Genomic DNA, 56,665 nt, shown 5'->3' with positions numbered 1-56,665 from the left:
CCGCCCTCGCGGGCGTCTCCGCTCGTGCGCGCCCGTCCGGCCGCGCCGCCACGCGGGTGCTCCCACTCAGGACGGCGGCGAGGATCGCCCTGACCCGGATCCGGGCGATCCTCCCCACGAGGACGATGCCGATGACCACCAGCCCGAGGGCGACGAGCCACGCGGCGGGCATCGCGGTCAGTGACAGCGCGAGCGAAACGTCCATCCGGACCATCGCCTCGTCGAGCGCCGCGATCAGCATCACGATCGGCACTCTACCTCCCCCGCCCGAGGAGATCAGACGGCCGGTGCCGCCAGCGCGATGCGGTGGTAGTCGTCGACCGTGAGGTCCTCGCCGCGTGCGGTCGGCGCGACTCCGGCGGACTCCAGCACGGCCGACGCCTCGGCGGAGCTGCCGAAGATCCCGGACAGCGCCTGGCGCAGCATCTTGCGGCGCTGATTGAACGCCGCATCGACGATCGCGAACGTGCGCAGGCGCTCCTCCTCGGATCCGCGCGGCTCCGGATCCCGGTGGAACCCGACGAGCAGGCTGTCGACGTTGGGCACCGGCCAGAACACCTGGCGCGACACGGTGCCGCTGAGCTTCCACGGCCCGTACCAGGCGGCCTTGACGCTGGGCGTGCCGTAGATCTTCGAGCCCGGCTTCGCCGCGAGGCGCTCGGCGACCTCGGCCTGCACCATGACGACGCCGCGCTCGAGGTAGGGGAACGTCTCTAGGAAGTGCAGCAGCACCGGCACGGACACGTTGTAGGGCAGGTTCGCGACGAGCACCGTCGGCTCTCCCGGCAGTGCGGTCACGCGCATCGCGTCGGCATCGACCACGGTCAGCGCCCCCTCCGGCACGCCGCGGTCGAGGGCGGTCTGCGGCAGGCGCGCAGCGAGACGGTGGTCGATCTCGACAGCCGTGACGCTCGCGCCCCTCTCCAGGATCGCGAGCGTGAGGGATCCGAGGCCCGGTCCGATCTCGACCACCCGCTCGGAGGGCTGCACGTCGGCAGCCTGGACGATCTTGCGCACCGTGTTCGCGTCGACGACGAAGTTCTGGCCGAGCTTCTTGGTGGGCGTCACATCGAGTTCGGCGGCGAGCCGGCGGATATCGGAGGCGCCGAGCAGGGAGACGGTCATCTGACCATTGTCCCCTACCGTCGATAGTCTTCTCTGATGCCCTCCCTCGGTGAACTCGTCGCGCCTCGGCGCATGGGTCGGGATTTCCGCTGGCTGCTCGCCTCCAGCTGGACGAGCAACGTCGGCGACGGCGTGGCCCTGGCCGCCGCTCCCCTGCTGATCGCGTCGATGACCTCGTCGCCGATCCTCGTCGCATCCGGCGCCATCCTGCAGTTCCTGCCCTGGCTGGTGTTCGGCCTGCATGCGGGCGCGATCGCCGATCGCTTCGATCGACGCCGGCTCGTCATGGTCGCGAACGCGGCGCGTGCGGTCGTGCTGCTCGCGCTGTGTGCGTTCCTGATCACCGGCGTGGCGAACATCTGGATCGTGCTGGCCTCCGCCTTCCTCTACGGCACCGCGGAGGTGTTCGTCGACACCGCAGGATCGACGCTGCTGCCGATGCTCCTGAAGCCGGCGGACCTCGGCCTCGGCAACGCCAGGCTGCAGGCCGGGTTCCTCGTCGCGAACCAGTTCGCGGGTCCTCCGCTCGGCGCGTTCCTGTTCGCCGCGGGCCACGCGTGGCCGTTCCTACTGGAGGCCGTGTGCGTGAGCCTCGCGGTCGTGCTCATCTCCCGCATCGCGCGCACGCCGGTGCCGCCGCGCCCAGCGGTCGGCTCAGGGACCGCCATGACGGGCCCAGGAACCGAGGCGACCGGATCCGCCCCTCCCGCGGCGAAGGTGCACACCGACATCGCCGAGGGCCTGCGCTGGCTGTGGCGCAACCCTCCGGTGCGGATGCTCGTGCTCATCATCCTGCTGTTCAACGTGACCTGGGCGGCGCCGTGGGGCGTGCTCGTGCTCTATGCAACGGAGCACCTGCACTTGGGCGCGGTCGGCTACGGGATGCTCACGACGGCGTCGGCCGCGGGCGGGCTGATCGCGACGATGAGCTTCGGCTGGCTGGAGCGCCACGTGTCGTTCGCGGCCATGATGCGCGTCTGCCTCTCGCTGGAGGTGGTCATGCACCTGTCGTTCGCACTGACCACGCAGGGCTGGATCGCGCTGCTGATCATGTTCGTGTTCGGGTTCTACGCCTTCATCTGGGGCACGATCTCGACGACCGTGCGGCAGCGACTCGTGCCGCACGAGCTGCAGGGCCGGGTGTCTTCGGTGAACTCCGTCGGCGTGTTCGGCGGCATGGTCATCGGGCAGGCGCTGGGCGGCGTGATCGCGCAGGCGTGGGGCCTCACCGCCCCGTGGTGGTTCGCTTTCGCGGGCGCGGCACTCACGCTGCTGTTCGTCTGGCGTCCGATCTCGCAGATCGTCTCCGCGCGACCCGCGCTCGACGAGGTTCAGGCGAACGAGCCGTAGGGTTCAGGGCCCAGGGACGATCGCGTCACTCGTGTCGACGGTGCGCAGCCCTTCGCGAGCTGCGGCCTGCACGAGCTTCCGGTCTCCACTCACGAAGGCGACCTGATCAGCATTGATCATCAGCGCCGAAGCGAGATGCATCGCGTCATAGCCACGAAGCCCGTGCTGCTCTGCGAGGCCGGCTGCACGGTCGACGACAGCAGCGTGAGCTTCGACGAAGACCAGTTCCCCGAGGAGCGCCGAGCGGATCTGGGCCATCGCCTGCTCTGCGGCGTCGGTGATTGGCCCCGTGCGACGCGCCACGCCGAGGGCCGCAGCGGTCTCGACGACGAGCAGTCGCGAACTTGCGATGATCGCGGCATCGTCCCAGACACGCTCCGCCAACGGGGTTCCCGGCTCTCGGAGAAGCAACGGCACGAACCCGGATGTATCGAAGTACGCGATCATCCGCGCTGCGCGATGGCGATGTCGCTGAGCGTGGTGCCGAGATCGATCGGTTCCGGTCGCGTGCGGCGTGGGTTCTGCGGCCGGGTCGCGATGCCTTCGAGGATCAGCCGTTCGAGTGCGTCCTCGGCGTCGTACGGCACCAGCCGCGCGACCGCGGCACCTCGATCGGTGATCACGATCGTCTCGCCGGCGCGCGCGGCGCCCACGTTCGCGCTGAGATTGGCCTTCAGCTCGCGGATCCCGATCCGACGCATGACCACCCCTTTATGACTACAACTTTGATCTCAAGTGACTACATTCAGTGTAGCCCTCGGTCGGCAGTGACGGTGCGATCTTCACACCCGCGCTCGACGAGGTTCAGGCGAACGAGCCGTAGACCTCGAGCGTGTTCGCGGCGATCTGCGCACCGAGCTCGTCGGCATCGAGCCCGAGCTCTGCGGCCATGAAGCGCAACGTGATCGGGATCAGATAGGGCGCGTTCGGACGCCCGCGCAGCGGCACCGGCGTCAGGAACGGAGCATCCGTCTCGATGAGGATCCGCTCCAGCGGCGTCACCGCGAGCGCCTCGCGCAGGTTCTGCGCGTTCTTGAAGGTCACGTTGCCCGCGAACGAGAGGTAGTATCCGGCGTCGGCGCAGATCCGGGCCATCGCCTCGTCGCCCGAGAAGCAGTGGAACACGGCGCGATCAGGAGCGCCGACGCGGCGCAGCGTCTCCAGCACGTCGTCGTGGGCGTCACGGTCATGGATCTGCATCGCGATCCCGTGCTTCTTCGCGAGCGCGATGTGCGCTTCGAAGGACGCATGCTGGGCGGCGCGCCCCGGCTCCTCCGTGCGGAAGTAGTCCAGCCCGGTCTCGCCGATCGCCCTGGTGCGCGGGCGCGCGGCGAGCTCATCGATCACCGCGATCGCGTCATCCAGGCGTCCCGCCTCGGCGTACGTCGGAGCATCGTTCGGGTGGATCGCGASGGCGGCGAGCACGCGCGGATCCGACTCCGCCGCGTCGACCGCCCAGCGTGACGACTCGATATCGCCGGAGGCCTGCACGACGCCGAGGATCCCGACCGCCTGGGCCCGGTCCAGCTGCTCCTCGAGCGACAGCCCGAGGGTCCCCGAGTCTGTCGAAGGGCCATCGGTGATCTCGAGGTGGCAGTGGTTGTCGTACACCGGCACCGCGAGCGGCTTGGGCGCCGTGGGGTAACGCAGGTCCTTGCGCCCCTCCGTCGCACGCTCGCGCACGTAGGTGTCCGCAGAGGAATCAGGCATCGTGCTCCCTGGTTCCTGAGCGAGGACGCCGGAGGCGCCCGAGACGAAGGGCGGTCATGCGGTCAGGCCGTGGCCTCGATGCGCGGGAACAGCGGTGCGAGCGCCTGCACGACGGTGCCCGCGGGCAGCTGGCCCCAGCGTCCGGCGTCGCGCAGCGGCTGAGCGGTGAGCGCGCCGAGGCCGCCCTCCGCCCCGAGCGCGCCCCAGAGCTTCGCGGTCGACTGCGGCATCACGGGCGACAGCAGCACGGCGAGCGCACGCAGGCCCTCCGCACAGGTGTACAGCACGGTGCCGAGGCGCGCGCGCTGCTCTTCGTCCTTGGCCAGCGCCCACGGCTCGTTATCGGTGATGTAGCCGTTGAGCGCGTCGACGATCGTCCACACGTCGGCGATCGCCTCGTCGATGCGGAACCGCTCGACGGCGGAGTCGGCATCGGCCGCGGCCTTCGCGACGAGCTGCTGGATCGCGAGATCCTGCTCGGTGTACTCGCCCGCCGCCGGCACGACGCCGTCGAAGTAGCGCTCGATCATCGCGATCGTGCGCGAGGCGAGGTTGCCGAAGCCGTTCGCGAGTTCGGCCTGGTAGCGGGCCGACAGGTCCTCCCAGGAGAAGGATCCGTCCTGCCCGAAGGCGATCGCGGACAGGAAGTAGAACCGGTACGCGTCGGAGCCGAAGACGTCGGTGATCTCGGTCGGCGCGATGCCGGTGAGCTTCGACTTCGACATCTTCTCGCCGCCCACGAGCAGCCAGCCGTGCGCGAACACGCCCTTCGGGACCTCGAGGCCCGCAGCCATGAGCATGGCCGGCCAGATGACGGCGTGGAAGCGCAGGATGTCCTTGCCCACGACGTGGTACGCGGGCCAGCGGCGTTCGAACGCGGTCTCGTCGGATCCGTACCCGACCGCGGTGACGTAGTTCAGCAGCGCGTCGACCCACACGTAGATGACGTGCGAGGTGTCCCACGGCAGCGGGATGCCCCAGTCGAATGTGGACCGCGAGATGGAGAGGTCCTTGAGACCCTGCGAGACGAAAGAGACGACCTCGTTGCGCGCCGAATCCGGGCGCACGAAGTCGGGCTCGGTCGCGTACAGCTCGAGCAGGCGGTCCTGGAACTCGCTGAGCTTGAAGAAGTAGTTCTTCTCCTGCAGCAGCTCGAGCGGCTTGGAGTGGATCGCGCAGACCTTGAGGCCTTCGAAGGGGCCCGTGCCGTCGACGATCTCGGACTCGGGCTTGAACTCCTCGCAGCCCACGCAGTAGAGCGCCTCGTACTCGCCGGCGTAGATGTATCCCGCGTCGTAGAGCTTCTGGAAGAACACCTGGACGTTGGTCTCGTGCCGCTCCTGCGTGGTGCGGATGAAGTCGTCGTTGGCGACGTCGAGGGTCGTCAGCAGCGGGAACCAGCTCTCGCTGACGAGCTTGTCCACCCACTCCTGCGGGGTCACGCCGTTCGCCGCCGCCGCACGCAGCATCTTCTGGCCGTGCTCGTCGGTGCCGGTGAGCATCCAGGTGTCGTCACCCGACTGGCGGTGCCAGCGCGCGAGGGTGTCCACGGCGACGCTGGTGTAGCCGTGCCCGATGTGGGGCACGTCCGACGGGTAGTAGATCGGCGTGGTGATGTAGAAGGACTCGCCTGCGGGCATGCGTTCGATTCTAGGCGGGATGMGGGGCCCGGTTCGGACGATGACGACGGGTGCGCGTCAGCGGCGCTCGGCCACGAGCGCGCCGTGGGGGCGGACGCTGCCGGCCGCACCGGGTTCGCGCCCGCGGCGCTCCGAGCGGATCACGCGAAGACCCGCGTTCTCGAGCAACGGGGTCAGAGCCCCGGCCGACCAGTAGTACGCAGGGGCGACCGCGTGCGCGAACCGCTCCCGTGGCTCGCCGTCGAAGAACCCGATCAGGATCCGGCCGCCCCTGGCGAGCACCCGTGCGAGCTCGGCGAGGACCTCCGGCAGCTCGGCCGGCGGCACGTGGATGAGCGAGTACCAGGCGAGCACTCCGCCGAAGGATCCGTCCGGGAACGGCAGCTCGCGCATCGTCGCGGACTCGAACCGGAGCGCCGGATGCCGCTCGCGAGCGGCGGCGAGGAACTCCGCCGAGATGTCGACACCGACGACCTCGAGGCGGGGCTCCGGATCCGGGTTCGGAGTGGGGTCCGGGTTCGGGGTGGGGTCAGGGTTCGGGGTGGGGTCAGGGTTCGCGGTCGGGGTCGGGTTCGCGAGGAACGCCGTCCACAGCCCGGGGCCGCACCCGGCGTCGAGCAGTGTGCCAGGCGTCTCGTCCCGCCACTGGCCGATCGTTGCGAGATCGGCGCGCTCCATCTGATCGATGCTGCCGATCAACGCGATGTACTCCGCCGCGCGCGCGTCGTATGCGGCCGCCACCTCGTCGTCATCCACGTCGAGCATCCTGCCCGAGCACCGCCGCCGATGACGCCCTCGCCACTCCGCAGTGCCCGAATCGGCTCGCTCCGGACCTGGCACACCTCGAGCACACCGGATCCTGCCGACTGCACGAGACCTCCCCGCCAACGCCCCGTGCACTCGACAACACCCCGCACACTCGCCCGGCCTGCACCCGGCCCCACGCCGCGATCACGCCAACACCCCGTGCACTCGACAACACCCCGTGCGCTCGCCCGGCACACCTCGAGCACACCGGATCCTGCCCAGTGCACCCGAACTTCGCGCCAACATCCCGTGCGCTCGACAACAACCCGTGCACTCGGCGCGTGCGCGCCCCTACCGCGAAAGCGCTAGCCCCTCACCTCGCGGCGAGCGCGGCCTGGTACAGGTCGCGCGAGCCGAGGCCCGTGGCCGCGGCGACCTCCGCGCATGCGTCCTTGAGGCGCACGCCCGACGCGACGAGCGCCTGCACCTGGGCGAGAGCGTCCTCCGGGGAGACCGCACGCGGCTCGGCGCCCGAAACGACGACCACGATCTCGCCCTTCACGCCCTGCTCCGCCCATGCGGCGAGCTCGGCGGCGCCGCCACGGCGCACCTCCTCGTAGAGCTTCGTGAGCTCGCGGCACACCGCCACCCGGCGGGAAGCGCCGAAGGCTGCCGCCATGTCGCCCAGGGTCGCGGCGAGGCGCGACGGGGACTCGAAGAACACCATCGTGCGGGGCTCGCCGGCGAGCGCGGTCAACGCCGAGCGGCGCTCCCCCGGCTTGCGCGGCAGGAATCCCTCGAACGTGAAGCGGTCGGTGGGCAGCCCCGACACGGCGAGCGCCGTGACAACCGCGCTCGGGCCCGGGATGACGGTCACGGTGACGCCGCGCTCCGCGGCCGCGGCCACCAGTCCGTATCCTGGATCGCTCACGGTGGGCATGCCGGCATCGCTCAGCACGACGAGGTCCTCGGTCTCGGCCGCCTCCGCGAGCTCTGCGGCCTTGGCCTTCTCGTTGTGGTCGTGCAGCGCGATGAGCCGGGGGCGGTTCACGACGCCGAGCCCCTGCAGCAGCCGCTGCGTGGTGCGGGTGTCCTCCGCGGCGATGACCGTGGCGTTCTCCAGCACCTCGATGAGGCGGCGGGATGCGTCGCCCAGATTTCCGATCGGAGTGGCCGCGAGGATGATCACCCGCCCCAGCATAGGCTGAGCGGGTGACCGCGCCTCTGCTGCCCGGCCTCGACGCTCGCATCGACGGCCGCCCCACCGCCTGGGAGCGACTGCGGGACGCCTGGCTCGGGGATCCGGCCCGGCTCCGGCTCGTGTCCTGGCTCGCGCCGACCCTCATCACCCTCCTCGCCGCGGTGCTGCGCATCGCGGGACTCGGGCATCCGCACACGATCGTGTTCGACGAGACGTACTACGTCAAGGACGCCTGGTCGCTGTGGGTGCAGGGATACGAGGGATCCTGGCGTACCGGCGCGAACGAGATGTTCGCGAAGGGCGATACGAGCGCGCTCGAGGACACCGCGGCGTTCGTGGTGCACCCTCCCCTCGGCAAGTGGCTGATCGCCCTCGGCATCGCCGGGTTCGGCCCGGGATCCAGCTTCGGCTGGCGCATCTCGACCGCGATCATCGGCACGCTCACCGTGCTCGTCGTCTACCTGCTCGCCAAGGCGCTCACCCGCTCGATCACGGTCGCGAGCATCGCCGGCCTGCTCATGGCCGTCGACGGGCTCGGCATCGTCCTGAGCCGGATCGGACTGCTGGACGGAATCCTCACCTTCTTCATCGTGCTCGGGATCCTGTTCCTTGTGTACGACCGGCGGCAGACGATGTCGCGGCTCGAGGACCGCGCATCCCACGAGCGCGGTGATGACCCGACGCTCTGGGGCCGCGTGTTCTGGCGCCGCCCGTGGGTGCTCGCCGCGGGCGTCGCCCTGGGCGCCGCGACCTCGGTGAAATGGTCCGGCGCATACGTGCTCGCCGCGGCCGGGATCTACCTCGTCGTGACCGACGCGCTCGCCCGCCGCCGCGCGGGGGTCGCGCTGTGGCCCACCGACGCCGTCCTCCGGCAGGGCCTCGCGAGCTTCGTCCTGCTCGTGCCGGTCGCCGCGGCCGTGTACGTCGCCTCCTGGAGCGGCTGGTTCCTCACCACGGGCGGCTACGACCGCAACATCACGGACAACGTCCTCACGTCGTGGTTCAAATACCACTCGGACATCCTGGCGTTCCACGTCGGGCTGACGTCGTCGCACCCCTATGCCAGCCCGGCGTGGCAATGGCCGCTGCTGATCCGTCCCACCGCGTTCTGGGTCGGCGGGCAGGACAAGCCCTGCTTCGGCACGGACCACTGCATCGGCACGATCACCTCGATCCCGAACCCGCTGATCTGGTACCTGGGCGTCGCGGCCGCGGTCTACCTGCTCGTGCGCTTCGTGCGCGGACTGGTGCTGCGCTCGCCCATGCCGTGGAGCTACGCGATCCCCCTGGTGGGACTCGCAGCGACATACCTGCCCTGGCTGGCGTTCCCCGAGCGCACGATCTTCCAGTTCTACACGGTGGTGATGGCGCCGTTCCTGATCCTCGCGCTCGCGCTCGCGCTGCGCGACATCGCAGGGCGGCGAAGCGATCCGCGGCACCGGCGGCAGTCCGGGCAGCGCACCGTGGCGGTCATCCTGGTGCTGATCGTCCTGCTGAGCGCGTTCTTCTACCCGCTCTGGATCGGCCTGCCCGTGCCGTGGTGGTTCTGGCAGGCGCACAACTGGATGATCACCTGGATCTGACATGCGCATCCTCGACTCCATCGACGAATCCCTGATCGCGCAGCTGCGAGGGCAGGGCGAGTTCTTCTGGCTCGATCTGGTCTCCCCGACCGCGGAGGAGATCCAGCGGCTCGGCACCCTGCTCGGCTGGCATCCGCTCTCGATCGAGGACACCCAGCGCATGGGGCAGCGCCCCAAGCTCGACGTCTACGGCGAGGGGGCGCTCCTCGTGCTGCAGGCCGCCGTCGAGCGGCACCCCGAGGACGAGAACGACCACCCGCTGGAGGAGGTGCACTGCCACCTCAGCGGCGAGTTCATCGTCACGGTGCACGGAGAGCGCTTCCAGGACCTGCGCCAGGTGCGCACGCTGCTGCAGAACTCCACGGCGCCCAAGACCGAGCGTTACTACGTCTACAAGATCATCGACGTGATCGTGGACAGCTACTTCCCGATCCTCAGCGATCTCGACGAAGAGATCAACAGTCTCGAGGACGCGATCGTCGCCGGCGGCGGAAGCAAGGCGCTGCAGCAGACCTTCGGCCTCAAGCGCCTGCTGCTGAAGCTGCGCAGGGCTGTCGTCCCGATGCGCGATCTGTTCGCCCGGCAGGCCGAGGTCATCACGGATCTGGCGGGGCTGGAGGCCGACAGCCACGACTACTTCCGCGACATCTACGACCACCTGATCCGGATCACGGACGAGATCGACGGCTATCACGAGATGGTGTCCGGATGCACCGACCTCTATCTCTCCACGGTCGCGAACCGGCAGGGCGAGACGTCGAAGCAGCTCGCCATCATCGCGTCGATCTTCCTGCCGCTGAGCTTCCTCACGGGCTTCTTCGGCATGAACTTCGACTGGTCGATCGCGCACGTGCTGTCCGGCCCGTGGTCGTTCTTCCTGCTCGGCATCGGATCCATGGTGATCTCGGGCGCGATCATGTGGTGGTGGTTCCGGCGCAAGGGCTGGACCGGGAACGACGAGTAGTAGGCCGACGCAGGGCTCAGCCCCGGGCCGCGTGCTCCACGAGCGGCAGCACCCGTCCGTTGAGGTGCGTGCGCATCGCGATCGAGCTCGCCGTGCGCGCCACGCCGGGCACCAGCGCGATCCGGTCGAGAACCTCCTGCAGCTGTTCGGCGCTGTGCGCGACGAGGCGCAGTTGCATGTCGCTCGCCCCGGTGACCGTGTACATGTCCACGACCTCGGGGATCGCCGACGCCAGCGCCTCCGCGACCTCGTCGTGCCCGACCTTCTGGTCGATCTCCACCTGGCAGAACGCGGTGAGCGCGTATCCGAACCCTCGCGGGTCGATGCGCGGCACGATGCCCTCGATCACACCGTTCTCGTGCAGCCGCGCGAGACGGCTGGTGACGGTGCCGCGGGCCACGCCCAGTCGCCGTGCGCATTCCAGCACGGGCAGCTGCGGTGCGTCCGTGAGCAGCCGGATCAGGGCCGCGTCGAGGGCATCGATGCGCATCGTCAGCTCCGGAACACCTCGTCGGCGGAGTCCTTGAGAACTCCGGGACGAGCCAGGCCGCGGGTGAGGCGCGCCAGCACGAGCAGCAGCGCGGTGAGCCCGATCGTGAGCAGGAGCTGCGTGCGCGCCCCGGCATCGAACATCGTGAGCACGATCACGGCGGCCAGCAGCACGAGCGTGACGATCGAGAGCCACGGGAAGCCCCACATGCGCATCGGCAGCGGCGTGCCGTCGGCGTCGGCGCGCCGACGCAGGATGAACTGCGCGAGCGCGGTGGCCGTCCACATGATCAGCAGGGTGGATCCGACCACGTTCAGCAGCGCAGGCAGCACCTGGTTCGGGAACATCCAGTTCAGGATCACCGTCACGAACCCGAAGGCGACAGAGCTCAGCACGGCGACGCGGGGCACTCCGGCGGCGCTCGTGCGGGTGAGCGCGAGCGGGGCGAGACCGCGCTCGCCGAGCGAGAACGCCATGCGCGAGGCGCCGTAGATGTTCGCGTTCATGGCCGACAGCAGCGCCACGATGACGATGAGGTCCATCACGAGCCCCACACCGGGGATCTTGAGCGTGTCCAGCACCGCGGAGAAGGGCCCGGCCAGCACCGACTCGGAGTTCCACGGCAGCACCGCGACGATCACGAAGATGGATCCGACGTAGAACACCAGGATCCGCACCATCACCTGACGAACGATCCGGCTGATGTTGCGCGACGGGTCGTCCGACTCGGCCGCCGCGATCGCGACGACCTCGGTGCCGCCGAATGCGAAGACGACGATCAGCAGCGCTCCCGCGATGCCCGCGATGCCGGTCGGGGCGAAGCCGCCCTGGTCGACGAGGTTGCCCACCCCGGTGGCCGCGTGGCCCGGGATCAGGCCGACGATCGCGAGCACGCCGACGACGAGGAACGCGATGATCGCGGCGACCTTGATCGCGGCGAACCAGAACTCGAACCGGCCGTAGTTGCGCACGCCCAGCAGGTTCACGACGGTGAGGGCGAGCACGAACAGCAGCACCCATGCCCATTCGGGAAGTCCAGGGAAACGGTGCGCGACGATGCCGGCGGCTCCCGTGGCCTCGGCGGCGATCACGACGACGAGCTGGATCCAGTACAGCCAGCCGACCGCGCTGCCGACGCTGCGGCCCATGGCCTTCTGCGCATAGGAGCTGAATGCACCGGAGGACGGGTTGGCGGCGACCATCTCGGCGAGCATCGCCATGACGAGCACGACGATGGTGCCGGCCACGAGGTAGGACACGATCACGGCAGGTCCTGCGATGCCGATCGCCTGACCGGAGCCGACGAACAGGCCGGCGCCGATCGCACCGCCGAGCCCCATCATGGAGATCTGCCGGCGGGTGAGCCCGGGCTGCAGGCCCTTCGTGGTGGTCGTGGTCAGGGGAACTTCGATGGTCATGCGGTCGCCTCCTCGCGAACGGCAGCGGTGGGATGAGCGGAGCTCGGGGTCGCGCCGGCGTCGAGGGCCGCCGCGACGCGGTCGATGTCCTCGGCGGATCCGGCGGAGATCCGCACGCCCTCGCCGGGGAAGGTCCGTGCGACGACGGCGCCGTCGTGCAGAAGCCCGTCGAGCTCGACCGAGCGCTCCCCCGCCGGAACCCAGACGAAGTTCGCCTCGGAGGGCACGGCGGGCCAGCCCGCGGCGATGAGCACGTCGCGCAGGCGGTCGCGCTGCACCGTGACCTCGGCGATGCGCGCGGCGAGCTCGTCCTGCGCATCGAGGGATGCGACCGCGGCGGCCTGGGCCAGGTCGGTGACGCCGAAGGGCACGGCGACCTTGCGCTGGGCCGCGGCGATCTCGGCGGGCGCGATGGCGTAGCCGATCCGCAGGCCCGCGAGTCCGTAGGCCTTGGAGAACGTGTGCAGCACGGCCACGTGCGGGTAGCGGCGGAACAACTCCAGGCCCGCGCCGCGCTCCGGGTCGGTCGCCCCCTGCGCCTCGGCGAAGTAGGGCGAGCCGTCGAAGTGCACGTAGGCCTCGTCGATCACGACGAGCACGTCGCGCGGCACCGCGGCCACGAAGCGCTCGAGCTCCTCCGGCCCCACGACCGTGCCGGTGGGGTTGTTCGGGTTGCACACGAAGATCAGGCGGGTGCGCTCGGTGACGGCGGCGAGCATCGCATCGAGGTCGTGCCGGTGCTCGGCGTCGAGCGGCACCATCACCGGGGTCGCGCCGGCGATGCGCACGAGGGACGGATAGGCCTCGAAGGAGCGCCAGGCGAACATGACCTCGTCGCCCTCTCCCGCCATCGCGTGGATGAGCTGCGAGGCGAGCTCGACGGATCCTGCGCCGACGGTGACGAGCGCGGGGTCGACGCCGTAGCGCTCGGCGAGGCGGCCGATGATCTCGGGCGCCGCCATCTGCGGGTAGCGGTGGATGGATCCGAGCCGGTCGGCGACCGCCGAGACCACGGACGGCAGCGGCGGGTGCGGGGACTCGTTCGAGGAGAGCTTCGACGCGCCGTCCGGAGCCGAGCGCCCCTGCCTGTAGGCCGGCACGGCATCCAGGCGCGCATTGGTCGGCGGAGTGGCCGGGGGCGGGGTGACAGGGAGGGTCATCGTCGAGGCGTCCTTGCTGCGGTTCGTTCGGGCCGGGTGGAGACGGCGCGTCGTGCGGCAGGGCCGAAGCGGCGACGTCGCCGGGGATCCGGCCACTGTATCCACGGCCCAGTTCGCTGGACAAACGGTTCAGCGACAACTGCGCATGTCGCACAGCCTGCCGGACATCCGCCCAATCTGCCTGGTCAGAATGTACAGCAGTCCCGGATCCGGTGGTCAGCGCGCGATCGGGATGAGCGCGGGATCCGACACCGGCAGCAGACAGACGAAGCCCCGGCAGTCGTGCACGACGCCGTCGACGCCGTCGCGCTCCTGGAAGAGCGTGAAGCCGGCCTCGGCGAAAGCCCGCACCTGCTCCGGGCTCAGCACCGCGATCAGATCGGCGTCGGCGGCGCGGGCGGCGATCGCGAGCGGCCCGCGCGGTTCGGAGGTCACGGCGACGATCTGCCGCGGCGGGCGGGCGAGCGCCGCCGCGGCGCGCAGCAGCGCACCGGATCCGAACGGGTGGCGCAGCGCCTGAGCCGCGCGCGCCGCGACGAGGGCGGCGGCGCGCTCGCGATGCWCCTCCCCCGCCCCGAGCCGCCACGCGGTGAGTTCTGCGGCCGCCCGTGCGGATGCACCGGACGGAAGGTCTCCGTCACCGCCGTCGGCGGCCGCGGGAATCGCGTATGCGGCGAGCACTGGGTCGGCGGCCGCATCGGCCTCGAGCACCTCGAGTGCGCGCGTCGCCCAGCGTGCCTCCCCCGTCGCCAGGGCGAGGGCGAACAGCCCGTCCGCGAGAAGGCCGAGGTCGGCGTCCGTGGCGACGGCCGCCGAGGCCGAGCCGTCGAGCGAGGTGCGCACGAGGCGCCCCGCCGCATCGCGGTTCACGACCAGCACGGTCTCCGCGGCGCGGACCGCGGCGTCGATCCAGGCCTGCTCGCCGAGCACCGCGCCGGCGCGCGCGAGGGCACCGATCGCGAGCCCGTTCCAGCCCGTGATGACCTTGCCGTCGACGGCCGGCGGCTGCAGGCCTGCCCGTGCGGCCACCGCGCGGCGGTAGTAGCCGCCCTCGCTGCGCTGCCCGTCGATCACGGACTCGGAGTCCTGCGCGGCGCCGAATCCGCCATCGGGGCGCTGCAGCACGGTGATCAGGAACTGCGCGATGCCGCGCGCCACATCAGCGCGCTCCGCATCGATCGCCACGTCGAGCAGCTGCGCGTTGTCGATGAGCATGCGCTCGTAGTGCGGCACGGACCAGTCCTGCTGCGTGGCGTATCGGAAGAAGCCGCCGTCCTCGTCGCGCAGCTCGGATGCGGCCATCGCGTCGAGTGCCCGCGCCACGACGTCGGTGCGCCCTTCCGCCTGCAGGAATCGCAGGGTCGTGGCGACGGGGAACTTCGGCGCGGTGCCGAAGCCGCCGTACCGTCGGTCCTCCCGGCCGACGACCTCGTCCGCGGCCGCGGCGAGCGCGGCCTCATCGGGCAGAGGGGAGGGATCCGCCGCGTCCGAGGACTCCAGGGCGTCGGCCACCGCGCCGGCGAGATCCTCGACCTCTGTGCGACGGTCGGTCCACGCCTCGCGGACAGCGGCGAGCACGGTGCCGAACGCCGGCATCTGCCCTCGCGCCACGGGCGGGAAGTACGTGCCGGCATGGAAGGCCCGCCCGGACGGCGTCGCGAAGACGGTGAGCGGCCAGCCCAGATCGCGTGTGAACGCCGAGGCCGCCGCCAGGTACGCGGCGTCGACCTCGGGATGCTCCTCCCGGTCGACCTTGATCGACACGAAACCGCGGTTCAGCCCCTCGGCCGTGACCGGATCCTGGAACGACTCCCGCGCCATGACGTGGCACCAGTGGCAGGTGGAGTACCCGATCGAGATCATCACCGGCACGTCCCTGCGGCGCGCCTCGGCGAACGCCTCCTCGCCCCAGGGATACCAGTCCACGGGGTTGTCGGCGTGCGCGCGCAGGTAGGGGCTGCCGGTGCCGGCGAGGCGATTGCTCATGGCTTCACGCTACGCCGGGCGGGACCGGTCAGCGCGGCCTGTCGGACGTCCCGGCACGGCCGCGGATCGCCCTGATCGCAGCCCGGGCGATCTCGCACAGCGCGCTGAGCACGAGCACGCCGAGCCCGATCCAGATCGCGCGGCCGGGCGCGTCCGTGGTCAGCGTGGTCGCGATCGACTGCTGCGGCAGGAAGATGAGGCCCATCAGCGTCACGAGCAGGAAGCAGAGCGCGAAGGCGATGGCCGGGGCGATGAGCGCGCGCAGCGCGATCCCCCACCAGGGCCCGGGGGCGCGAGCGAGACGCCAGGCCAGGACCGCGCCACCGACCAACGAGAACGCGAGCCAGCCGTAGTTCATCGTGCTGAATCCGTTGATGCCGATGAAGTCGAAGCGGCGCATCACGCCGAAGGCCAGGACGACGATGGCCGCAGCGATGAGCGAGGTCCACCACGGCCACAGCCGCAGCACTCCGCGTGCGGGTGCCGGATCCGAAGGGCTCATCCCGATATTCTGGCTCCTTCGTCCGCTCGGCGCGACAGGGGGCTGCCGTTCAGTTGACCTCGTCCGGGTGCGAGGCCACGCGACCGGAGCCGTCTCCCGGATCGAGGGCCGAGATCGCGGCGAACTCGACGTCGCTCAGGGCGAAGTCGAACACGTCGAGGTTCTCCCGCAGGCGCTCGGCGCGCACCGACTTCGGGAAGACGATGTTGCCCTTCTGCAGGTGCCAGCGCAGCACGACCTGCGCGGGGCTCTTGCCGTGCGCTGCTGCGGCGTCCGCGATGGCCGGAATCCCGAACAGGTCGTACTTGCCCTGACCGAGCGGACCCCAGGCCTCGATCTTCACGTCGTGGTCGCGCGCCCAGGAGCCGACGTCGCGCTGCTGGTAGGCCGGGTGCAGCTCGATCTGGTCGACCGCGGGGGTGACGCCGGTCTCGGCGACGACGCGCTCCAGGTGCGGCACGAGGAAGTTCGAGACGCCGGCCGAACGGGCGAGACCCCGGTCGCGGATCTCGACGACCTTCTCCCAGGCGTGCACGTAGTTGTCCTTGGCGGGGGTCGGCCAGTGCACGAGGTACAGGTCGACGTGGTCGAGGCCGAGCTTCTCCAGGCTCTCCGCGATCGCCGCATCGGGGGCGTCGCCATCGTGACGGTCGTTCCAGAGCTTGGTGGTCACGAACAGCTCGTCGCGCGGGATGCCACTCTTCGCGATCGCCGCTCCGACGCCCGCCTCGTTGCCGTAGATCGCCGCCGTGTCGATGTGGCGGTACCCGATCTCGAGGGCTTCACTGACCGTGCGCTCGGTGTCGGCCGGGTCGACCTTGAAGACTCCGTAGCCGAGCTGAGGGATCGTGTGGCCGTCGTTGAGGAGGATTCCGGGGATCGTCATGGCTCCAGCCTAGGTTCCCGCACGGGACCGCGGGCCGGAGCCTTCGTGCTGATCCGTGCGGGACAAGCGCTCAGCGCCTCGGCGCAAGCGCCGCATACGCGCGGGCGGCGAGCGCCGCCGGGGATCCGCTTCCGCGCACCCCTGCCGTCGACTGTGACCACTCCTCCAGCCCGATCCGGATCGCCTCGGTCGCCGCCGCCGCGAGCACGCGCGCAGCGAGCCGGTCGCGCTCGCCGCGTTCGGAGATGAGTGCGACGAGGCGCTCCTCGGATTCGTGGTTCACCCGGTGCCACACCGCCCTGAGCTCCCGGTCCTCGGCGAGCGCGCGCAGCAGCGGGCGCATCCGGGCGAGGCCCTCGGTGTCCTCGGGCGTCTCCGGGGTGAGCTGCGCGGCGAGCACGGCGGGGATCGCGATTGCGGGCTCCTCCTCGGCCTCCCCGAGCGCGGCCTGCCAGCGCGCCGCGCCGATCTCGAGCACCGGGGCGACCGCATCCTCCTTCGTCGGGAAGTAGCGGTAGAACGTGCGCAGCGAGACCCCGGAGGCTTCAGCGATCTCGGCCGCCGTCACCTGGGCGACGCCGCGCTCGGAGAACAGACGTGCCGCCTCCGTCGCGATCTCGCCGGCGGTCGCCGCCTTGCGGCGCGACATGAGTCCGGTGCGGTTCTGCATGATCCGAGAGTACGGGAATATCTTCCGTTTCATGGTGTTGTGTGTCAATATGACACGTTGTGCCACTTCGGCACAACAGGACTCCACAGGAAGAAGGATTCGACATGAACCGCTATGAAGGTCGCCGCGCTCTGGTCACCGGCGGCGGATCCGGCATCGGTCAGGCCACCGTGCTGCGCATGCTCGCCGAAGGCGGGCACGTCGTGGCGGCGGACGTGAGTGCCGCCGGTCTCGCGGACACCGTCGCGAAGGCGGGAGACGCCGCCGATCGCCTCACCGCGATCGAGGTCAACATCGGCGACGAGGCCTCCGTGAAGGCGGGCGTCGCCGCCGCGGTCGAGGCCCTCGGCGGCCTGGACGTGCTCGTGAACGCCGCGGGCATCCTTCGTTCCTCGCACACTGCCGAGACCACGCTCGACCAGTTCCAGCAGGTCATCCAGGTGAACCTCGTCGGCACCTTCCTGATGATCCGCGAGGCGATCCCCGCGCTGCTCGCGGGCAGCGACGCCGCCGTGGTGAACTTCAGCTCCACCTCCGCGATGTTCGCGCACCCGTACATGGCCGCCTACGCGGCGAGCAAGGGCGGCGTGCAGTCGATGACCCACGCGCTGGCGGCGGAGTACGCCAAGCAGGGCATCCGCTTCACCGCCGTGCAGCCGGGGTCGATCTCCTCGGGGATGACCGACGGATCCGGCCAGAGCGGGCAGAGCCGGGGGCCCGGTCTTCCGGAGGACGCCGACATGAGCCTGTTCATGAAGCTCGCCCCGGCCATCGGCCAGGGCTTCGCCGGCCCCGAGTCCGTGGCCGGCGTGGTCGCGATGCTCGCGAGCGCCGACGGCGCCTTCATCACCGGCACCGAGGTGCGCATCGACGGCGGTACGCACTTCTGATCCGCGGGCGTCTGACCCGCGGGTCGGCCGGCTAGTCCGCGGGTCGGTCGGCTGACCCGTGAGGCGGCCGGCGCTTCTCAGGCGAGGGTGCCGACCGCCTCTTCGATGAGCGCCCAGAACCGGTCGACGTCGAGATCGATCGCGATCGTCGCGTTGGGCGCGGTGCCGAGAACGCCGAGGAGGTCCACGCTCGTGGCACCGCGCGTGAAGACGCCCTCCGTCTCGACGTCGAGCCGCGCGCGCACGGTCGTGGCCACAGACGGATCGATGAGCATCGCGACCGTGATCGGATCGTGCAGCGGACCGTCCGGCATGTGCTCTGCGACCTCGTAGGTGGCGCAGAAGAACTCGAGCAGTTCCGCCCCGAACACCGCCGTGCGCGTGCCGATGCGGCGGATCCGCTCCCGCACCTCGCGTGTGATCAGCGCCTGGTGCGAGATGTTCAGCCCGACCATCGTGAAGTCCACCCCGCTGTCCAGCACGAGGGCGATCGCCTCGGGGTCGGTCCAGGCGTTGAGCTCCGCGTAGGGGGTCGCGTTGCCGCGACCGGTCGACCCGCCCATCCAGACTACGCGGGCGATGCGCGGCAGCAGGTCGGCATGATCGCGGACCAGCAGGCCGACGTTGGTGAGCGGCCCCGTGGCGACGATCGTCACCGGCTCTGCGGACTCCTCGAGCACCGCCCTCATGAGGGTCAGCGCGTGACGAGGATCCTCCGGGACGGTCGGATCCGGAAGTTCCGGGCCGCCGAGCGCGTTGGCGCCGTGGATCTGCTCCGCAGGATGCAGCCGGCCATGGATCGGCCCTGCCGCGCCTGCGGCGATCGGCACGCCCTCGATCCCCGCGACCGTGCAGGCGATGCGGGCGTTGCGCGTGGTGAACTCCAGCAGTCCGTTGCCGCCCACGGTGGTGAGGGCACGCAGGTCGATCGCGGGGTTCGCGGCGGCGAGCCAGATCGCGAAGACGTCGTCGTGGCCGGGATCGCAGTCGAGGATGACGGGTGTGCTCATGATGCCCTCAGTATCGCGGCTCGTCAGGACGTGGTGAAGCCTCGCTGCGGGCTCCTCCGCCGCGATAGGCTGGAGGGCTATGTCTGCGCCCGTGATCTCCTACCCGCCGGAACTCCCGGTCAGTGCCGCGCGCGACGAGATCGCCGCGGCGATCCGCGACCATCAGGTGGTCGTCGTCGCCGGCGCGACCGGATCCGGCAAGACCACGCAGCTTCCGAAGATCCTGCTCGAGCTCGGCCTGGAGCGCATCGCGCACACCCAGCCGCGTCGGCTCGCGGCCCGCACGATCGCCGAGCGCGTGGCCGAGGAGCTGCGCGTGCCCCTCGGCGGACTCGTCGGCTACAAGGTGCGCTTCACCGACCAGGTGTCGGACGAGACCCGGATCGCGCTCATGACCGACGGCATCCTGCTCAACGAGATCCATCGCGACCGGCTGCTGCGCCGCTACGACGCCATCATCATCGACGAGGCGCACGAGCGCTCCCTCAACGTCGACTTCCTCCTCGGGTACCTGCACCGGATCCTCCCCGAGCGCCCCGACCTCAAGGTGGTCATCACYTCGGCGACGATCGACCCGCACAGCTTCGCGAAGCACTTCGCGGACGCGGACRGTGATCCCGCGCCCGTGATCGAGGTGTCAGGGCGCACCTATCCCGTCGAAATTCGATACCGGCCCCTCGTCGATCCGTCTCGAACTCAGTCGGAGGGTGCGAATCCGGCCTCCATCGCCCCGAAAGGCCCGAATCGACTGAGTTCGGCACGCCGTGGCGCCGACACCGACCCTGAGGACGAGGTCTCCGCGATCGTCACGGCGCTGCGGGAGCTCGACCGGGAGGAGCGCGGCGACGTGCTGGTGTTCCTGCCGGGCGAGGCCGAGATCCGGGATGCCGCCGACGCGATCCGCGGCGCCTACCGCTCGCAGACGGCACCGGTCGAGGTGCTGCCGCTGTACGGACGCCTCTCGGCCGCCGAGCAGCACCGGGTGTTCGAGCCCTCGACCGTGGCGGGGCTGCGGCGCCGGGTGATCCTCGCGACGAACGTCGCCGAGACGAGCCTCACCGTGCCGGGTATCAAGTACGTGGTCGACACGGGCACGGCCCGCATCTCGCGCTACAGCAACCGCTCGAAGGTGCAGCAGCTGCCGATCGAAGCGGTCTCGCAGGCGTCCGCGAATCAGCGCTCCGGGCGCGCCGGCCGCACGAGCGCCGGCATCGCGATCCGCCTCTACGGCGAGGACGACTTCGAGAAGCGGCCGGAGTACACCGAGCCCGAGATCCTGCGCACTTCGCTCGCGTCGGTCGTGCTGCAGATGCTGAGCCTGGGCTTCGGCGACATCGCGGAGTTCCCGTTCCTCACTCCCCCGGGTTCGCGCGACGTGCGCTCGGCGATCGAGCTGCTGGTGGAACTCGGCGCGGTCCACACCGCCCGCCCTGCGGCGGGGGGCGGTACCGAACCCCCGCGACTCACGCGGATCGGGCGCGACATCGCGCGCATGCCGATCGACCCGCGGTTCGCCCGCATGCTCGTCGAGGCGAGCCGCCCTTCGACGGGCTCAGGGACCGGCTCGGGGGCCGGGACAAACTCAGGGACCGGCTCGGGGGCCGGAGTCATCGGGCCGGTTCTCGCGATCGTGGCGGGCCTGTCGATCCAGGACGTGCGCGAGCGCCCCTCGGCCGATGCGCCGCAGGGAGTGCGCGACGAGGCGGAGCGGATGCACGCGCGGTTCGCGGATCCGACCAGCGACTTCCTTTCGATCCTGAATCTGTGGAACCACCTGCGGGAGCAGCAGAAGCAGCTCGGATCCAGTGCGTTCCGCCGGCTCTGCCGCTCGGAGCACCTGAACTACGTGCGGGTGCGCGAGTGGTTCGATGTGCACCGCCAGCTGCGGACGCTCGTGAAGACGGGCCGCGACGCCTCGACGGAGACCGCCGATCCGGACGCGGTGCACCGCGCCCTGCTCGCGGGACTCCTCAGCCAGATCGGGATCCTCGACGAGCGCAATCTGACCAAGGGTCCACCGACGAAGGGCGGACAGAAGGATCCGAAGCGCCGCATCACCGAGTACCGCGGCGCCCGCGGGATCCGGTTCTCGCTCTTCCCCGGCTCCGCGCTGCGCCCTTCGAAGGCCTCAGGGACCGGGGCGCCGCGCGCCGTCATGGCGGCGGAGATCGTGGAGACCTCCCGCACGTTCGCGCGCACGGCCGCCGCGATCGACCCGGCCTGGGCGGAGGCGCTCGCCGGAGATCTCGCCAAGCGGCAGATCTCCGAGCCGCACTGGTCCAAGGAGTCCGGGGCCGCCGTCGCGTTCGAGAAGGTGACGTTGTTCGGCGTGGAGATCGTGGCGCGCCGGCGCGTGCAGTTCGCCCGCATCGATCGGCCCGCCGCGCGCGAGCTCTTCCTGCGGCACGCCCTCGTCGAGGGCGAGTGGGATCCGAGCCGCATCGACAAGCGCGTCTCCGCGTTCTGGCGCAGCAACGCCGAGCTGCGCCGCCGTCTGGAGAAGCTCGAGGAGCGCGAGCGCCGCCGCGACATCCTCGTCGGCGACGAGGCCGTGTTCCGGTTCTACGACGAGCGGATCCCGAACGACGTATTCGACGTGCGCTCGTTCGAGGCGTGGTGGCGCGAGGCTCTCACGGCGACCCCGAAGCTGCTCGTGATGCGCGAGGTCGACCTGGTCGACGATGCCGACCGCGCCGATCAGCAGGACTTCCCCACGCGCTGGACGCAGGCGGATCAGGTGCTCGGACTCGCCTACCGCTTCGAGCCGGGAGCCGCGGACGACGGCGTGAGCGTCGTCATCCCGCTCGCTCTGCTGCAGCAGGTGCGGGACACCGGATTCGACTGGCAGGTTCCTGGTCTGCGCGCAGAGCTCGTGACCGCGCTGCTGCGGGCACTGCCGAAGGCGATCCGCCGGCACGTGGTCCCCGCTGCGGATTGGGCGGAGACCTTCGGCGCCGAGCTGGCCCTCGAGGGGCCGGAGTCGCATCAGGGCCTTCCCTCGCGGAGCCTGCGCGAGGCTCTCGCGCGGCTCATCCAGCCGCTCGCGAATCAGCCGATGTCCGCGGCGGACTTCGACATGGAGCGCGTGTCCGCGCACCTGCGGATGAACTTCCGTGCGGTCGACGAGCGCGGGCGCGTGGTCGGGGCGGGGCGGGATCTGACCGTGCTGCAGCAGGAGCTCGCCGACCGGTCCCGCGCGAGCGTGGCCCGCTCGATCGAGCGCGGCCCGGAACCTGCCCGCCCAGGGCGCGGGCGCGGTGCCGCGGCCGTCGCGGCGGCCTCCCCCTCTGCCCCGGCCGAGCGCGACGGCATCACGACCTGGGACCTCGGCGAGCTTCCGGAGGTGCTCGACACCCGGGTGGCCGGCGGCGTGGTGCGCGGCTATCCCGCCCTCGTCGACCAGGGCAAGTCCGTCGCCCTGCGGGTAGAGGCGACCGCCGACGCGGCGCTCGCCGCGAGCCGCGACGGCGTGCTGCGGCTGGTGCTCCTCGGGATCCCCTCGCCCGCGTCCTATGTGCAGCAGCACCTGACGAGCCAGGAGAAGCTCGCGCTCGCCGCCTCCCCCTACCCGAATGTCGCCGCTCTCATCGAAGATGCGCGCGCGGCGGTGGCGCGAGCGGCGATCGACCGGTTGACCGGCCCCTCGACGAGCTCTGCGACCGTGGGGATCGTGCGCACCGAGGCGGAGTTCGCCCGCGTGCGGGACGGCGTCTCCGCGATCGTCGTGGACGAGCTGTTCGCGCTCGTGTCGCTCGCCGCCAAGATCCTCACGAAGGCCCGCGAGGTCGAGCGCGGAATGAAGGCTCAGAACTCGCTCGCGCTGCTCGGGCCGCTGGGCGACATCCGCGGCCAGCTCGCGGGCCTGCTGCCGAACGGCTTCATCTCGAGCGCAGGCGCCGAGCGCCTGACCCAGTTCCCGCGCTACCTGGACGGCATCCTGGATCGGCTGCGCACCCTCGCGGACGCTCCGGGCAAGGACCGCGCCAGGCAGAGCGAGTACGAGCGCATGTCCCGGGCCTACGCCGATGCCGGAGGCACGATCCCGCTGCCCCTCGGATCCGCGCCCCGGCTCGTCGAGGTGCGCTGGCTGCTCGAGGAGTACCGCGTGAGCCTGTTCGCCCAGCGCCTGGGCACCGCCCAGCCGGTCTCCCCGCAGCGCATCATGAAGGCCCTCGCCGAGAAGTGAGCCCGGCGGGGCCTCTGGCTCTGCTGCTGCTCGGCACCCCGTGTCCCACTTTCGGCACCTCCGTGTCCCACTTTCGGTGCCACCATGTCCCACTTTCGGCTCCGAAACACCGGGTCCAAAGCCAAAACCGGGACACGGTCCTCCCGCACCCGCACTCACCCGCCCCAGGCGCCCCGGACCCGACGTAGCCTGGAGCCATGGCTCAGGCGATCGTGCAGACCGAGACCGGCGGACCCGAGGTCCTCACCCTCGTGGAGGTGCCGGATCCGATCCCCGCGGCCGGGGAAGTCGTCGTGCGCATCGAGGCGGCCGGGGTCAACCCGATCGATGCCAAGCAGCGCAGCGGCTTGCGCCCGCTGCCCCCGATCGTGGAGCCCCGGCACCAAGGCTTCGACGGTGCGGGCGTCGTGACCGCCCTCGGCTCCGGTGTCGATGACCTGCGGATCGGCGATCGCGTCGCCATCCGCGACACCCGCGGCACCTATGCGACAGCGCTCGCGGTGCCGGCCGCACACGCCTCGGTGATGCCGGACGAGGTCGATGCCGCCCAGGGCGCGGCGCTCGGGATCCCCGCCGGCACCGCCTACCAGTCGCTGCGCTCGCTCGGCGTCAGGGACGGCGACCTGCTGCTCCTGCACGCCGGATCCGGAGCGTCCGGCCAGGCCGCGATCCAGTTCGCCGTGGCATGGGGCGCCGATGTCATCGCCACCGGCGGAGCGTCGTCGCAGGCGCGCCTGCGCGAGCTGGGCGCGATCCCCGTCGTCTACGGCGAGGGCTTGGAGCAGCGGATCCGCGACGCCGCAGGCGATCGTGAGGTCACCGTGGCCCTCGACGGCGYCGGCACGGACGAGGCCATCGCGGCCTCGCTGGCCCTCGTCGCCGACCGCGACCGGATCGCCACGATCGTGCGCGGACCGGACGCGGCATCGTTCGGCATCCGTGCGTTCAGCGGCGGCAGCCCGGTCCCCCTCACGGCGCAGGAGCTCGCCTGGCGCGCCGAGGCCGTGCCGGTGGCGCTCGGGCTCATCGCCGAGGGCCGCTTCTCGATCGAGTTCGGCCCCGAGCTGCCGCTCGCCGACGCCGCCGAGGCGCACCGCCTCATCGAGACGCACGCCGCGCGCGGCAAGATCGTGCTGCGCCCCTGATCCCACCGGATCCGCAACAGACGGAAACATCCCTGCGGATCAGGCCCGCGCGCCCGAGGATGGGTCCGTGACCGTTCCCGCCGCCTCCGCCCCCGACACCCGTTTCGCGACGAAGCAGGTGCAGGCGGCGTACGTCGCGGGAACGCCGCAGAACACGGCGGTGCCCCCGCTGTACCAGTCCGCCGCCTACGAGTTCGGATCCCTGGCCGAGGCGCGCGATCTGTTCGCACTGCGCCGCGCGGGCAACATCTACAGCCGCAACGCCAGCCCCACGCAGCAGCTCCTCGAGGAGCGCGTGACCGCGCTCGAGGGCGGCGTCTCCGCGGCCGCCGTCGCCAGCGGGCAGGCCGCGGTCGCCGTCACGATCCTCGCGCTCGCAGGCCGCGGCGGCCACGTCGTCGCCGCGGACCGGCTCTACGGCGGCACGGTCGACCTGCTGCAGGACACCCTCGACGACTTCGGCATCACGGTGACGTTCGTCGACCAGGACAACCCGGAGTCCTGGCGCGCCGCGGCGAACGAGCGCACCCGGCTGTTCTTCGCGGAGTCCGTCGCGAACCCGCTCGCCCAGGTGCTCGACATCCGCACAGTCGCCGACATCGCGCACGCCGCCGGCGTCCCTCTCGTGATCGACAGTACGGTCGGCACCCCGTACCTGATCCGCCCCGGGGAGCACGGCGCCGATTTCGTCGTGCACTCCGCCACCAAGTTCCTGAGCGGCCACGGCACGTCGCTCGGCGGCGTCGCGGTCGACCTCGGATCCTTCGACTTCGGCGCCGATCCCGCACGCTGGCCGCAGTTCACCGCGGCGCACGACCGATTCGGCCCGCAATCGCTCTGGGAGCGGTTCGGCCAGGGCTTCGCGTTCGCGGCGCTCGTGAAGGCCAAGTACGTGCATGACCTCGGACCCTCGCTCTCGCCGTTCAACGCGCACCAGATCCTGCAGGGCATCGAGACGCTCGACCTGCGCGTCTCCCGCCAGAGCGCGTCGGCCCAGGCGATCGCCGAAACTCTCGCGGTGCACCCGGCGGTCGCCGCCGTGCACCATCCCGGCCTCGCCGGCAATCCGTGGCACGACCTCGCCGCGCGTTACCTCCCCCGCGGGATCCCCTCGGTGTTCTCGATCGACCTGGTCTCCACGGGCGACGAGGCTCTGGATCAGGAGCGCGTGGAGCGGTTCGTGGACGGCCTCAAAGTCGTGCGCCTCGTAGCGAACATCGGCGACGCCCGATCGCTCGTCTCGCACCCCGCATCGATGACGCATTCGCACCTGAACGCCGCACAGCGCGCCGCCGCCGGCATCGGCGCGACGACCGTACGCCTGTCGATCGGCATCGAAGATCCCGCTGACATCCTCGCCGACCTCGAACAGGCGCTGACCCTCGCGAGCGCGGAGACAGCGGAGACCGCCGCGGCGCCGGAGTTCGTCGCCGTCTGACCTCTCACGCGTCTCGAACTCAGTCGATCTGGGCGCCTGGGCCACAGGTTCCCTCGCGCGCCCCCGGAATCGACTGAGTTCGAGACGCGCGCGCTCGGTAATCTGATCCCGTGCCGATCCTGAACAAAGACATGACGCTGTGCATCTCGCTCTCCGCTCGACCGAGTAACAACGGCACCCGATTCCACAACCACCTCTATGAGGCGCTCGGACTGAACTGGATCTACAAGGCCTTCGCCCCGACCGACCTCGCCCAGGCGATCGCCGGAGTCCGAGGCCTCGGAATCCGCGGCTGCGCGATCTCGATGCCGTACAAGGAGGATGTGATCGCGCTCGTCGACCGGATGGATCCCTCGGCCGCCGCGATCGACTCGGTCAACACGATCGTGAACGATGACGGGGTGCTCAGCGCCTACAACACCGACTATTCGGCGATCGCGCAGCTCATCGCGCGGAACGCGCTGGATCCGGCGTCGTCGGTGCTGCTGCGCGGATCCGGCGGCATGGCCAAGGCCACCGCAGCCGCGTTCCGCGATGCGGGCTTCGCGGACGTCACCGTCGTGGCGCGCAATGAGGAGGCCGGACGCGCGCTCGTCGAGCTGTACGGCTTCGGCTGGGCCGCGGATGTCGCCGGCCGCACCGCGGACGTGCTCGTGAACGTGACTCCGATCGGCATGGCCGGGGGCGCCGAGGCCGAGGCGCTGTCCTTCCCGCCCGCCGCGATCGAGGCCGCCGCCGTCGTCTTCGATGTCGTAGCCCTCCCCGCCGAGACGCCCCTCGTGCGCGCGGCGCGCGCCGCGGGCAAGACCGTGATCACGGGCTCCGCGGTGGCGACCCTGCAGGCGCTCGAGCAATTCGTGCTGTACACCGGCATCCGCCCGAGCGATGAGCAGGTGCGCGCGGCCGAGGAGTTCATGCGCGAGCAGTGAGCTCGATCCGAGTGAGGGGCGTCCTTCGTCTCGCTGCGCTCGCTCAGGAACCGACGAGACGACGCTCGCTCAGGAGCCGACGAGACGACGCTCGCTCAGGAACCGACGAGACGAAGCTCGCTCAGGAACCGACGAGACGAAGGGCTCCCGGTAGACTCGGACGGTCATGCCCTCCGTGTCGAACTACCCCGCCCCGCGCCTGGATTCCCGTCCCGCCGAGACCTTCCGCGCCACGCTCGGCGACCTCGCGGTGCGTCTCGACGTCGCGGCCCCCGACCGCGCCGACGTCGCGTTCACCGGCGTCGCACTCGGCACCGACCACGTCCGCTCCGGCGACCTGTTCCTCGGGATCCGCGGGGCGAACGCGCACGGCGCACGGTTCGCGGCGGAGGCGGTCGCGGCCGGCGCGACCGCTGTGCTGACCGACGCCGAAGGCGCGGCCCTCGTGCCCTCGGACGTGCCGACGGTCATCGTCGAGGATCCACGCCTCGCCGCAGGCCCCGCCTCCGCGTTCCTCTACCGCGATCCGGTCGCGTCGATGACCTCGATCGGCATCACCGGCACACAGGGCAAGACCACGACCGCGTTCTACGTCGCGGCCGCCGCGGGCATGCAGCAGTCCGGCACGATCGGATCCATCGGCACGACCGTGGGCGACGACTTCTTCCCGCCCGTGCTGACCACGCCGGAGGCCCCCGAGCTGCAGGCGCTCTTCGCGGTCATGCGCGAGCAGAAACTCGGCACGGTCGCCGTCGAGGCGTCCAGTCACGCGCTCACCCTGGGCCGCGTGGACGGCTTCGCTTTCGACGCCGGCATCTTCCTGAACCTCGGTCACGATCACCGCGACTACCACCCGACCCAGGCCGACTACTTCGCCGCCAAGGCGCTGCTGCTCACCCCCGAGCACGCGAAGATCGGCATCGTCGACATCGACTCGCACTGGGGCCGCGTCCTCGCCGCCCAGGCGACGGTGCCCGTGCGCACGACGTCGGCGAGCGGATCCGACTCCGCCGACTGGCGCGCGGAGGACGTCGAGTTGCGCGCGCACGGATCCTCGTTCACGGTCCGCTCCCCCGACGGCGAGCGCGTGCGGTTCACGACGCAGCTGACCGGCGCGTTCAACGTGAACAACATCCTCGCCGCCGTCGCCGCGCTCAGCGAGTCCGGGCGCGACCTGGCAGACCTCGCCCCCGGCATCGCGGCGCTGCCGAGCGTCGAGGGACGCCTGCAGCGGTTCGACTTCGGGCAGCCGTTCGCCGCGATCGTCGACTCCGCGCACAAGCCAGAAGCCATCAACGCTGCACTGCGTGCGATCCGGACCACGACGCCCGAGGGCCGCCTCATCGCGGTGCTCGGCGCGAACGGTCACCGCGATGCGGCCAAGCGCCGCATGATGGGCCGCTTCGCCGCGATGTTCGCCGACGTGCTGGTCATCACCGACGACAACCCCTACGACGACGACCCCGCCGAGATCCGCGCCTCGCTCATCGACGGCGCGCGCTCGAGCACGGTCGAGATCACCGAGATCGCCGACCGCCGCGAGGCCATGGCCGCAGCCGTGCGGATGGCACGGCCCGAGGACACCGTGGTGATCCTCGGCAAGGGCCACGAGCGCTATCACGCCCTCGCAGACGGTGAGATCGCCTGGTACGACCCCGACGTGCTCCGCGAGGTCATCGAGGCGCTCTGACCGCAGGCTCGGTCGCAACGCCCGGCTCTGAACGGATCGGGCCCTGCCGCGTCAGTCCTCCAGCGGATCCGCCTCCCGCGGCACGGGTCCGACCTCGATCGGGCGTCCCGGGGTGTTCGACCAGGCGCTCCAGGATCCGGGGTACACGGTCACCTCGCGGCCGATGAGCGAGCCGGCGAGCGCGAGCTGCGCCGCGGTCACCCCCGATCCGCAGTAGGCCGCGATCGGCACCTCCTCGCCGGCGCCGACGGCCTCGAACGCCGCCACGATCTCGATGGGGCTGCGGAAGCGTCCGTCGGCGGTGAGCAGCTCCATGATCGGCAGGTTGCGCGCGCCGGGGATGTGGCCGGCGACGGGGTCGATCGGCTCGGTCTCACCGCGGAACCGCTCCGGTGCACGCGCATCCAGCAGCACCCCGGTCCACTCGGCCACCTCATCGGCGTCGAGCACGTCCGCGGTTCCGGGACGACCCAGCGCGACATCGCCGAGCGGCGGCACGACCTCGCCAGGTTCGACGGCTCCCCCGGCCTCGCGCCAGGCGCCGAGCCCGCCGTCCAGGACGCGCACATCGGCCAGGCCCGCACGACGCAGCGCCCACCACGCGCGGGACGCCGGCAGCGAGCGGGAGTCGTCGTAGACCACGACGCGCTGCCCCTGGCGGATCCCCCATCGCCGGGCGGCCTGCTCGAGATCCTCGTCGGAGGGCAGCGGGTGGCGCCCGTCCGAGGGGACGCCGTGTCCGGCGAGCTCCGCCTCCAGGTCGGCGAAGACGGCGCCGGGGAGGTGCCCGCCGAGGTAGTTCTCGTGCCCGTCCGTGAAGCCGAGGCGGTAGCGCACGTCGAGGATCCGCGGATCCGCCCCTTCTTCGAGGAGGGTGCGAAGCTCGGCAGCAGTGATGAGATCGGCCATGTCCCCATCCTCTCAACTCCCCCACCCGAGGTCGTCCCCGCCAGCGCACCCCATGACCTCCGCTGGCGGGGACGACCCAGGGTGAAGGGGGCCGAGGCAGCGCTGTACGGCCGCGGAATCGGAAGCCCGTACGCTGGAGCCATGACCGGACTTCGCTGGGGCATCCTCGCCACGGGCGGCATCGCCGCCGCCTTCGCCGCCGACCTGCGCACCGCGGGTCTCGACCTCGTCGCCGTCGGATCCCGGTCGCAGGAATCGGCCGACGCGTTCGCCGCGCGCTACGACATCGCCCGGGCGCACGGCTCGTACGAGGCGCTCGTGGCGGACCCCGAGGTCGACATCGTCTACGTCGCCACCCCGCACCCGATGCACCGCGCCGACGCGCGTCTCGCGCTCGAGCACGGCAAGCACGTGCTCGTCGAGAAGGCTTTCACGCTCAACCGCGCCGAGGCGCAGGACCTCGCCGACCTCGGCCGCGAGAAGGGCCTGCTCGTCATGGAGGCGATGTGGACCCGGTACCTGCCGCACATGACGCGGCTGCGCGAGATCATCGCGGCCGGCACCCTGGGCGAGATCCGTACCGTCTCGGCGGACCACACGCAGACGCTGCCGACGGATCCCGGCCACCGTCTGAACGCCCTCGAGCTGGGCGGCGGCGCGCTGCTGGATCTGGCGATCTACCCCATCTCCTTCGTCGTCGGCGTGCTGGGCGTTCCGACCGAGGTCAAGGCGGTCGCCCGCCTCATCGAGACGGGCGCCGATGCCGAGGTCGCGACCGTCATGACGCACGACGGCGGAGCGATCTCGACCACGCTCTCCTCCTCGCGCAGCGCGGGGCCGAACACCGCTGTCGTGCTCGGTACGAAGGCGCGCGTGGAGATCGAGCGCTGGTGGTGGTCGCCCTCCGTCCTGCGCGTGATCGATCCCGACGGCGTCGTGCTGGAGGAGTTCTCCGCGGGGCCCGCCGAGGGCGAAGGACGCGGGATGCAGTACGAGGCGATCGCGGCCGAGCGCTACGTCGCCGACGGATCCCTGGACAGCGACCTGCTCCCGGTGGCGGAGTCGGTCGCGATCATGGGCCTGCTCGATGAGATCCGCGGGCAGATCGGCGTCCGCTACCCGAACGAGACCGACTGATCTACTCCCGGAGGAGAACCCATGGCTGAGCCGCAGGACACCCGTGTCGCCGTCTATCTGGACTTCGACAACATCGTCATCTCCTGGTACGACCGCGTGCACGGACGCAACGCATACAGCAAGGATCGTCAGCGGATCCAGGACAACCCGGCGGACGCCGAGGTCGCGGAGCGGCTCAAGGCCGCGACGATCGACGTGGGGGCGATCATCGACTACGCGTCCTCGTTCGGCACTCTTGTGCTCACGCGGGCGTATGCCGACTGGTCCTCCCCGGTCAACGCCGAGTACCGCTCCCAGCTGGTGGCACGGGCCGTGGATCTCGTACAGCTCTTCCCCGCGGCGGCGTATGCGAAGAACGGCGCCGACATCCGGCTCGCGGTCGACGCCGTGGAGGACATGTTCCGCCTGCCCGACCTCACGCACGTGGTCATCGTCGCCGGCGACAGCGACTACGTACCGCTCGCCCAGCGCTGCAAGCGCCTCGGCCGCTACGTGATCGGCGTGGGCGTCGCAGGCTCCACGGCGAAGTCGCTCGCCGCCGCGTGCGACGAGTTCGAGGCGTACGACTCGCTGCCCGGAGTCGAGCGCGCTGCCGCGCCGGAGCCCCCGGCCGAGGTCGCACCGAAGAAGACCGCGGCGAAGCAGACCCAGGGGGCGCGCAAGCAGTCCCGCGCGACCGTCGAGAAGGACGAGCCCAGCACGTCCGATCAGGAGCAGGCGACCGCGACGCTCGTGCGCGCGCTGCGGCTCGGGCACGACAAGAGCGACGGCGACGAGTGGCTGCACAGCTCGGCGGTGAAGACGCAGATCCGCAGAATGGACCCGTCCTTCAGCGAGAAGGCGCTCGGCTACCGCTCCTTCAACGCCTTCCTGAAGTCGCGGGCCGACATCGCCGAGCTCGAGGAATCGGGCCACGAGCGCCTCGTGCGCCTGCGCGAGAGCTGAGCGGCCCTCCGCACAGGTCGCGGACTCATTGGTTGCGGAAGGCGGCGTCGAAGGACGCCGTGGGCTTCGGCCAGAGCAACGAGCGCACGTACTGCACGGCCTGGGCCGCGCCATGCACGCGGTCCATGCCCGCGTCCTCCCACTCGATGGAGATCGGTCCGGTGTAGCCGATCGCGTCCAGCGCGCGGAACGAGTCCTCCCACGGCACGTCGCCGTGCCCGGTCGAGACGAAGTCCCAACCGCGGCGCGGGTCGCCCCAGGGCAGGTGCGAGCCGAGCACACCAGCGCGGCCGTTCTGCGGGCGCATCCGGGTGTCCTTGCAGTCGACGTGATAGATCCGGTCCTGGAAGTCCCAGATGAAGCCCACCGGGTCGATGTTCTGCCACATCATGTGCGACGGATCCCAGTTGAACCCGAACGCCTCCCGATGCTCGATCGCCTCGAGAGCCCGGACTGAGCTCCAGTAGTCGTAGGCGATCTCCGAGGGGTGCACCTCGTGCGCGAACCGCACCCCTTCCCCGTCGAACACGTCCAAGATCGGGTTCCAGCGGTTCGCGAAGTCCTCGAATCCCGCGGCGATCACCTCCTCGCCGACCGGCGGGAACATCGCCACGTACGGCCAGATCGACGAGCCCGTGAAACCGACGACCGTGTCGATGCCGAGCTTGCGGGCCACGCGCGCCGCCCGCTCCATGTCCTCCGCTGCACGCTGCCGCACGCCCTCGGCGTCGCCGTCGCCCCACACGTAGTCGCGCAGGATCGCCTGGTGGCGGAAGTCGATGGGCGCATCGCAGACCGCCTGGCCGGCGAGATGGTTCGAGATCGCGAAGGCCTTCAGGCCGTGACGGTCCAGGATCTCGAGCCGCGACGCGACGTAGGCGTCGTCCTCGTCGGCGCGCTTCAGGTCGAGATGATCACCGGACGCGGCGATCTCCAGCCCGTCATACCCCCACGAAGCGGCGAGCCGCGCCACCTCCTCGAACGGCAGGTCCGCCCACTGACCGGTGAACAGCGTGACGGGATGCGTGCTCATGAGCGTCTCCTCAGGACGTGGTCGCGTCGGCCAGCCAGCCCGCGGTGTAGACCGCGCTCTCCACAGGATCCATGCTGGCACGATCCACCTCGATCAGCACGGTGCCGCCGAAGGAGTCAGGAAGGGCGCCGAGGATCCCGACGAGATCGAGATCGCCCAGGCCCGGCTCGCGATACAGGCCGAGGTTGGTGGCCTTCTCGTAGCTCAGGCCCTCCTCACGGGTGCGTCGGGCGACACCGAGATCGATGTCCTTGATGTGCAGATCCTGTACCCGGCCGCCCCACTTCTCCAGCACGGCCCGGGAGTCGATCCCGGCCCATTCCAGGTGACCGATGTCGAACGCGGCGCCGAGCCGCGACGCGTCGATGTTCTCCAGGACGTACTCGTACTCCTGCTCGGTCTCGACCAAGGTCCCGACATGGTTGTGCAGGCCGGGACGCACGCCCTCGGCGTTGAGCACGTCGACGGCCTCGTCGAGCAGATCCAGCTGCTCGTCGAGGCGGTCCTGATCGAAGTCGTATCCGACGGCGGGGTGCTCCCAGCGGGCGGCGGTGTAGTCGACCTCGGCGGCGAGGAAGATCCGGGAGAGTCCCATGTAGTTGGACTCCTCGGCCTTGCGGCGCACGCCATCGAACCAGTGCGCGCGCTCGAACGTCCCCTTCTCCAGACGTCCGCCGTGCGCGGAGCCCACGGGCACCTGTGCGTAGCCCGGCGAGACCCGCAGCCCGGCGTCGGCGATCATGCGCGCATAGCTCTGCAACGTCTGGGTGTCGAGCACCTCCATCATGGTCGTGTCGAAACCCGCGTCGCGGATCTGCGCGAGTACCTCGGGATACTCGGCCACGAAGGCCGGGTCCGCGAACCGCCACAGCCCAGGGCTGTCCGGATCGGAGGGGTCGGACAGCACGTTGATCCACTGGATCGCGTTGAGCGAGAACGTCAGCGTGGAGAGGGATGCCATGTCGATGCCTTTCGAGAGGTGCGGCTACTTCAGACCGGTGGCGGCGACGCCCTGGATGAAGTACTTCTGCAGGAAGAGGAACAGGATGAGGATCGGCAGCAGGACCACCATCGCACCGGCGAGCAGCACGCCGAAGGCGATCGTGTTGGATGCCTGCGATGCGACCGCGAGCCCGACGGGGGCGGTGTAGACGTCCTGGGACTGCGCGACGACGAGCGGCCAGAGGAAGTTGTTCCACGAGGACAGGAACGACAGGATCGCGACGGTCGCAAGTCCCGGACCGGTCAGCGGCAGGAAGATCCGGAAGAAGATCCGCGGCTCCCCTGCGCCGTCCAGTCGTGCCGCTTCGAGCAGCTCGAACGGCACCCCGTGCGCGAACTGGCGCATGATGAACACGCTGAGCGGCATCACCAGCAGCGGCAGGGCGATCGCCATGAGCGTGTTCACGAGGCCCATCTGCACGACGATGACGAACTGCGGCACGAACAGCGCGACGTAAGGAACGATCATGGACGCGATCACGAGCGGGAAGATCACGGCACGACCGCGGAAGCGCAGCTTCGCCAGCGCATAACCGGCCATCGAGCTGAACAGCACGTTGCAGACCACCACGATCGCGGAGACGACGATGCTGTTCAGCATGTAGCCGCCGAAACCTCCGTCCGTGAACAGCCCGACGTAGTTCTGCACCTGGAACGACTTCGGGAACCACGCCCCAGGATCGGAGAAGAACTCGGCCTGCGTCTTGAAGGATCCGAAGAACACCCAGACGAACGGCAGCAGCATCAGGATCGTGATCACCGCGAGGGCCACGTAGGTCAGCGTGGAGCGGATCGGAGTTGTCTTGTTCAATGCTTCGGCCTCAGCACTCGGAACTGGATGAAGGCGACGATGCCGACGAGGATCAGCAGGATCACGGATCCCGCCATCGACGATGCGATATTGCCGAACCCGAACTGCTCGTAGACCCACAGCGCCATCGGCCGAGTGGATCCGAGCGGGCCGCCCTTCGTCAGCAGGAACGGCTCCTCGAAGATGTTCAGGAACGACACCGTCATCAGGACGGTGACGAGGAGGGTCGTAGGCCTCAGTAGGGGCAGCGTGATCGACCAGAGCCGGCGCATCGTCGAGGCTCCGTCTGTCGCGGCGGCCTCGTAGATCTCCTCTGGTACGGCCTGGAGACCGGCGAGGAACAGGATCATGCAGGTTCCGGCGTTGCGCCAGACCCCCATCATGACGACGGTCGCGATCGCCCACTCCGGCTTGCCCAGCCAGTTCACGACCGGGACGCCCAGATTCGAGAAGGCGCTGTTGACCGGACCGGAGATTGAGAAGGCGTACTGCCAGATCACGGCGGCGGCCACGATGTTCGTGATCACCGGCACGTACACGGCAGCACGGAAGAACGTGCGCAGCCGCCGGATGCCGTTGTTCAGCATGAGCGCGAGCGCGAACCCGAGCCCCATGCTGAGCGGCACGCACAGCACCACGAACATCACGGTGTTCAGGAACGCGCCCTGGAAGGCCGGCGACCCCAGGACCTTGGCGTAGGCCTCGAACCCGGTGAAGTTCACGTTGAACGGATCGCGGATGTCCCGCGCCGTCATGTCCGTGAGGCTCGTGCCGACCGCCAGCACCGTGGGCACGGCGGTGAAGACGAGGAAGATGAGCAGGAACGGGATCAGGAAGATCCATCCGGTCGCCGCCTCCGCGCGGGATCCCTCATGCGCGGAGACGGCCCGGGTGGTGCCCCGGGGGCGTCGCTGAGACGCCCCCGGGGTGACCAGTGCACGCGTGGCGGTGGACATGGGCGACTACTTCCCGCCCAGCCCGATCGACTCCGCCTGCTGCTGGGCGGCGTCGAGCGCGTCCTTGGCGGAGACACCGCCGCGCACGACGCGCTCCATCTGCTTGCCGATCACGTCTCCGACCTGCGACCAGGTCGGGACGTTCGGCTGTGCCACACCGTCGTCGAGCGCGGAGCGTACGGTCTCCAGCATCGTGTCGCCCTTCATCGCCGGGTCATCCCAGGCGGCCTTCAGCGCCGGCATGTTGCCGAAGATCTGGTACCACTTCACCTGCTGAGCGGATGCGGACATCCAGCGCACGAACTTCCACGATGCGTCCTTGTTCTTCGCATCCTTCGGTACGAGCCAGCTGCCGCCGCCCGTCGTCGCGCCCTTGCCGCCGTTCGGGCCCGTCGGGTTCTGCGCGAAGGCGAGGTGGTCCTTGGACCAGTCGGCGCCGTTGGCGTCGGTGAACCAGGCCTTGAACCACGGCCCGCCGTCCACGATCGCCGCGTTCTTGCCCTGCGAGGACCACGGCACGGTGTCCAGGAACTGCGGGCCGTCCGGCGACGACAGGCCGCTCTTGATGAGGCCGGCCCAGTAGTCGAGCGCCTCGACGTTCTTCGGGTCGTTCAGAGTCCACTTCGTGTGGTCCTTGTTGAGGAACGCACCGCCGTTCTGCACGGCCATGACCTGCAGCTGTCCCGCGCTGTACTTGTCGTAATTGACGGCGAGGGCGAACGGGAATTCGGATCCGGCGGCCTTGAGCTTCTCGCCGAACGCCTTCTGCTCGTCCCAGTTCTTCGGGGCGGCGGTGACGCCCGCCTTCTGCGCGAGGTCGCTGCGGTAGATGAGCATGTTCGCGTACGTGTACCAGGGCACGCCGTATTGCACGTCCTTCACGATCGAGTTGTTCCAGATCGCAGGGAAGAAGTCATCCTTCTTCGCCAGCCCGTCGGGCACGGCCTCGAAGCCGCCGGTGTTCAGCAGGGCCGGCTGGTCCTCGGTGAACGAGAAGAGCAGGTCGGGCACCGTGCCGGCGGTGATCGCTGCCGTCATCTTGGAGGCGAACTGGTCCGCCGGGACCTTGGTCAGCTTGATGTCGACATCGGGATTGGCCTTCTTGAACTCGGCGATCATGTCGGGCAGCTTGTCGCCATCGGCGCCCTCCGCCCAGAGCTGGACCGTGCCTTTCGCGGGCTTGTCGTCGATCGCGGCGCCGCCGCCGCTGCTGCTGGTGGATCCGGTGTCGCCGCTGCGACCGCAGCCGGTCAACAGCAGCGCGCCGGCAGTGAGGACGGCGGTGCCGAGCAGCATTGCTCGACGCGACCGTCGGGTGGTGAGGTTCATCGCATTCTCCTCTGTACGGGTGGGTGTCGGGTTGTGGCGGGGTGAGGGTCAGAGCGCCGCGGAGACGGCGCGCGCGATGCGCACCGAGATCGTGGCGCCCGTGAGGGTGGCGTTGCAGGTGAGGGCGGTCGGGATAACACCGTTCCCTGCGAGGTAGAGGTTGTCGAAGCCCCAGACGCGTCCGTCCGTGTCGACCACGGAGGTCCCGTCGTCGACGGGGCCCATGCGCACGGTGCCGGTGTAATGCAGCGAAGCACCGGCGGGGAGGATCTCGGAGTCCTGTGCGGGGAACACACCGATCGCGTTCGCCGCCGCGCGCTGCACGTCCATGGTCCGGCGGATCTCCGCCAGGTCGGCGTCGGAGTACGAGAACCGCACGGTCATGTGAGGCAGGCCGAGCGCGTCGGTGCGGTCGTCCGAGAACTCGATCCGGTTCTCCGGGCGGATCTCGGTGGCGCAGTACCAGCCGACGCCCAGCACGTGCTGCCCCTCGAACTCGCGCTCCATGAGCTGACCGTGCGCGGGACGCGCAGCGCCGATCGACGGGCTCCAGTACGAGCCGATGAACGGCTCGCCGGCCGGCGGCACCGGGATGTCCGCATCGGTGAGGCCGAGGCGGGCCGCGTCGATCACGACGTCGCCGTCGATCGACGCGTGCTCGTTGAGCCGCACGCCGAGCGCCTCCGGCCTGATCCCCGAGGCCCAGAGCAGCTGGGGCGTGCGCAGCGCATCCCCGGCGATGAGCACGACCCGTCCGCGCAAGGACTCCTCGTCCCCGGTCGCCAGGTCTCGGCCGACGAGCCCGGTCACCCGGGTGCCGTCGTGCTCGATCCGTGTGACCAGCAGCCCTGTGTGGAGCGCCACGTTCGGCTCGCTGCCGTCGAACAGGTACGGGGCGATGTCGCGGGGCCCGGTCCGGGCGAACGGGCGGTCCCGGTGCGGGATGCCCGCCATGGGCATGTACCCGAACTCCCGCTCGGGATCCGGGCTCGGCACGGCGTCACGGAGCGCGGCGAACATCGGCTCGGTGAAGGGGTTGTCCACGAGCGGTCCGACGTACGTGCGCAGCAGGCCGCGCGCGCTCTCGAGGTCCTCGTCCCACTGCTCGCGCGGCAGGAAGGCGGGGATCTCCTCGGCGTACGGCCACGGGGTGGCCGCGGTCCAGTGCACGCCCATGCCGCCGATGTTCCAGGCGACGGAGGCGCCGGGGAACTCGGCGAAATTGTGGCCGAGGAACGCCGCGGGGAAGATGCCGGTGGAGTCGGCCGTCCAGCCGTCGCCGTCGAGGTCGTTCATCGAAGCGGCGCCGCGGACGTACTCGATCTGCCGCGCCCGGCGCATCAGATCCTCGTAGGAGGCGTTCATCGCGTTCTCGTCGACCTCGACGAGGTGCTCGCCGTCGGTACCGGTGATCCGAGAACCCGCCTCGACCACGAGGATCGATGCCTCGGGGTTCTGCTCGTGCACCCGGCGGGCGATGATCGCGCCGTTCGGACCGGATCCGACGATGACGAGATCGTATTCGTCTGACATTGCTCTTCCCTCTTCTTCGGTTCAGGAGCTCGTGCGGCAAGCGATGGGGGTCAGGGCCTCTCGGGCGGGACATCCACCCAACGCTCTTCGCGGGCGGCGAGGAGCACGGCCTCGGTCAGCTGGGCGGCGCGCACGCCGTCGTCGAAGGTCGGCAGGCCGTCCGGCTGCTCTCCGGCGATCGCGGCGTAGACGTCGGCGACGAAGCCGTTGAACGCGTCCTGGTAGCCCTGCGCGTGCCCGACGGGGAGCCGCGAGAACCGGGCCACGCCGGGATGCGCGTTCTGCGGATCGCGGAACAGCTGTCGGTTGCCGTCCCTGCCGCCGATCCAGAGCTCCTCGGGGCGCTCCTGGTCGAAGCGGATGCTCTCCCGGGTGCCGTGCAGCTCGAGTGTGAGGGCGTTCTTGCGGCCTGCCGMCATCTGCGAGACGAGCAGGGTGCCGATCGCCCCCGACGCGGTCTCGACGAGGATCGCGACCGCGTCCTCGTTCTGCACCGGATGCCCGCCGCGCTCGGCGAACGCGCGCCGGGTGCGGGAGGTGAGGCGCACGATGCGCTCGCCGGCGACGAACTCGAGGAGGTCGCACAGATGGGATCCGATATCGGCGAACGCCCGGGAGGGCCCGCCCTCGTCGGAGGTCGCCCGCCAGTCGTCATCGGTCGGCAGGAGCATCCAGTCCTGCAGGTAGCCGCAGTCCACCGTGAGCAGCGCGCCGATCTCCCCCGCGAGCACACGAGCACGCGCCTCGCGCACCATCGGGTGGTAGCGGTACACGAAGGGCACCGCGGCGACGACACCGTGCTCGCGGGCGGCGGACGCGAGCGCCCTCGCATCGATCAGCGACGTCGCCAGCGGCTTCTCGCAGATCACGTGCTTGCCCGCCTCGATCACCCGAAGCGCCAACGGCGCGTGCGTCGAGTTCGGCGTGCAGACATGCACGACCTCGCTCCCACCCGCCAGCAGCTCATCGATCGTGCCCGCACGCTGCACACCCAACTCGGCCGCAGCCACCACCGCACGCTCCGGTGAAGAACTCGCGATATCGGCGAGGACCGCACCCGCGGCACGCGCCGCCCGGGTGTGCGCCTGCGCCATGAATCCTCCGCCGAGGAAGCCGGATCGAATCGTCCCGATGCCGGTCTGAGTGACCTCCGTTGTCATGTGGATGATTCTGACACGGATCGACACCCTTTTGTCAAGCATTAGTCAAAAGTCTTTTCGTGTTCGACAGATGTCGTTCGTCAGGTCCGCAATTGTCGTGTGGTTTACTGACCCTATGAGCGACCCCGACCGGCTGAACGGCGGCGCCTCGCCTGGTACGGGCGACATGCTGCAGTTGCTCCTGGACGGCCAGGCGCGCACCAAGGCCGACCTCGCACACCTCACCGGCCTCGCCCGCTCGACGGTCTCGGCGCGCGTCGACGCCCTGCTCGCCTCGGGCCTCGTGGTGCCCGCCGGCGAGGGGCTGTCCACCGGCGGCCGCCCGCCGTCGCGGGTGGCGTTCAATCCCCGGGTGGGCCTGGTGCTGGCGGCCGACCTCGGCGCCTCGCACGCGACGGTCGCGATCTCCGACCTCGGCGGACGGATCCTGGACAGCACGACACGATCGCTGCGCATCGCCGACGGCCCCGCGGCTGTGCTCGACGGCGTGCTCACCGATGGTCGCGCGCTGCTCGAAGCAGAGGGCCTGAGCGACATCCCCCTCGTCGGCATCGGCATCGGCGTACCCGGCCCCGTCGAGCACTCCACCGGCCGCCCGTACAACCCGCCGATCATGCCGGGCTGGGACCGGTTCGACGTGCCAGGTTACGTGCAGCGCACCTTCGACGTGCCCGTGCTCGTCGACAACGACGTCAACGTCCTCGCCCTCGGCGAGCAGGCCACGAGCTTCCCCGACGTCGAAGACCTCGTGTTCGTGAAGGTCGCGACGGGCATCGGCGCCGGGATCATCGCGGGCGGGCGGCTGCAGCGCGGTGCCCAGGGCTCGGCCGGCGACATGGGGCACGTCAAGGTGCCCTACTCCCCCGAGTCCTCGCACGCCCCCGGTGAGGACCGGGATCTCGAGGAGCTCGCGAGCGGCACCGCGATCGCCACGGCGTTGAGGGCGCAGGGCCTCGACGCCGTCACATCCTCGGACGTGGTCGAACTCGTCCGAGCCGGCAACCCCGCCGCGATCGAGGCCACCCGGCAGGCCGGCCGTGACGTCGGCGAGGTCCTCGCGACGTTCGTGAACCTGCTCAATCCGTCGGTGATCGTGCTCGGCGGCAGCATCGCGCGCGCCGGGGAGCACCTCCTCGCGGGCGTCCGCGAGGTCGTCTACCGCCGCTCCATCCCCCTCGCCACGCAGCACCTCGCGATCGTGCAGACGCGCACCGGCGAGAAGGCGGCCGTGCTCGGTGCGGCGATCATGGTGGCCCGCCACATCCTCTCCTCGGCGAACGTCGACGCCTATGTGGCGCACGCAACGCCCCGCACCCCCGTCACGGCCTGATTCCCCCGCCCCGCCCCAGGTCGCACTTCCCCCGTTCAGGTCGCAGGATCCGCCCTTCGCACGCCCTCGGAAGAGCGGATCCTGCGACCTGAACGCCGAAGCAAGCCGCTCGACTAAATTGAACATGTTCGATAAAGTGGAGACATGACCGACGGATCACCGTACGCCGACGCGCTGGGCGACCGCTTCGCCGCGCTGCATCCCGCGCTCCAGTCGTACTTCCGGGCCCTACCCCCAGGATCAGCCGGCGTCGGGGAGGGCGTGTTCACCCGGCTCGGGTGCGCGAATCCCGTGGCCCGCCTGCTGCTCGGCCCTGTGTCGCGCCTCCTGCAGCGCCACGGCGCGGTCTATGCCGGCTGGGCGGAGGACGTCCGGTTCACGGTGCGCAACCGCGATCGTGACGGCAGATCCAGCGAGCGCACGCTGCACCTCCCCGGCGAGGACTGGACCATGCGCGATCGCGTGCGCCTTCTGCCGCACGGCCGCGTCGTCGACGGGCTGGGGCGCCCCGGGGTACTCGCCGCGGTCTTCGAGGTGACGACTGACCACGGTGCACTCGAACTGCGCAGCACCCGCGTGGGCGTGCGACTGGGGACATGGCGGATCCGGTTCCCGCGGTGCATCGCTCCCCGGATCCGACTGGTCGAGAGCGCCGACGACGACCTCGGCCTGCAGCGGGTCGCCCTGACCGTGGACGTGCCGCTGCTCGGTCGCATCCACGAGTACGCCGGAACGTTCCGCTACGAGGTCGAGGAGGAAGCATGAACGAGGACGCCTACGAGGCCGCTCGCGGCAGGGTGGTGCTGGGCGGATCCACGGGATTCATCGGCCAGGACCTCGCCCGGCGCTGGCGTGCCGCAGGCCGAGAGGTCGTCACGATCTCGCGCCACGATGCCGATCTGACGTGGGATGACCAGGCCGGGATCGATGCGGCCGTCGACGGCGCGAGCCTCGTCGTCGGGCTCGCCGGCAAGAGCGTGAACTGCCGCTACACGCCCTCCAACCGTGCCGAGATCTTCCGCTCCCGCGAGCACACGACGGCGGCCCTGCACACGGCCGTCGAACGCGCAATGACGCCGCCCTCGCTCTGGGTGAACTCCTCGACAGCGACGATCTACCGGCACGCAGAGGACCGCCCGCAGACGGAGTCGACAGGGGAACTCGGCACCGGATTCTCGGTCGAGGTCGCGAAGGCGTGGGAGCGTGAGCTGTTCGCGGGCGACCTGCCCGCGACGCGCCGGGTGGCGCTGCGCACCGCGATCGTGCTGGGCGACGGCGGCGTACTGGGCACGCTGCGCACGCTCGCGCGCTGCGGGCTCGGCGGCACCCAGTACGACGGGCGCTGGCCCGTCGGGCGTGCCCGTCGCGACGCAGGGACCGGCCACGACTTCCGTGCCCGCGGCGGCCGGCAGCGCTTCAGCTGGGTGCACCTCGACGACGTGGCGGGGATCATCGCCTTCCTGGAACAGCACCCCGAGCTGGAGGGGCCCGTGAACGCCGTCGCACCGGGGGCGAACGACAACCGCACCCTCATGGCGACGATCCGGCGCGCTCTCGGGGTGCCGTTCGGACTGCCGCAGCCGCGCTGGATGCTCGAACTCGGCGCCATCGGGATCCGCACCGAGACGGAGCTGATCCTGAAGAGCCGCTGGGTCGCGCCGGAAAGGCTGCTCGACGCGGGATACGCCTTCACGCATCCCGACCTCGACGAGGCCGTCCGCGCGTCCTTCACCGTCGATGCTGCCCCGTCGCGAGTCCCTGGTCCGTTCCCGTCGCGAAAAGAGCCGCTCTGACGGCCGCTTAACGGCATGCATCGCGACGGGAGCGATCAGTAGCGGCACCGAACGGAACGGAACTCAGCGCCCGCGGATCTGACGCACCGCGCCGTCCAGCTCCGGGAACCGGAACACGTAGCCGGCGTCGTCCAGCACCTGCGGCAGCACCCACCGGCTCTTCAGGATGAGCTCGGACTCGGTGCGCAGCACGGCCATCCCCGGCTCCAGCACGAAGCGGGGCGCGGGCAGTCCGAACGGCGCCCGCACGGCCCGGCGCAGAGTGCGCATGAGCTCGATGTTCGTCACGGCGTTCGGCGAGGCCATGTTCACCGGTCCCTCGATGTCGTCGTGATCGCGGAGGAACCGCACCGCCTGGACGAAGTCCTGCTCGTGCATCCAGCTCAGCCGCTGCCGTCCGCGCGAGTGCTCGTAGTCCGGCCGCGGGGGCTCGGTCGGATGCGAGCCGATCCCCCGATACCGCCGGTGCGGGAACCACCAGCCGTCGTACTGCGGCCCGCCCAGCCCCAGCCGCGCCAGGCGCAGCAGCATCGTCATGACCGGGGCGCCGCGTCCGAGCACGAGCGACGTGCGCAGGGCGATCCTGCGGGTGGCCGGCATCTCGCCGGCGAACAGCGCGGTCTCCCACTCCCGTGTCACGTCGGGCGAGAAGCCCCTCTCCTCGAGCGGATCCGCCTCCGTGCGCGGCGTGTCGAGCGAGTACCGATAGGCGGTCGCGGAGCTGCCGTTCATCCAGACCGCGGGCGGGTGCGCCGCTGTCGCGATCGCGCGGTGCAGAGCCGTGGTGGTGCGCACACGCGAGCGCAGGATCTCATCGCGGTTGCGGTCGGTGTAGCGGCAGTCGATGCGCCGGCCGGCCAGGCCGATCACGAGCTCGGCGCCGTCGACGAGGCGCAGGATCCCGGCTTCGTCGTCCCAGCGCGCATCCGCGTCGCCGCCGCGCCCGATCGTGCGCACGTCGTAGCCGTCCCGACGCAGCGCGTCGCGCAGTGCCGTGCCGAGGTAGCCGCTGCCGCCGCCGATCACGGCGCGGGGACGAACAGGTGCGGCGCTCATTCGGTCCCCGTCTCGCCCTGCTTCTTGCGCTTCTCGATCTCGGCGCGCAGCCGCCACTCCTCGATCTCCCGATCCAGGTCGGCGATCTGCTGCTCGGTGCTGCGTGTGTCGGCGGGCTGCGACGGCGGCGTGGGCGCCGGCGGCCCGGAACGGCGCTCCCGGGGCCGCGGCAGCCGGATCCCCTCCCCGTCGTACTCGCGTCCGACCAGGAACCAGATCAGGGATCCGGCGAGCGGGACGATGATCACGAGGATGATCCAGAACACCTTGGGCAGGTGCTTCACCTGGTCGTCGCGTCGCGTGATGATGTCGATGAGCGCGCCGATCATCAGCACCAGCACGAGGATCGAGAACACCAGGCCCATGCCGACAGCCTAGGAGATCACGGACGCGCCCCGGCCACCCCTACGGCAGGGTGTGTCCGGCGGCGCGGAACAGCTCGTACCACTCCGCGCGGCTGAGCTCGACGTCGGCGCCCTCGGCCGCCTCCTGCACGCGGGACGGCGTCGTCGTGCCGAGCACCACCTGCATGCCCGCGGGATGCCGCGTGATCCAGGCGGTGGCGATTCCGGTCGGGGTGACGCCGTGCGCCGCCGCGATCCTGTCGATCGCCGCGTTGAGCTCCGGATAGGCCGGGTTGTCCAGGAAGACGCCCGTGAAGAAGCCCGCCTGGTAGGGCGACCAGGCCTGGATCGTGATGCCCGCGATGCGGCAGTACTCCACGATCCCGCCACCGTCACGGACGATGCTCTGATCGAGGCCGGCCATGTTCGCCGCGAGCGGCTGCGCGATGATCGGGGCGTGCGTGATGGACAGCTGCAGCTGATTCGCGACGAGCGGCTGCGTCACCGCGGTCTTCAGCAGATCGATCTGACGCGGGGTGTGGTTGGAGACGCCGAAGGAGCGCACCTTGCCTGAGGCGTGCAGCTCGTCGAAGGCGCGCGCGACCTCCTCCGGCTCCACGAGGGCGTCGGGGCGATGCAGCAGCAGCACGTCGATGCGGTCGGTGCGCAGCGCTGTGAGCGAGCCCTCGACCTGTCCCATGATGTGCTCGTAGGAGAAGTCGAACATCCCCTCCGAGGGCACGATGCCGCACTTGGTCTGCAGTGTGATCTCGTCGCGCTCCGCGGCGGACAGGCCGAGCGCGGCGCCGAAGCGGTCCTCGCAGACGTGCATCGCCCCGCCGTAGATGTCGGCGTGGTCGAAGAAGTCGATCCCGTTCGAGCGGGCGGTGTCGTACAGCTCGCGGATCTGCGCGTCCGTGCGGCCGTCGATGCGCATCATTCCTGCGACGACCGCCGGAGCGGATCCGGATCCGAATCGGATCTGCTTCATGCCCTGCTCTCCTTCTGCGCAGTCTGCTGCGCTGTACGCGGAGCGGCGTTCGCCGCACCCTGCTCCTTCGCCCGTGCCGCGAACGACCGGTAGTCCTGCTCGGCCAGATCGGCATAGGCATTGGCCCAGCTCACCAGGATATCGGCGAGCTGCACGCCCTTGCCCGCGTAGCCTGCGATCTGGGCGGCCGCGGGCGCCTGGGCATGCGCTCGGGCGAGCGTGATCGCGCACGCGACCGCATACTCGCGGTACCCCTCGTCCTCGATCTCGTCCGTGTCGATCGAGCCCTTCATGTCGTGGAACTGCCGGACGTAGTAGTCCTCGCGCGATCCCTTGATGTGACCGAGGAACGGGTCGGAGAACGCCTGCAGGATCCGCTGCACGCCCACGACTCTCGCACCCTCACCGCCCTCGCGGATCCGCTCCTGGACGTCGGCCGGCTGTTCGATCCCGCCGTACTCCGCGAGCACGCTGCGTCCCGCCTGCTTCACCTGCAGGAGCAGGGGCTCGGCGTCCGGAGTGCCGAGGACAGCGAGGAAGCAGCGCGTGCCGACGCTGCCCACGCCGACCACGCGGCGCGCCACATCGCGCACCCGGTACTGGCGCAGCAGCAGCTGGATGTCGATGTTCGCGGAGGCCGCGTACCGCGCGAAGGCGACGTCGCTGACCTCGCGAATCTCGGGGTCGGCGTGCGTCATGACGGGCGGCTGCTCAATGAACCGCAGGTGGCCGTCGTCACCGCGGACGGTGAGTCTGCGCGCCGCCCGCGCCCCGGTCCGCTTCTCGGCGGCTGCGATCGCCTTCTGCAGAGTGCGCTGCGAGTCGACGTCGAGCCCGTCCCGTGCCGCGGTCGCGTCGAAGTGCGCGAAATACCGCTGCAGCGGATCCGCGGATGCCGCGGCACGCAGCGCCCGGGCGTAGGCGAGGACGCACTGCCGCGCCGCGTCATCGGCGAGCGCCTGCCCGCGGCCTTCCCTGGCGCCGATGACCACGCTGGCCACGAGCCGCTTGAGGTCCCACTCCCACGGCGCCCACGCGGCTTCGTCGAAGTCGTTCAGGTCGAACATCAGCGTGCGCTGGGGCGAGGCGAAGAAGCCGAAGTTGCCGATGTGGGCGTCGCCGCAGGACGGCACCAGGATTCCCGTGTGCGGCTCCCGCGCGAAGTCCGCGGCCATGATCGCGGCGGTTCCGCGGTAGAACGCGAACAGGTCGACGGCCATGCGCTCGGTGCGCAACGGGACGAGATCCTGCACGCGCGTGCTGTTCTGCCGGTCCAGGATGCCGAGCGGGTCACGACCCGTCGTCGTGATCGTCGCCAGCGCGGTGCGGGGCACGCGGTCGCGAGCCGCTCTCCCCGCCTCGAGCCCCTCCGCGCGCGAAAGCATGGTGTCACCGACGAGGTTGGTTTCGGTCATGGCTCATTGTCTCCCCCACCGTTTCGTTCGTTGCCCTGCATACCGGATCCGAGGGAAGATCTCCGATGCACCGATGATCGGCTGTCGTCCCGGGGCGGCCCAGAGGAAAGGCATCGCGGATGAGCGATCAGAACCCCGGCCGCGCCGTGGACCCCGAGGACGCCCTGGAGAACGAGCGCGAGCTCACGGGCGATCGGCTGATGGCAGTCGAGGACTTCTCGAGCGAGGAGGCCGGCTATCACAAGGCCTTGAAGCCCCGGCAGATCCAGATGATCGCGATCGGCGGCGCGATCGGCACCGGTCTGTTCATGGGGGCGGGCGGACGCCTGGCATCGAGCGGCCCCGCGCTGATCATCGTCTACGCGCTGTGCGGGTTCTTCGCGTTCCTGATCCTGCGCGCACTCGGCGAGCTCGTGCTGCATCGCCCGTCCTCGGGATCCTTCGTCTCGTACGCCCGTGAGTTCTACGGCGAGAAGGTCGCCTTCGTGAGCGGCTGGCTGTACTTCCTGAACTGGGCGATGACCTCGATCGTCGACGTGACCGCAGCGGCCCTGTATGTGAAGTTCTGGGCGCACTACTGGCCGCCGCTGCAGGCCGTGCCGCAGTGGCTGATCGCACTCATCGCGCTGCTCGTTGTCCTCACGCTCAATCTCGTCAGCGTCAAGGTGTTCGGCGAGATGGAGTTCTGGTTCGCGATGATCAAGGTCGTCGCGCTCGTCGCGTTCCTCATCGTCGGAACGGTGATCCTGATCATGCAGGGATCGACGGACATCGGTCCGACCGGTTTCTCGATCATCGCCGACCACGGCGGCGTGTTCCCGATGGGTCTGTTCGCACCGCTCATCGCGATCTCGGGCGTGGTGTTCGCCTACGCGTCGATCGAGCTCGTCGGCACGGCGGCCGGAGAGACCGAGGAGCCCGCCAAGATCATGCCGCGTGCGATCAACACGGTCGTGATCCGGATCGCGATCTTCTACGTCGGCTCGATCCTGCTGCTCTCTCTGCTGCTGCCCTTCAACGCGTACAAGGCGGGCGAATCGCCGTTCGTCACGTTCTTCTCGCACCTCGGCGGCGCGGAGACCGGCGCCGTGGCCGGCTCCGTGATGAACTTCGTCGTGCTCACGGCAGCGCTCTCCAGCCTGAACGCCGGCCTGTACTCGACAGGACGCATCCTGCGTTCGATGTCGGTGAACGGCTCTGCGCCGCGCTTCACCGCCCGGATGAGCCGCAATGGCGTGCCGTACGGCGGGATCCTGCTCACCTCGGTCATCACGCTCGCGGGAGTCGTCCTCAATGCCGTCGTCCCGTCGCAGGCGTTCGAGATCGTGCTCGAGGTCTCGGCGCTCGGCATCATCGGCGGCTGGGCGACGATCGTGCTGTGCCAGCTGCGGCTGCACGCCCTGACCAAGAAGGGGGTGCTGCAGCGCTCGTCGTTCCGGATGTTCGGCGCCCCCTACACCGGGTACCTCACCCTCGCGTTCCTGGTCTTCGTCCTCGTCACCATGGGATTCACGGAGACCGGTCGCTGGGTGCTGCTCTCGCTCGTCGCCATCATCCCGGCGCTCATCGTCGGCTGGTTCGCCGCACGGCGCCGCATCACCGCCGCCGCCGAGGAGCGCGAGGGCTTCACCGGCATGCACGCCGTGCTCCCGCACCGTCAGGCGACCGAGGCCCTGCGCGACGACGACTGACCCGCTGCGTCCCCCTGTTGCGTCTCCCGTTGCGGCGACGCCCCCTCGCAGCATCCGCGCCTCCCCGCAGTTGCGTCACTCAGGAGGAGCGCGGATGTTCAGAGGGGGCGTCGCAGCGGGAGGGACGGGAGGAGGACTGACGCCCGGAATGTCCGCGGCCCGGCGTAGCGTCGGGACCGACGGCGGATCCACCGCCAGGAGGAGCGTGCAGCATGGACTGGAAGATCGAGCTCATCTTCGTGCCGGTCACGGATGTCGATCGGGCGAAGGAGTTCTACGAGCGGATCGGCTTCCACGCCGACCACGACCAGACGCCTTTCGAGGGGCTGCGGTTCGTGCAGATGACCCCTCCCGGATCCGCGTGCTCGATCGCGTTCGGCACCAATCTCGGCATCGACCTCGAGCCGGGTCGCCAGAACACGATCCAGGTGGTCGTGCCCGACGCAGACGAAGCCCTCGCGCACCTGCGCAGTGTCGGCGCAGAGGCCACCGATGTCGACGACCAGGCCTGGGGCCGCTTCGTCACGTTCACCGATCCCGATGGCAACCGCTGGACACTGCAGGAGCTGCCGGACCGCAGCGGACAAGCCTGACTCCGGCCGGGGCGGGGTGCCGTGCGCACCTCGTCCCCGGATACGAATCCGGTCGGCAGAACATCGTCGGCCCACGGCGGTCATCCCGCGCTAGCGTTGTCTCATGACCTCGCCGATCGACGCCACCACGACGCCCGCCTGGACCGATCTCGCCGCGCTGCGGGAGTCATTCTCGCCCGATCTGCGCGGCTGGTTCGCCGCCGATGCCGAGCGTGTGGAGAGCCTGACGTTCGATCTCGCCGATCTCCGCATCGATCTGTCCAAGAACCTCGTGACCGCCGAGATCCGGAGCGCTCTGGTGCGCCTTGCCGAGCAGACCGGCGTCGCCGAGCGATTCGCCGCGATGCTGGCCGGCGAGCACATCAACACCACGGAGGACCGCGCTGTGCTGCACACGGCGCTCCGCCGGCCGGCGGGTTCCTCCCCCGCACTGGTGGTGGACGGCCAGGATGTGGACCACGACGTGCACGCGGTGCTCGACGCGATGAGCGCCTTCGCCGACCGCGTTCGCTCCGGCGACTGGCGGGGCGTGACCGGCAAGAAGGTCACTCACGTGGTGAACATCGGGATCGGTGGATCCGACCTCGGCCCGGTCATGGTCTACGAGGCGCTCAAGCCCTACGCGGATGCAGGCATCCAGGCCCGTTTCGTCTCCAACATCGATCCGACCGATATCGCGCAGAAGACCGCGGATCTGGATCCGGAGACCACGCTGTTCGTCGTCGCGTCGAAGACCTTCACCACGCTCGAGACGCTGACCAATGCGCGGCTCGCCCGCGACTGGCTGTGGGAGCACCTCGCCGCCGCCGGTGTCGACGTCGCGACCGACGCGGCTCGCAGCGACGCGGTCGCCCACCACTTCGTCGCAGTCTCCACCGCGCTCGACAAGGTGGCCGCGTTCGGGATCGACCCGGCCAACGCCTTCGGGTTCTGGGACTGGGTCGGCGGCCGGTACTCGGTCGACAGCGCGATCGGGCTGTCTCTGGCGATCGTGTTCGGCCCGGGTGCGTTCCGGGAGCTTCTCGCCGGATTCCACGCGGTCGACGAGCACGTGCGCACCACGCCCCTGGAGCGCAACGTCCCGGTGCTCATGGGCCTGCTCAACGTCTGGTACACGAACTTCCTCGGGGCGCAGTCGCACGCGGTACTCCCCTACGCCCAGCAGCTGAGCCGGTTCCCCGCCTACCTGCAGCAGCTCACGATGGAGTCGAACGGCAAGTCGGTGCGCTGGGACGGATCGCCGGTGACGACCGACACCGGCGAGGTCTTCTGGGGCGAGCCCGGCACGAACGGCCAGCACGCGTTCTACCAGCTCATCCACCAGGGCACGCGGCTGATCCCGGCGGACTTCATCGCCCTCGCGAACCCCGCCTATCCGCTCGCCGATGACGGCCGCGACGTGCACGGCCTGTTCCTCGCGAACTTCCTCGCGCAGACCAAGGCGCTCGCGTTCGGGAAGACCGCGGCCGAGGTCGAGGCCGAGGGCACGACCGGCGCGCTCGTGGCGGCGAGGACCTTCGCGGGCAACCGCCCGACGACCTCGATCTTCGCTCCCGCGCTGACGCCGGCGGTGCTCGGCCAGCTGATCGCCCTGTACGAGCACATCACCTTCACGCAGGGCGTGATCTGGGGGATCAATTCGTTCGACCAGTGGGGCGTCGAGCTCGRCAAGCAGCTTGCCCTGCAGATCGCGCCCGCGATCGAGGGCGATCAGGATGCGATCGCCGCGCAGGATCCCTCCACCCGGGCGCTGCTCGCCTACTACCGCGAACAGCGCCGCTGAGGTCAGCGGACGTCAGAGCAGATCCTCGTCGCTCGTCGGTGCGGCACGACGGCCGCGCCGCACGAGCAGCAGGATCAGGCTCAGCAGGAAGACGACCGCCCCGGCGATCATGAGGATGTAGCCGACGAGGTGCAGGTCGATCCACGAGACCTGAACGTTGAGCGCGAATTCGAGGATCGCGCCGATGACGAAGAGGACGATGCCGGTTCCGATGCCCATGAGGAGTATCTCCGTTCGGTAGCTGGATGCCGTACGGTGCGACACTAGGCAGGATCCCGCGGAGAGCCATGGGGCTTGACAACCGGTCGCAGAGGCTGGTCGTGCTTCCGAGAGCGCGATCGCGCGGACCGCGCGCCTAGAGTGGGCCGGGACCACACCCCGTACCGCGACGCCTGCGGATGTGAAGGAGCCGGACGATGACGACGGAGCTGCAGGAGATCCTCGACAGGCACGTGGCGAACGGCACCGCGCCAGGGATCGTGGTCGCGGCCGGCGATGCCGCAGGAGGGCTCGAGATCCTCTCCTCCGGCGACCTCGCGCCCGACGCCATCGTGCGCATCCAGTCGATGACGAAGCCCGTGCTCGCTGTCGCTGCGCTCCGCCTGGTGCAGGACGGACGGCTCGACCTGGACGCGCCGGTGCAGCAGTGGATGTCTGAACTCGCCGATCGCCGCGTCCTGCGCACCCCGCAGTCGGCGCTCGACGACGTCGTGCCCGCGGAATCACCGATCACGGTCCGGCATCTGCTCACGAACACCTCGGGATACGGGATGACGACCGCCCCTGGCCCGCTGCAGGATGCGATGGTGCAGAACCGCACTCAGGCGAGCCAGGATCCGGTGGCGCTCGGCGCCCAGGACTGGCTCGACGCCCTCGCCGAGCTGCCGCTGATGTTCCAGCCCGGCACAGGATGGCGGTACCACCACTCCTTCGGGATCCTCGGGATCCTCCTCGCCCGCATCGCGGACCGTCCCCTGTCCGAACTCCTCGCCGAGGAGATCTTCGACCCGCTCGGCATGACCGACACGGGGCACTCGGTCCCCCGACAGGACGCGCATCGCCTCCCCGCTGCCCACCGCCACGACGGCGCCGGCGCTCTCGTCGAGATCGAACCCTCAGGAGCGGGCTTCTCCGTGGCCCCGGCGCCGTTCGACCTGAGTCACGCCGAGCTGGTCTCGACGGCATCGGACTATGCGACGTTCGCCCGGATGCTGGCATCCCGCGGCCATGCGGGCGATCGGCTCATCGTCGAACCCGCCCTGCTCGATCAGATGCGTACCGACCGGGTTCCTCCGCAGGTCAAGACGCCCGACAGCTTCTTCCCCGGCTTCTGGGATGGCATGGGCTGGGGGTACGGCGTCGCCGTGCAGACGGAAGGGCCGCACCGAGGCCGTTTCGGCTGGTCCGGAGGACTGGGCACCGATCTGTATGTCGACCTCGACGGCTCGTTCCGCGTGATCCTGACCCAGGTCGAGATGGGCGCAGAGACCATGGCGCTCTTCGCAGATCTCGCCTGAGTCGTTCTAGACAAGCGTCGGAAGCTCTGGCGCCTGTCCGGTCGCCGAGGACGACGCGGTGGACGCTATCGGATCAGGCGCGCCGGTACTGCCCGACCATGGGGCAGTCGAACGGATCCCGCGCAGCGAGGCCCACCCGGTTGAGGTAGTCGATGACGATCGCGTAGGACTGCCACAGGGACGTCTCCGTGTAGGCGATGTCGTGCGTGGCGCAGAACTCGCGCACGATCTCGCTGGCACGGGAAAGGTGCATCCGGGACATGTTCGGGAAGAGGTGGTGCTCGACCTGGTAATTCAGACCGCCCATGAGCCAGGTGGCCCACCATCCGCCGCGGATGTTGCGCGACGTGTAGACCTGCTTGGAGAAGAAGTCGAGACGCGCGTCGGGCGCGATCACGGCCATGCCCTTGTGGTTCGGGGCGAACGACGCACCCATGTAGACGCCGAAGACCGCGAGCATGACGCCCAGGAACGCGGCGGCCTTGCCGAGCGGGAGCACCAGGAAGATCGGCGTCAGGACGATCGTGAAGCGCGCGACGAGCAGGCCGATCTCCGTCCAACGGCCCTTCACGGGCGCACGGCCGACGAGATGCTTGATGCCGAGGTAGTGCAGGTTCATGCCCTCGAGGGTCAGCAGCGGGAAGAAGAACCAGCCCTGCCGGCGGGTGATCATCCGGATCAGGCCCCGCGACTGCGCCGCATCCTCTTCCAGGAACGAGATGGTGTCGACTTCGATGTCGGGATCCTTCCCGACGCGGTTGGGGTTCGCGTGGTGGCGGCTGTGCTTCGAGTCCCACCACGAGTAGCTGATCCCGACGACACCCGCCGCCAGGATACGCGCGAGACGGTCGTTCGCCGGCCCGGAGGAGAGGATCTGCCGGTGCGCGGCCTCATGTGCGAGGAAGGCGACCTGCGTGAAGAGGATCCCGAAGGCCGCGGCGATGAGCAGCTGGAACCAGCTGTCCCCCAGCAGGACGAATCCTGTGATCGCTCCACCGAACGCGAGGGCGACCGCCGAGGCGACAAGGATGTAGAACCTCGGGGTGCGCTGCATCAAGCCTGTCTCACGCACGACTCGAGACACCTCGACGAACGCGCGGGCGACGTGCGGGAAGTCCTCCTGGCGCGCGTAGGTCTGACGAATGGGGCCCAAACGCGAGGGAATTTCGGTGTGTACGGATGACATCGATGAGCGCCTTCCCTGGGTCCGGCCGAGGCCGGAGCTGGAGCCAAGGGCGGACGCCGATCGCTGGTTCCCAAGCTACGCGCATGCATATGCGTAGGGGGGCATGTGACGCCTGTGCATCCACCTCGAAAGCACCCTCATGAGCTGCCGAACGGCGTGCCGGACGATGCCTAGGCCACGGACATCAGACGGCCATCGCGATCCGCGGCGTCCAGTGCTTCCTCGGCCGCCCGACGCCCCTCCGCGATGAGCCGCGGAACGTCCTTCATGACCCATTGCGCCATGCGCTCCATCTCCGGCTGGATGAGGATCACGGTCGGGTCGGCGACGAGGTCGGCCGTGGCGGTGACGGTGCGCATCATCCGCACGTTCTCCCACTTGGCGTGCAGCCGGACGACGATGGTGCGCTCCGCGCCGAGCGCGCGCGTCACCGAGTCCGGGACGTTGTCGACCATGCCTCCGTCGGCGAGCAGGGCGCCGTCGCGGCGGACGGGCGGCAGCACGCCGGGGACTGCGACCGTGGCGCGGAGGGCCGTGCTGAGCGGTCCGCGGTCGAGGATCACGCCGCGGCGCGTGCGCAGGTCCGTCGCGTAGGCGCCGAAGCGCCGGGGCAGGTCTTCGATGAGGGGGTCGTGACCGAGGATGCGACGGATCGCGTCGGTCACCGCGTGTGTGTCGAGCAGACCCCAACGCGGGCGCAGAGACCAGCGGGCGATCGCGCCCCAGCGGAAGCCGCGTACCGCACGCTCGATCGCGTCGGCTCCGAAGCCCGCCGCGTAGGCGGCTCCGAGGAGCGCGCCGGCGCTCGTTCCAGCCACGATGCCGGGGCGAATACCGCGCTCGGCGAGCACCTGCAGCACTCCGGCCTGTGCGGCGCCGTACGCGCCGCCGCCGCTCAGCGTCAGTCCGAGGGTGTGATCGTCCGTCACGTGTCTCCCCTCGCCGGCCGTCACGCGACGCTACCAGTGGCCGCCTACGCAGCGGCTGAAACGCAGACATGGAGAAGAGTTCATCGTCCTGGTCCCGAACCAGAACGATGACCCCTCTCGCGCCTCCAGCGTGCGCAGCACTCCCCAGCGCCGCACCTCAGTGAACAACCAGAATATTGGTTGCTCGCTGAGCGTTTCATCGGAACGGCGCGGGTCACGGACCTCGCGCCGCTGCTTTGTAACAACTCTTGCGCGGAAAACCTGAGTCATCTAGGTTTTCAGGCGACACCGGTGCCCCCGGCTCGTGCTCAACGGTGAGCACGACGGACACCGTTTCAGCCAATGGAGGCAGAGATGAGTTCAGTCAGCGGATCCGCCGCAGGCACCCCTTCAGGAATGACGGCAGCGAGCACCGTCGTTTCGCACGAGCATCACTGGTTCAAGGAGCCCACGGAACCGGCCCCGAAGAAGTATGTCGCGTGGTTGTTCATCGCGCAGTTCGTGTTCTTCGTCGCCCTGCTGGGACCGGCGATCGTGGGTGTCGGCATCAAGATCTCGTCGCTCGTCGCATCCGGTGCCATCCCCGAGAACGGCGCCACCGGCGCTGCCGCCGTTCTCGGCGGATTCGGCGCTCTGTTCGCGACAGCGGCGAACGTCGTCTTCGGACGCTTGTCCGATCGCACGACGAGTCGCTGGGGCCGCCGGCGTATCTGGATCGTGGGCGGAACGCTCATCATGACACTCGGCCTCGGCGTGATGGCGGTCGGCCCGGATCTGATGTGGGCGACGGTGGGCTGGTCTATCGCACAGCTCGGCGCGAACATGACGCTGGCGCCGTTCATCGCGACCCTCGCAGACCAGGTTCCGCGCGTTCAGCGCGGATCGGTCGCGGCATGGCTGGGCATCGCCCAGAACGCCGGTGTCGTCGGGGGTGTCTACGTCGCGCAGTGGTTCCTGAACAATCTCGTGATCATGTTCGTCGGCCCGGCGCTACTCGCGATCGTCGCCATGGCGCTCTTCGCCTTCGTGCTTCCCGACAAGGTGCTCCCGGTCAAGCCTCCGGCTGCGACCTTCAGGGATTGGTGGGAGACGTTCTGGGTGAGCCCGCGGCAGTACCCCGACTATGCGCTGGCATGGTGGTCGCGCTTCCTCATCACCTTCGCCAGCTTCGGCTTCACCGCCTTCCGGTTCTTCTACCTGCAGAACCACATCGGCATCAAGAACCCCGCGGATGTCGTAGGAGTCATCTCGCTCAGCACGCTGATCTTCACCGGCACCCTCGTCGTGGCCGCCTATGCGGCAGGGAAGCTCTCGGACAGGCTTCAGCGCCGCAAGATCTTCGTGTGGAGTTCGACCGTCCTCTTCGCGATAGGGACGGTCTCGCTGATCCTCATCAAGGACGTGCCGTCGTTCTACGTCCTCGAAGCCTTGATGGGCATCGCCTACGGCATCTACGTCGGAGTCGATCTGGCGCTGGTCGTCGACGTGCTCCCGAACCCCGATGACTCCGGGAAGGACCTGGGCGTCTTCAACATCGCGAACGCGCTCCCCCAGACGATCGCCCCGATGGTGGGCGGCATCCTCGTCTACGTCGGGGACCCGACGGGCAACAACTACGCTCTGTGGTTCTCGGTGCTGGGCGTGGCGGCGTTGATCGGCGCTGCGGTGATCTTCCCCATCAAGAAGGTCCGGTAGGCGCGGGGTCGATGGTGTTCGGGGGCGGCGACCCACCCAGGTCGGGATCTCGTCGCTCCCGCTCGCCTTCAGCTCCGGATGCGGCATCGCCTAGACTCCGACCAGGGCAGTTCCGTGTCGAAGGCACCGCTGCACGGATGACGTTTGTTGCGGAGGGCGCCCATGATTCGCGGCTCATATGCCAAGGGCATCGCCAAGCGAGCGGAGATCCTCGAGGTCGCACTCGATGTGGTCGCCGAGATGGGATGCCGCAACGCGCCCAACGTCGAGATCGCTCGACGGGTCGGGCTGACCCAAGCGGGGCTCATGCATCATTTCGGCTCCCGCGAAGAGTTGTACATGGCTGTGCTCCGCGCTCGTGATGAGCGCGACACCGAGGCCCATTGGATCCGCGAGCCGAATTTCGCCGGCTTCCTCGGAGTGATCGAGCACAACACGACGGTCCCGGGGCTGGTGCAGTTGTACGTCGAGTTCTCCGCAGAGGCGAGCATCGGTAAGCACCCGGCGCACGAGTTCTTCATCGAGCGCTATGAGTGGGTTCGGCAGTCGATGAAGCAGGCGGTGGCGGCCGCGCAGGAGAGCGGCGAGTTCGGGCCGAATGTCGATGCCGGCATCGTCGCCGACCTCGTCATCGCCACCGCCGACGGCCTGCAGCAGCAATGGCTTCTCGATCGCTCCATCGACATGGTGGCGCGGCTGCGGACGCTGTGGAACGGCATCGCCATCCTGTCGAAGCTCCCCCGACAGAACTAGACCCCTCTACTACCGAGTCGTCCCCGTCAGCGCACGCCATAGGGTGCGCTGACG

The 56,665-nt window shown here is 69.9% G+C and carries 50 protein-coding genes and 1 pseudogene (1 of these 51 cut by a window edge); 20 read left to right on the top strand and 31 right to left on the bottom strand.

Translation table 11 applies throughout. The features are described 5' to 3' along the window. On the bottom strand, positions 1 to 244 hold the 5' portion of the coding sequence (locus AC1DG4_RS08310; RefSeq protein WP_477376811.1) for a hypothetical protein. The gene continues 74 nt to the left of window position 1, outside the view; 244 of the gene's 318 nt are visible here — the first part of the coding sequence; its start codon is at positions 242 to 244; its stop codon lies off the left edge, out of view. Positions 245 to 276: 32 nt separating this feature from the next. Continuing rightward, entirely contained in the window at positions 277 to 1,125 is an 849-nt protein-coding gene (gene rsmA, locus AC1DG4_RS08305; RefSeq protein ID WP_477376809.1) for a 16S rRNA (adenine(1518)-N(6)/adenine(1519)-N(6))-dimethyltransferase RsmA, read from the bottom strand. Between the two features lie 36 nt (positions 1,126 to 1,161). On the opposite strand from rsmA, the gene AC1DG4_RS08300 reads away from it, so the two are divergent. Next, complete coding sequence (locus AC1DG4_RS08300; protein ID WP_477376807.1) at positions 1,162 to 2,475, top strand: MFS transporter; 1,314 nt, start codon at positions 1,162 to 1,164, stop codon at positions 2,473 to 2,475. A gap of 3 nt (positions 2,476 to 2,478) precedes the next feature. Here AC1DG4_RS08300 and AC1DG4_RS08295 read toward each other — a convergent pair whose 3' ends face one another. From AC1DG4_RS08295 to rsmI, 6 genes are all read right to left on the bottom strand, one after another. Then, complete coding sequence (locus tag AC1DG4_RS08295) at positions 2,479 to 2,922, bottom strand: type II toxin-antitoxin system VapC family toxin (RefSeq protein WP_477376805.1); 444 nt, start codon at positions 2,920 to 2,922, stop codon at positions 2,479 to 2,481. Beyond that, positions 2,919 to 3,176, bottom strand: a complete 258-nt coding sequence (locus AC1DG4_RS08290; RefSeq protein WP_477376803.1) for a type II toxin-antitoxin system Phd/YefM family antitoxin — start codon at positions 3,174 to 3,176, stop codon at positions 2,919 to 2,921. The genes AC1DG4_RS08295 and AC1DG4_RS08290 overlap by 4 nt, the downstream gene beginning before the upstream one ends. A 103-nt stretch (positions 3,177 to 3,279) precedes the next feature. Continuing rightward, on the bottom strand, positions 3,280 to 4,185 hold the full coding sequence (locus AC1DG4_RS08285; RefSeq protein ID WP_477421176.1) for a TatD family hydrolase: 906 nt from the start codon (positions 4,183 to 4,185) through the stop codon (positions 3,280 to 3,282). 62 nt (positions 4,186 to 4,247) lie between these two features. Continuing rightward, positions 4,248 to 5,825 carry a methionine--tRNA ligase gene (metG, locus tag AC1DG4_RS08280; protein WP_477376799.1) on the bottom strand — a complete coding sequence of 526 codons (1,578 nt, stop codon included), beginning with the start codon at positions 5,823 to 5,825 and terminating at the stop codon, positions 4,248 to 4,250. 57 nt (positions 5,826 to 5,882) lie between these two features. Beyond that, entirely contained in the window at positions 5,883 to 6,581 is a 699-nt protein-coding gene (locus AC1DG4_RS08275; RefSeq protein ID WP_477376797.1) for a class I SAM-dependent methyltransferase, read from the bottom strand. A 364-nt stretch (positions 6,582 to 6,945) separates the two neighbouring features. After that, the gene (gene rsmI / locus AC1DG4_RS08270; protein WP_477376795.1) at positions 6,946 to 7,761 is read right to left on the bottom strand and encodes a 16S rRNA (cytidine(1402)-2'-O)-methyltransferase; all 816 of its coding nucleotides are present in this window, start codon (positions 7,759 to 7,761) and stop codon (positions 6,946 to 6,948) included. Positions 7,762 to 7,784: 23 nt separating this feature from the next. On the opposite strand from rsmI, the gene AC1DG4_RS08265 reads away from it, so the two are divergent. Together AC1DG4_RS08265 and corA are read left to right on the top strand one after the other, a co-directional pair. Continuing rightward, positions 7,785 to 9,356: a dolichyl-phosphate-mannose--protein mannosyltransferase gene (locus tag AC1DG4_RS08265; RefSeq protein WP_477376793.1), complete on the top strand. Its 1,572-nt coding sequence runs from the start codon at positions 7,785 to 7,787 to the stop codon at positions 9,354 to 9,356. Between the two features lies 1 nt (position 9,357). Further along, on the top strand, positions 9,358 to 10,320 hold the full coding sequence (gene corA, locus AC1DG4_RS08260) for a magnesium/cobalt transporter CorA (RefSeq protein ID WP_477376791.1): 963 nt from the start codon (positions 9,358 to 9,360) through the stop codon (positions 10,318 to 10,320). 16 nt (positions 10,321 to 10,336) lie between these two features. Here corA and AC1DG4_RS08255 read toward each other — a convergent pair whose 3' ends face one another. From AC1DG4_RS08255 to AC1DG4_RS08225, 7 genes are all read right to left on the bottom strand, one after another. Further along, positions 10,337 to 10,810 (bottom strand): Lrp/AsnC family transcriptional regulator, encoded by a 474-nt coding sequence (locus AC1DG4_RS08255; protein ID WP_477376789.1) that lies wholly within the window; start codon positions 10,808 to 10,810, stop codon positions 10,337 to 10,339. 2 nt (positions 10,811 to 10,812) lie between these two features. Then, positions 10,813 to 12,228, bottom strand: a complete 1,416-nt coding sequence (locus AC1DG4_RS08250; RefSeq protein WP_477376788.1) for an amino acid permease — start codon at positions 12,226 to 12,228, stop codon at positions 10,813 to 10,815. After that, positions 12,225 to 13,388: a histidinol-phosphate transaminase gene (locus AC1DG4_RS08245; RefSeq protein WP_477376786.1), complete on the bottom strand. Its 1,164-nt coding sequence runs from the start codon at positions 13,386 to 13,388 to the stop codon at positions 12,225 to 12,227. The genes AC1DG4_RS08250 and AC1DG4_RS08245 overlap by 4 nt, the downstream gene beginning before the upstream one ends. 216 nt (positions 13,389 to 13,604) lie before the next feature. Further along, a complete protein-coding gene (locus AC1DG4_RS08240) occupies positions 13,605 to 15,374 on the bottom strand; it encodes a thioredoxin domain-containing protein (RefSeq protein ID WP_477421175.1) in 1,770 nt (589 codons plus the stop codon). 28 nt (positions 15,375 to 15,402) lie between these two features. After that, positions 15,403 to 15,876 carry a hypothetical protein gene (locus AC1DG4_RS08235; protein WP_477376783.1) on the bottom strand — a complete coding sequence of 158 codons (474 nt, stop codon included), beginning with the start codon at positions 15,874 to 15,876 and terminating at the stop codon, positions 15,403 to 15,405. 49 nt (positions 15,877 to 15,925) lie between these two features. Further along, positions 15,926 to 16,762, bottom strand: a complete 837-nt coding sequence (locus tag AC1DG4_RS08230) for an aldo/keto reductase (RefSeq protein ID WP_477376781.1) — start codon at positions 16,760 to 16,762, stop codon at positions 15,926 to 15,928. Positions 16,763 to 16,832: 70 nt separating this feature from the next. Beyond that, positions 16,833 to 17,432 carry a TetR/AcrR family transcriptional regulator gene (locus AC1DG4_RS08225; RefSeq protein WP_477376779.1) on the bottom strand — a complete coding sequence of 200 codons (600 nt, stop codon included), beginning with the start codon at positions 17,430 to 17,432 and terminating at the stop codon, positions 16,833 to 16,835. Positions 17,433 to 17,536: 104 nt separating this feature from the next. Between AC1DG4_RS08225 and AC1DG4_RS08220 the strand changes: the two genes are divergently transcribed. Beyond that, the gene (locus tag AC1DG4_RS08220; RefSeq protein ID WP_477376777.1) at positions 17,537 to 18,322 is read left to right on the top strand and encodes an SDR family NAD(P)-dependent oxidoreductase; all 786 of its coding nucleotides are present in this window, start codon (positions 17,537 to 17,539) and stop codon (positions 18,320 to 18,322) included. Positions 18,323 to 18,399: 77 nt separating this feature from the next. Here AC1DG4_RS08220 and AC1DG4_RS08215 read toward each other — a convergent pair whose 3' ends face one another. Next, a complete protein-coding gene (locus tag AC1DG4_RS08215; protein WP_477376775.1) occupies positions 18,400 to 19,332 on the bottom strand; it encodes a nucleoside hydrolase in 933 nt (310 codons plus the stop codon). Positions 19,333 to 19,411: 79 nt separating this feature from the next. Here AC1DG4_RS08215 and hrpA point away from each other — a divergent pair, with 79 nt between their 5' ends. From hrpA to AC1DG4_RS08190, 5 genes are all read left to right on the top strand, one after another. Next, positions 19,412 to 23,518 carry an ATP-dependent RNA helicase HrpA gene (hrpA, locus tag AC1DG4_RS08210; protein WP_477421174.1) on the top strand — a complete coding sequence of 1,369 codons (4,107 nt, stop codon included), beginning with the start codon at positions 19,412 to 19,414 and terminating at the stop codon, positions 23,516 to 23,518. 197 nt (positions 23,519 to 23,715) lie between these two features. After that, complete coding sequence (locus AC1DG4_RS08205; RefSeq protein ID WP_477421173.1) at positions 23,716 to 24,663, top strand: quinone oxidoreductase family protein; 948 nt, start codon at positions 23,716 to 23,718, stop codon at positions 24,661 to 24,663. A 67-nt stretch (positions 24,664 to 24,730) separates the two neighbouring features. Next, positions 24,731 to 26,101: an O-acetylhomoserine aminocarboxypropyltransferase/cysteine synthase family protein gene (locus AC1DG4_RS08200; RefSeq protein WP_477376770.1), complete on the top strand. Its 1,371-nt coding sequence runs from the start codon at positions 24,731 to 24,733 to the stop codon at positions 26,099 to 26,101. Positions 26,102 to 26,211: 110 nt separating this feature from the next. Continuing rightward, positions 26,212 to 27,030 (top strand): shikimate 5-dehydrogenase, encoded by an 819-nt coding sequence (locus AC1DG4_RS08195; protein WP_477376768.1) that lies wholly within the window; start codon positions 26,212 to 26,214, stop codon positions 27,028 to 27,030. Positions 27,031 to 27,196: 166 nt separating this feature from the next. Next, complete coding sequence (locus AC1DG4_RS08190) at positions 27,197 to 28,720, top strand: Mur ligase family protein (protein WP_477376767.1); 1,524 nt, start codon at positions 27,197 to 27,199, stop codon at positions 28,718 to 28,720. Between the two features lie 51 nt (positions 28,721 to 28,771). On the opposite strand, the gene AC1DG4_RS08185 is transcribed toward AC1DG4_RS08190, so the two are convergent. After that, positions 28,772 to 29,629: a sulfurtransferase gene (locus AC1DG4_RS08185; protein ID WP_477376765.1), complete on the bottom strand. Its 858-nt coding sequence runs from the start codon at positions 29,627 to 29,629 to the stop codon at positions 28,772 to 28,774. Between the two features lie 141 nt (positions 29,630 to 29,770). Between AC1DG4_RS08185 and AC1DG4_RS08180 the strand changes: the two genes are divergently transcribed. Beyond that, positions 29,771 to 30,766, top strand: coding sequence for a Gfo/Idh/MocA family protein (locus AC1DG4_RS08180; RefSeq protein ID WP_477376763.1), 996 nt, complete (start codon positions 29,771 to 29,773; stop codon positions 30,764 to 30,766). 21 nt (positions 30,767 to 30,787) lie between these two features. After that, positions 30,788 to 31,711, top strand: coding sequence for an NYN domain-containing protein (locus AC1DG4_RS08175; RefSeq protein WP_477376761.1), 924 nt, complete (start codon positions 30,788 to 30,790; stop codon positions 31,709 to 31,711). A 25-nt stretch (positions 31,712 to 31,736) separates the two neighbouring features. On the opposite strand, the gene AC1DG4_RS08170 is transcribed toward AC1DG4_RS08175, so the two are convergent. The 7 genes from AC1DG4_RS08170 to AC1DG4_RS08140 are packed head-to-tail and all read right to left on the bottom strand — an operon-like array spanning position 31,737 to position 39,535. Further along, positions 31,737 to 32,744 carry a sugar phosphate isomerase/epimerase family protein gene (locus tag AC1DG4_RS08170; protein ID WP_477376759.1) on the bottom strand — a complete coding sequence of 336 codons (1,008 nt, stop codon included), beginning with the start codon at positions 32,742 to 32,744 and terminating at the stop codon, positions 31,737 to 31,739. Positions 32,745 to 32,754: 10 nt separating this feature from the next. After that, a complete protein-coding gene (locus AC1DG4_RS08165) occupies positions 32,755 to 33,705 on the bottom strand; it encodes a sugar phosphate isomerase/epimerase family protein (protein ID WP_477376757.1) in 951 nt (316 codons plus the stop codon). 24 nt (positions 33,706 to 33,729) lie between these two features. Then, positions 33,730 to 34,557: a carbohydrate ABC transporter permease gene (locus AC1DG4_RS08160; protein WP_477376755.1), complete on the bottom strand. Its 828-nt coding sequence runs from the start codon at positions 34,555 to 34,557 to the stop codon at positions 33,730 to 33,732. Then, the gene (locus tag AC1DG4_RS08155; RefSeq protein WP_477376753.1) at positions 34,554 to 35,513 is read right to left on the bottom strand and encodes a carbohydrate ABC transporter permease; all 960 of its coding nucleotides are present in this window, start codon (positions 35,511 to 35,513) and stop codon (positions 34,554 to 34,556) included. The genes AC1DG4_RS08160 and AC1DG4_RS08155 overlap by 4 nt, the downstream gene beginning before the upstream one ends. A 6-nt stretch (positions 35,514 to 35,519) precedes the next feature. After that, positions 35,520 to 36,842: an extracellular solute-binding protein gene (locus AC1DG4_RS08150; RefSeq protein WP_477376751.1), complete on the bottom strand. Its 1,323-nt coding sequence runs from the start codon at positions 36,840 to 36,842 to the stop codon at positions 35,520 to 35,522. 48 nt (positions 36,843 to 36,890) lie between these two features. Further along, entirely contained in the window at positions 36,891 to 38,375 is a 1,485-nt protein-coding gene (locus AC1DG4_RS08145; protein ID WP_477376750.1) for a GMC oxidoreductase, read from the bottom strand. A 50-nt stretch (positions 38,376 to 38,425) separates the two neighbouring features. Beyond that, the gene (locus AC1DG4_RS08140; protein WP_477421172.1) at positions 38,426 to 39,535 is read right to left on the bottom strand and encodes a Gfo/Idh/MocA family protein; all 1,110 of its coding nucleotides are present in this window, start codon (positions 39,533 to 39,535) and stop codon (positions 38,426 to 38,428) included. 115 nt (positions 39,536 to 39,650) lie between these two features. Between AC1DG4_RS08140 and AC1DG4_RS08135 the strand changes: the two genes are divergently transcribed. From AC1DG4_RS08135 to AC1DG4_RS08125, 3 genes are all read left to right on the top strand, one after another. Further along, positions 39,651 to 40,865: an ROK family protein gene (locus AC1DG4_RS08135; protein ID WP_477376746.1), complete on the top strand. Its 1,215-nt coding sequence runs from the start codon at positions 39,651 to 39,653 to the stop codon at positions 40,863 to 40,865. 144 nt (positions 40,866 to 41,009) lie between these two features. Next, positions 41,010 to 41,630, top strand: coding sequence for a DUF4166 domain-containing protein (locus AC1DG4_RS08130; protein WP_477376744.1), 621 nt, complete (start codon positions 41,010 to 41,012; stop codon positions 41,628 to 41,630). Beyond that, complete coding sequence (locus AC1DG4_RS08125) at positions 41,627 to 42,658, top strand: epimerase (RefSeq protein WP_477376742.1); 1,032 nt, start codon at positions 41,627 to 41,629, stop codon at positions 42,656 to 42,658. Before AC1DG4_RS08130 ends, AC1DG4_RS08125 begins: the two co-directional genes overlap by 4 nt. A gap of 63 nt (positions 42,659 to 42,721) precedes the next feature. Here AC1DG4_RS08125 and AC1DG4_RS08120 read toward each other — a convergent pair whose 3' ends face one another. From AC1DG4_RS08120 to AC1DG4_RS08105, 4 genes are read right to left on the bottom strand one after another with little or no spacing between them, the layout of a single operon-like run. Beyond that, positions 42,722 to 43,714, bottom strand: coding sequence for an epimerase (locus AC1DG4_RS08120; RefSeq protein WP_477376740.1), 993 nt, complete (start codon positions 43,712 to 43,714; stop codon positions 42,722 to 42,724). Next, positions 43,711 to 44,079, bottom strand: coding sequence for a PLD nuclease N-terminal domain-containing protein (locus tag AC1DG4_RS08115; RefSeq protein ID WP_477376738.1), 369 nt, complete (start codon positions 44,077 to 44,079; stop codon positions 43,711 to 43,713). The genes AC1DG4_RS08120 and AC1DG4_RS08115 overlap by 4 nt, the downstream gene beginning before the upstream one ends. Before the next feature lie 40 nt (positions 44,080 to 44,119). Next, entirely contained in the window at positions 44,120 to 45,049 is a 930-nt protein-coding gene (locus tag AC1DG4_RS08110) for an aldo/keto reductase (protein ID WP_477376736.1), read from the bottom strand. After that, the gene (locus tag AC1DG4_RS08105) at positions 45,046 to 46,464 is read right to left on the bottom strand and encodes a DUF2252 domain-containing protein (RefSeq protein WP_477376735.1); all 1,419 of its coding nucleotides are present in this window, start codon (positions 46,462 to 46,464) and stop codon (positions 45,046 to 45,048) included. Before AC1DG4_RS08105 ends, AC1DG4_RS08110 begins: the two co-directional genes overlap by 4 nt. A 200-nt stretch (positions 46,465 to 46,664) precedes the next feature. Here AC1DG4_RS08105 and AC1DG4_RS08100 point away from each other — a divergent pair, with 200 nt between their 5' ends. The 3 genes from AC1DG4_RS08100 (at position 46,665) to pgi (ending at position 50,531) form a co-directional block, all read left to right on the top strand. After that, on the top strand, positions 46,665 to 48,155 hold the full coding sequence (locus tag AC1DG4_RS08100) for an amino acid permease (RefSeq protein WP_477377346.1): 1,491 nt from the start codon (positions 46,665 to 46,667) through the stop codon (positions 48,153 to 48,155). 212 nt (positions 48,156 to 48,367) lie between these two features. Further along, positions 48,368 to 48,748 carry a VOC family protein gene (locus tag AC1DG4_RS08095; RefSeq protein WP_477376733.1) on the top strand — a complete coding sequence of 127 codons (381 nt, stop codon included), beginning with the start codon at positions 48,368 to 48,370 and terminating at the stop codon, positions 48,746 to 48,748. Between the two features lie 103 nt (positions 48,749 to 48,851). Then, on the top strand, positions 48,852 to 50,531 hold the full coding sequence (pgi, locus tag AC1DG4_RS08090) for a glucose-6-phosphate isomerase (protein WP_477421171.1): 1,680 nt from the start codon (positions 48,852 to 48,854) through the stop codon (positions 50,529 to 50,531). Positions 50,532 to 50,579: 48 nt separating this feature from the next. On the opposite strand, the pseudogene AC1DG4_RS08085 reads toward pgi, so the two are convergent. Next, positions 50,580 to 50,750: pseudogene (locus tag AC1DG4_RS08085) on the bottom strand (DUF6458 family protein); the annotation flags it as partial. A 197-nt stretch (positions 50,751 to 50,947) separates the two neighbouring features. Between AC1DG4_RS08085 and AC1DG4_RS08080 the strand changes: the two are divergent. Next, positions 50,948 to 52,048 carry a serine hydrolase domain-containing protein gene (locus AC1DG4_RS08080; protein WP_477376729.1) on the top strand — a complete coding sequence of 367 codons (1,101 nt, stop codon included), beginning with the start codon at positions 50,948 to 50,950 and terminating at the stop codon, positions 52,046 to 52,048. A gap of 73 nt (positions 52,049 to 52,121) precedes the next feature. On the opposite strand, the gene AC1DG4_RS08075 is transcribed toward AC1DG4_RS08080, so the two are convergent. Together AC1DG4_RS08075 and AC1DG4_RS08070 are read right to left on the bottom strand one after the other, a co-directional pair. After that, positions 52,122 to 53,234 (bottom strand): fatty acid desaturase family protein, encoded by a 1,113-nt coding sequence (locus tag AC1DG4_RS08075; protein ID WP_477376727.1) that lies wholly within the window; start codon positions 53,232 to 53,234, stop codon positions 52,122 to 52,124. 170 nt (positions 53,235 to 53,404) lie between these two features. Continuing rightward, on the bottom strand, positions 53,405 to 54,163 hold the full coding sequence (locus AC1DG4_RS08070; RefSeq protein WP_477376725.1) for a patatin-like phospholipase family protein: 759 nt from the start codon (positions 54,161 to 54,163) through the stop codon (positions 53,405 to 53,407). A gap of 354 nt (positions 54,164 to 54,517) precedes the next feature. Between AC1DG4_RS08070 and AC1DG4_RS08065 the strand changes: the two genes are divergently transcribed. Together AC1DG4_RS08065 and AC1DG4_RS08060 are read left to right on the top strand one after the other, a co-directional pair. Continuing rightward, positions 54,518 to 55,858 (top strand): MFS transporter, encoded by a 1,341-nt coding sequence (locus AC1DG4_RS08065; protein WP_477376724.1) that lies wholly within the window; start codon positions 54,518 to 54,520, stop codon positions 55,856 to 55,858. A gap of 162 nt (positions 55,859 to 56,020) precedes the next feature. Continuing rightward, on the top strand, positions 56,021 to 56,611 hold the full coding sequence (locus AC1DG4_RS08060; RefSeq protein WP_477376722.1) for a TetR/AcrR family transcriptional regulator: 591 nt from the start codon (positions 56,021 to 56,023) through the stop codon (positions 56,609 to 56,611). The last annotated feature ends 54 nt before the right edge of the window (positions 56,612 to 56,665 follow it).

The sequence above is a fragment of the Microbacterium sp. 05N427 genome (assembly GCF_056397105.1).
Note: the sequence above shows the minus strand (reverse complement) of the source record. Positions and strands in the feature narration are given on the sequence as shown.

Excerpts from the sequence above, each read along its gene's own strand:
- rsmA (WP_477376809.1), bottom strand. The coding sequence starts at position 1,125 with ATGACCGTCTCCCTGCTCGGCGCCTCCGATATCCGCCGGCTCGCCGCC.
- AC1DG4_RS08300 (WP_477376807.1), top strand. The coding sequence starts at position 1,162 with ATGCCCTCCCTCGGTGAACTCGTCGCGCCTCGGCGCATGGGTCGGGAT.
- AC1DG4_RS08295 (WP_477376805.1), bottom strand. The coding sequence starts at position 2,922 with ATGATCGCGTACTTCGATACATCCGGGTTCGTGCCGTTGCTTCTCCGA.
- AC1DG4_RS08290 (WP_477376803.1), bottom strand. The coding sequence starts at position 3,176 with ATGCGTCGGATCGGGATCCGCGAGCTGAAGGCCAATCTCAGCGCGAAC.
- metG (WP_477376799.1), bottom strand. The coding sequence starts at position 5,825 with ATGCCCGCAGGCGAGTCCTTCTACATCACCACGCCGATCTACTACCCG.
- corA (WP_477376791.1), top strand. The coding sequence starts at position 9,358 with ATGCGCATCCTCGACTCCATCGACGAATCCCTGATCGCGCAGCTGCGA.
- AC1DG4_RS08255 (WP_477376789.1), bottom strand. The coding sequence starts at position 10,810 with ATGCGCATCGATGCCCTCGACGCGGCCCTGATCCGGCTGCTCACGGAC.
- AC1DG4_RS08250 (WP_477376788.1), bottom strand. The coding sequence starts at position 12,228 with ATGACCATCGAAGTTCCCCTGACCACGACCACCACGAAGGGCCTGCAG.
- AC1DG4_RS08245 (WP_477376786.1), bottom strand. The coding sequence starts at position 13,388 with ATGACCCTCCCTGTCACCCCGCCCCCGGCCACTCCGCCGACCAATGCG.
- AC1DG4_RS08235 (WP_477376783.1), bottom strand. The coding sequence starts at position 15,876 with ATGAGCCCTTCGGATCCGGCACCCGCACGCGGAGTGCTGCGGCTGTGG.
- AC1DG4_RS08230 (WP_477376781.1), bottom strand. The coding sequence starts at position 16,762 with ATGACGATCCCCGGAATCCTCCTCAACGACGGCCACACGATCCCTCAG.
- AC1DG4_RS08225 (WP_477376779.1), bottom strand. The coding sequence starts at position 17,432 with ATGCAGAACCGCACCGGACTCATGTCGCGCCGCAAGGCGGCGACCGCC.
- AC1DG4_RS08220 (WP_477376777.1), top strand. The coding sequence starts at position 17,537 with ATGAACCGCTATGAAGGTCGCCGCGCTCTGGTCACCGGCGGCGGATCC.
- AC1DG4_RS08215 (WP_477376775.1), bottom strand. The coding sequence starts at position 19,332 with ATGAGCACACCCGTCATCCTCGACTGCGATCCCGGCCACGACGACGTC.
- AC1DG4_RS08190 (WP_477376767.1), top strand. The coding sequence starts at position 27,197 with ATGCCCTCCGTGTCGAACTACCCCGCCCCGCGCCTGGATTCCCGTCCC.
- AC1DG4_RS08185 (WP_477376765.1), bottom strand. The coding sequence starts at position 29,629 with ATGGCCGATCTCATCACTGCTGCCGAGCTTCGCACCCTCCTCGAAGAA.
- AC1DG4_RS08180 (WP_477376763.1), top strand. The coding sequence starts at position 29,771 with ATGACCGGACTTCGCTGGGGCATCCTCGCCACGGGCGGCATCGCCGCC.
- AC1DG4_RS08175 (WP_477376761.1), top strand. The coding sequence starts at position 30,788 with ATGGCTGAGCCGCAGGACACCCGTGTCGCCGTCTATCTGGACTTCGAC.
- AC1DG4_RS08170 (WP_477376759.1), bottom strand. The coding sequence starts at position 32,744 with ATGAGCACGCATCCCGTCACGCTGTTCACCGGTCAGTGGGCGGACCTG.
- AC1DG4_RS08165 (WP_477376757.1), bottom strand. The coding sequence starts at position 33,705 with ATGGCATCCCTCTCCACGCTGACGTTCTCGCTCAACGCGATCCAGTGG.
- AC1DG4_RS08155 (WP_477376753.1), bottom strand. The coding sequence starts at position 35,513 with ATGTCCACCGCCACGCGTGCACTGGTCACCCCGGGGGCGTCTCAGCGA.
- AC1DG4_RS08150 (WP_477376751.1), bottom strand. The coding sequence starts at position 36,842 with ATGAACCTCACCACCCGACGGTCGCGTCGAGCAATGCTGCTCGGCACC.
- AC1DG4_RS08145 (WP_477376750.1), bottom strand. The coding sequence starts at position 38,375 with ATGTCAGACGAATACGATCTCGTCATCGTCGGATCCGGTCCGAACGGC.
- AC1DG4_RS08135 (WP_477376746.1), top strand. The coding sequence starts at position 39,651 with ATGAGCGACCCCGACCGGCTGAACGGCGGCGCCTCGCCTGGTACGGGC.
- AC1DG4_RS08130 (WP_477376744.1), top strand. The coding sequence starts at position 41,010 with ATGACCGACGGATCACCGTACGCCGACGCGCTGGGCGACCGCTTCGCC.
- AC1DG4_RS08125 (WP_477376742.1), top strand. The coding sequence starts at position 41,627 with ATGAACGAGGACGCCTACGAGGCCGCTCGCGGCAGGGTGGTGCTGGGC.
- AC1DG4_RS08120 (WP_477376740.1), bottom strand. The coding sequence starts at position 43,714 with ATGAGCGCCGCACCTGTTCGTCCCCGCGCCGTGATCGGCGGCGGCAGC.
- AC1DG4_RS08115 (WP_477376738.1), bottom strand. The coding sequence starts at position 44,079 with ATGGGCCTGGTGTTCTCGATCCTCGTGCTGGTGCTGATGATCGGCGCG.
- AC1DG4_RS08110 (WP_477376736.1), bottom strand. The coding sequence starts at position 45,049 with ATGAAGCAGATCCGATTCGGATCCGGATCCGCTCCGGCGGTCGTCGCA.
- AC1DG4_RS08105 (WP_477376735.1), bottom strand. The coding sequence starts at position 46,464 with ATGACCGAAACCAACCTCGTCGGTGACACCATGCTTTCGCGCGCGGAG.
- AC1DG4_RS08100 (WP_477377346.1), top strand. The coding sequence starts at position 46,665 with ATGGCAGTCGAGGACTTCTCGAGCGAGGAGGCCGGCTATCACAAGGCC.
- AC1DG4_RS08095 (WP_477376733.1), top strand. The coding sequence starts at position 48,368 with ATGGACTGGAAGATCGAGCTCATCTTCGTGCCGGTCACGGATGTCGAT.
- AC1DG4_RS08080 (WP_477376729.1), top strand. The coding sequence starts at position 50,948 with ATGACGACGGAGCTGCAGGAGATCCTCGACAGGCACGTGGCGAACGGC.
- AC1DG4_RS08075 (WP_477376727.1), bottom strand. The coding sequence starts at position 53,234 with ATGTCATCCGTACACACCGAAATTCCCTCGCGTTTGGGCCCCATTCGT.
- AC1DG4_RS08065 (WP_477376724.1), top strand. The coding sequence starts at position 54,518 with ATGAGTTCAGTCAGCGGATCCGCCGCAGGCACCCCTTCAGGAATGACG.
- AC1DG4_RS08060 (WP_477376722.1), top strand. The coding sequence starts at position 56,021 with ATGATTCGCGGCTCATATGCCAAGGGCATCGCCAAGCGAGCGGAGATC.